This window comes from Pseudomonas sp. H1_D05, from assembly GCF_054682705.1.
In genome coordinates this window covers 57672-113914 of sequence record NZ_CP162825.1, presented here as the reverse complement: position 1 = coordinate 113914, position 56243 = coordinate 57672, and the positions used below count along the sequence as shown (strand labels likewise).

At 59.7% G+C, this 56243-nt stretch carries 57 protein-coding genes and 3 pseudogenes (2 of these 60 cut by a window edge); 52 read left to right on the top strand and 8 right to left on the bottom strand.

Features of this window, described 5'->3' with window-relative positions:
* The 12 genes from AB4O11_RS00555 to AB4O11_RS00500 form a co-directional block, all read left to right on the top strand.
* A protein-coding gene (locus AB4O11_RS00555; RefSeq protein WP_460129800.1) for a DNA internalization-related competence protein ComEC/Rec2 crosses the window boundary here: on the top strand, positions 1 to 1918 show its 3' portion. Its footprint begins 317 nt before the window's first position; only the last 1918 of its 2235 coding nucleotides appear in the window; the start codon falls outside the window, past its left edge; it ends in the stop codon at positions 1916 to 1918.
* 101 nt (positions 1919 to 2019) lie between these two features.
* Positions 2020 to 2655 carry a MotA/TolQ/ExbB proton channel family protein gene (locus AB4O11_RS00550; RefSeq protein WP_042560451.1) on the top strand — a complete coding sequence of 212 codons (636 nt, stop codon included), beginning with the start codon at positions 2020 to 2022 and terminating at the stop codon, positions 2653 to 2655.
* On the top strand, positions 2652 to 3080 hold the full coding sequence (locus AB4O11_RS00545; protein WP_093435463.1) for an ExbD/TolR family protein: 429 nt from the start codon (positions 2652 to 2654) through the stop codon (positions 3078 to 3080). Before AB4O11_RS00550 ends, AB4O11_RS00545 begins: the two co-directional genes overlap by 4 nt.
* Complete coding sequence (lpxK, locus tag AB4O11_RS00540; protein ID WP_257355888.1) at positions 3080 to 4090, top strand: tetraacyldisaccharide 4'-kinase; 1011 nt, start codon at positions 3080 to 3082, stop codon at positions 4088 to 4090. Before AB4O11_RS00545 ends, lpxK begins: the two co-directional genes overlap by 1 nt.
* Positions 4091 to 4111: 21 nt before the next feature.
* Complete coding sequence (locus tag AB4O11_RS00535) at positions 4112 to 4297, top strand: Trm112 family protein (protein WP_003174668.1); 186 nt, start codon at positions 4112 to 4114, stop codon at positions 4295 to 4297.
* Entirely contained in the window at positions 4294 to 5058 is a 765-nt protein-coding gene (gene kdsB, locus AB4O11_RS00530) for a 3-deoxy-manno-octulosonate cytidylyltransferase (RefSeq protein ID WP_093435457.1), read from the top strand. Before AB4O11_RS00535 ends, kdsB begins: the two co-directional genes overlap by 4 nt.
* Positions 5058 to 5522 carry a low molecular weight protein-tyrosine-phosphatase gene (locus tag AB4O11_RS00525; protein ID WP_093435454.1) on the top strand — a complete coding sequence of 155 codons (465 nt, stop codon included), beginning with the start codon at positions 5058 to 5060 and terminating at the stop codon, positions 5520 to 5522. Before kdsB ends, AB4O11_RS00525 begins: the two co-directional genes overlap by 1 nt.
* Complete coding sequence (gene murB / locus AB4O11_RS00520; RefSeq protein WP_460129797.1) at positions 5519 to 6538, top strand: UDP-N-acetylmuramate dehydrogenase; 1020 nt, start codon at positions 5519 to 5521, stop codon at positions 6536 to 6538. The genes AB4O11_RS00525 and murB overlap by 4 nt, the downstream gene beginning before the upstream one ends.
* 245 nt (positions 6539 to 6783) lie before the next feature.
* On the top strand, positions 6784 to 7254 hold the full coding sequence (locus AB4O11_RS00515) for a (2Fe-2S)-binding protein (protein WP_008086294.1): 471 nt from the start codon (positions 6784 to 6786) through the stop codon (positions 7252 to 7254).
* The gene (locus AB4O11_RS00510; protein WP_460129795.1) at positions 7251 to 9572 is read left to right on the top strand and encodes a xanthine dehydrogenase family protein molybdopterin-binding subunit; all 2322 of its coding nucleotides are present in this window, start codon (positions 7251 to 7253) and stop codon (positions 9570 to 9572) included. The genes AB4O11_RS00515 and AB4O11_RS00510 overlap by 4 nt, the downstream gene beginning before the upstream one ends.
* A complete protein-coding gene (locus AB4O11_RS00505) occupies positions 9572 to 10552 on the top strand; it encodes an XdhC family protein (RefSeq protein ID WP_095048619.1) in 981 nt (326 codons plus the stop codon). The genes AB4O11_RS00510 and AB4O11_RS00505 overlap by 1 nt, the downstream gene beginning before the upstream one ends.
* Positions 10549 to 11145, top strand: coding sequence for a nucleotidyltransferase family protein (locus AB4O11_RS00500; RefSeq protein ID WP_116256271.1), 597 nt, complete (start codon positions 10549 to 10551; stop codon positions 11143 to 11145). The genes AB4O11_RS00505 and AB4O11_RS00500 overlap by 4 nt, the downstream gene beginning before the upstream one ends.
* 268 nt (positions 11146 to 11413) lie before the next feature.
* Here AB4O11_RS00500 and rne read toward each other — a convergent pair.
* Positions 11414 to 14654 (bottom strand): annotated as a pseudogene (gene rne, locus AB4O11_RS00495) (ribonuclease E).
* A 699-nt stretch (positions 14655 to 15353) separates the two neighbouring features.
* Between rne and rluC the strand changes: the two are divergent.
* Genes rluC through AB4O11_RS00480 form a run of 3 tightly spaced genes read left to right on the top strand, consistent with a single transcriptional unit; the run spans position 15354 to position 17976 of the window.
* Positions 15354 to 16313: a 23S rRNA pseudouridine(955/2504/2580) synthase RluC gene (gene rluC, locus AB4O11_RS00490; protein WP_038364486.1), complete on the top strand. Its 960-nt coding sequence runs from the start codon at positions 15354 to 15356 to the stop codon at positions 16311 to 16313.
* On the top strand, positions 16300 to 16962 hold the full coding sequence (locus AB4O11_RS00485) for an HAD-IA family hydrolase (RefSeq protein ID WP_099756910.1): 663 nt from the start codon (positions 16300 to 16302) through the stop codon (positions 16960 to 16962). Before rluC ends, AB4O11_RS00485 begins: the two co-directional genes overlap by 14 nt.
* Positions 16963 to 16986: 24 nt before the next feature.
* Positions 16987 to 17976, top strand: coding sequence for a S49 family peptidase (locus AB4O11_RS00480; protein ID WP_460129792.1), 990 nt, complete (start codon positions 16987 to 16989; stop codon positions 17974 to 17976).
* A 48-nt stretch (positions 17977 to 18024) separates the two neighbouring features.
* Here the strand turns inward: AB4O11_RS00480 and AB4O11_RS00475 are convergent, their stop codons facing one another.
* Positions 18025 to 18603 (bottom strand): Maf family protein, encoded by a 579-nt coding sequence (locus AB4O11_RS00475; RefSeq protein WP_460129791.1) that lies wholly within the window; start codon positions 18601 to 18603, stop codon positions 18025 to 18027.
* A gap of 105 nt (positions 18604 to 18708) precedes the next feature.
* Here AB4O11_RS00475 and AB4O11_RS00470 point away from each other — a divergent pair, with 105 nt between their 5' ends.
* From AB4O11_RS00470 to AB4O11_RS00340, 27 genes and pseudogenes are all read left to right on the top strand, one after another.
* Positions 18709 to 19236, top strand: a complete 528-nt coding sequence (locus AB4O11_RS00470) for a YceD family protein (RefSeq protein ID WP_038364482.1) — start codon at positions 18709 to 18711, stop codon at positions 19234 to 19236.
* 13 nt (positions 19237 to 19249) lie between these two features.
* Entirely contained in the window at positions 19250 to 19432 is a 183-nt protein-coding gene (gene rpmF / locus AB4O11_RS00465; protein ID WP_003179396.1) for a 50S ribosomal protein L32, read from the top strand.
* A 4-nt stretch (positions 19433 to 19436) separates the two neighbouring features.
* Entirely contained in the window at positions 19437 to 20447 is a 1011-nt protein-coding gene (gene plsX / locus AB4O11_RS00460; protein WP_093435433.1) for a phosphate acyltransferase PlsX, read from the top strand.
* Between the two features lie 122 nt (positions 20448 to 20569).
* The gene (gene fabD / locus AB4O11_RS00455) at positions 20570 to 21508 is read left to right on the top strand and encodes an ACP S-malonyltransferase (RefSeq protein WP_034155355.1); all 939 of its coding nucleotides are present in this window, start codon (positions 20570 to 20572) and stop codon (positions 21506 to 21508) included.
* Positions 21509 to 21524: 16 nt separating this feature from the next.
* On the top strand, positions 21525 to 22268 hold the full coding sequence (gene fabG / locus AB4O11_RS00450) for a 3-oxoacyl-ACP reductase FabG (protein WP_034155354.1): 744 nt from the start codon (positions 21525 to 21527) through the stop codon (positions 22266 to 22268).
* Positions 22269 to 22464: 196 nt separating this feature from the next.
* The gene (gene acpP / locus AB4O11_RS00445; RefSeq protein ID WP_003175607.1) at positions 22465 to 22701 is read left to right on the top strand and encodes an acyl carrier protein; all 237 of its coding nucleotides are present in this window, start codon (positions 22465 to 22467) and stop codon (positions 22699 to 22701) included.
* A gap of 108 nt (positions 22702 to 22809) precedes the next feature.
* The gene (gene fabF, locus AB4O11_RS00440) at positions 22810 to 24054 is read left to right on the top strand and encodes a beta-ketoacyl-ACP synthase II (RefSeq protein WP_093435430.1); all 1245 of its coding nucleotides are present in this window, start codon (positions 22810 to 22812) and stop codon (positions 24052 to 24054) included.
* The gene (gene pabC / locus AB4O11_RS00435; RefSeq protein WP_099756907.1) at positions 24054 to 24869 is read left to right on the top strand and encodes an aminodeoxychorismate lyase; all 816 of its coding nucleotides are present in this window, start codon (positions 24054 to 24056) and stop codon (positions 24867 to 24869) included. Before fabF ends, pabC begins: the two co-directional genes overlap by 1 nt.
* Before the next feature lie 3 nt (positions 24870 to 24872).
* Positions 24873 to 26048 carry an endolytic transglycosylase MltG gene (gene mltG, locus AB4O11_RS00430; RefSeq protein WP_116256275.1) on the top strand — a complete coding sequence of 392 codons (1176 nt, stop codon included), beginning with the start codon at positions 24873 to 24875 and terminating at the stop codon, positions 26046 to 26048.
* Between the two features lie 19 nt (positions 26049 to 26067).
* Complete coding sequence (gene tmk / locus AB4O11_RS00425) at positions 26068 to 26700, top strand: dTMP kinase (RefSeq protein WP_095048609.1); 633 nt, start codon at positions 26068 to 26070, stop codon at positions 26698 to 26700.
* Positions 26693 to 27676 carry a DNA polymerase III subunit delta' gene (locus AB4O11_RS00420; protein ID WP_095048608.1) on the top strand — a complete coding sequence of 328 codons (984 nt, stop codon included), beginning with the start codon at positions 26693 to 26695 and terminating at the stop codon, positions 27674 to 27676. The genes tmk and AB4O11_RS00420 overlap by 8 nt, the downstream gene beginning before the upstream one ends.
* Before the next feature lie 42 nt (positions 27677 to 27718).
* Positions 27719 to 28075, top strand: coding sequence for a PilZ domain-containing protein (locus AB4O11_RS00415; RefSeq protein WP_093435417.1), 357 nt, complete (start codon positions 27719 to 27721; stop codon positions 28073 to 28075).
* A 14-nt stretch (positions 28076 to 28089) separates the two neighbouring features.
* Positions 28090 to 28881: a TatD family hydrolase gene (locus tag AB4O11_RS00410; RefSeq protein ID WP_460129788.1), complete on the top strand. Its 792-nt coding sequence runs from the start codon at positions 28090 to 28092 to the stop codon at positions 28879 to 28881.
* A 351-nt stretch (positions 28882 to 29232) separates the two neighbouring features.
* Positions 29233 to 29871 (top strand): TetR/AcrR family transcriptional regulator, encoded by a 639-nt coding sequence (locus AB4O11_RS00405; protein ID WP_007908276.1) that lies wholly within the window; start codon positions 29233 to 29235, stop codon positions 29869 to 29871.
* A 137-nt stretch (positions 29872 to 30008) separates the two neighbouring features.
* Positions 30009 to 30977 carry a GTP 3',8-cyclase MoaA gene (locus AB4O11_RS00400; protein WP_186620467.1) on the top strand — a complete coding sequence of 323 codons (969 nt, stop codon included), beginning with the start codon at positions 30009 to 30011 and terminating at the stop codon, positions 30975 to 30977.
* A gap of 170 nt (positions 30978 to 31147) precedes the next feature.
* Positions 31148 to 31753 (top strand): DUF4823 domain-containing protein, encoded by a 606-nt coding sequence (locus AB4O11_RS00395; protein WP_186620469.1) that lies wholly within the window; start codon positions 31148 to 31150, stop codon positions 31751 to 31753.
* A gap of 15 nt (positions 31754 to 31768) precedes the next feature.
* Positions 31769 to 32329: a DUF1285 domain-containing protein gene (locus tag AB4O11_RS00390; RefSeq protein ID WP_186620474.1), complete on the top strand. Its 561-nt coding sequence runs from the start codon at positions 31769 to 31771 to the stop codon at positions 32327 to 32329.
* A gap of 201 nt (positions 32330 to 32530) precedes the next feature.
* Positions 32531 to 33247 carry a FadR/GntR family transcriptional regulator gene (locus AB4O11_RS00385; RefSeq protein ID WP_093435405.1) on the top strand — a complete coding sequence of 239 codons (717 nt, stop codon included), beginning with the start codon at positions 32531 to 32533 and terminating at the stop codon, positions 33245 to 33247.
* A 132-nt stretch (positions 33248 to 33379) separates the two neighbouring features.
* Positions 33380 to 34255: an SMP-30/gluconolactonase/LRE family protein gene (locus AB4O11_RS00380; RefSeq protein WP_460129785.1), complete on the top strand. Its 876-nt coding sequence runs from the start codon at positions 33380 to 33382 to the stop codon at positions 34253 to 34255.
* Positions 34256 to 34525: 270 nt separating this feature from the next.
* Positions 34526 to 35344: an SDR family oxidoreductase gene (locus tag AB4O11_RS00375; protein ID WP_186620478.1), complete on the top strand. Its 819-nt coding sequence runs from the start codon at positions 34526 to 34528 to the stop codon at positions 35342 to 35344.
* 135 nt (positions 35345 to 35479) lie between these two features.
* Positions 35480 to 36484 (top strand): substrate-binding domain-containing protein, encoded by a 1005-nt coding sequence (locus AB4O11_RS00370; RefSeq protein ID WP_095120568.1) that lies wholly within the window; start codon positions 35480 to 35482, stop codon positions 36482 to 36484.
* Between the two features lie 53 nt (positions 36485 to 36537).
* Positions 36538 to 38085 (top strand): L-arabinose ABC transporter ATP-binding protein AraG, encoded by a 1548-nt coding sequence (gene araG / locus AB4O11_RS00365; RefSeq protein WP_186620480.1) that lies wholly within the window; start codon positions 36538 to 36540, stop codon positions 38083 to 38085.
* Positions 38086 to 38097: 12 nt separating this feature from the next.
* On the top strand, positions 38098 to 39066 hold the full coding sequence (araH, locus tag AB4O11_RS00360) for an L-arabinose ABC transporter permease AraH (RefSeq protein ID WP_026000669.1): 969 nt from the start codon (positions 38098 to 38100) through the stop codon (positions 39064 to 39066).
* 258 nt (positions 39067 to 39324) lie between these two features.
* Positions 39325 to 40039, top strand: a pseudogene (locus AB4O11_RS00355) (GntR family transcriptional regulator).
* The gene (locus AB4O11_RS00350; RefSeq protein WP_460129782.1) at positions 40036 to 41034 is read left to right on the top strand and encodes an ADP-ribosylglycohydrolase family protein; all 999 of its coding nucleotides are present in this window, start codon (positions 40036 to 40038) and stop codon (positions 41032 to 41034) included. The pseudogene AB4O11_RS00355 and the gene AB4O11_RS00350 overlap by 4 nt, the downstream one beginning before the upstream one ends.
* A gap of 203 nt (positions 41035 to 41237) precedes the next feature.
* On the top strand, positions 41238 to 42704 hold the full coding sequence (locus AB4O11_RS00345) for a purine-cytosine permease family protein (RefSeq protein ID WP_460091888.1): 1467 nt from the start codon (positions 41238 to 41240) through the stop codon (positions 42702 to 42704).
* Entirely contained in the window at positions 42697 to 43626 is a 930-nt protein-coding gene (locus AB4O11_RS00340; RefSeq protein ID WP_460129777.1) for a PfkB family carbohydrate kinase, read from the top strand. Before AB4O11_RS00345 ends, AB4O11_RS00340 begins: the two co-directional genes overlap by 8 nt.
* 107 nt (positions 43627 to 43733) lie before the next feature.
* Here AB4O11_RS00340 and AB4O11_RS00335 read toward each other — a convergent pair whose 3' ends face one another.
* From AB4O11_RS00335 to AB4O11_RS00315, 5 genes are all read right to left on the bottom strand, one after another.
* Positions 43734 to 44114, bottom strand: coding sequence for a Rho termination factor N-terminal domain-containing protein (locus tag AB4O11_RS00335; RefSeq protein ID WP_460129774.1), 381 nt, complete (start codon positions 44112 to 44114; stop codon positions 43734 to 43736).
* 63 nt (positions 44115 to 44177) lie between these two features.
* Positions 44178 to 44435 carry a hypothetical protein gene (locus AB4O11_RS00330; RefSeq protein ID WP_016986009.1) on the bottom strand — a complete coding sequence of 86 codons (258 nt, stop codon included), beginning with the start codon at positions 44433 to 44435 and terminating at the stop codon, positions 44178 to 44180.
* Between the two features lie 44 nt (positions 44436 to 44479).
* Entirely contained in the window at positions 44480 to 44821 is a 342-nt protein-coding gene (locus AB4O11_RS00325) for a hypothetical protein (RefSeq protein ID WP_008085503.1), read from the bottom strand.
* Positions 44822 to 44903: 82 nt separating this feature from the next.
* A complete protein-coding gene (locus AB4O11_RS00320) occupies positions 44904 to 46100 on the bottom strand; it encodes an MFS transporter (RefSeq protein ID WP_460129771.1) in 1197 nt (398 codons plus the stop codon).
* 109 nt (positions 46101 to 46209) lie between these two features.
* A complete protein-coding gene (locus AB4O11_RS00315; protein WP_460129768.1) occupies positions 46210 to 46863 on the bottom strand; it encodes an HD domain-containing protein in 654 nt (217 codons plus the stop codon).
* Positions 46864 to 47091: 228 nt separating this feature from the next.
* On the opposite strand from AB4O11_RS00315, the gene AB4O11_RS00310 reads away from it, so the two are divergent.
* The 10 genes and pseudogenes from AB4O11_RS00310 (at position 47092) to AB4O11_RS00265 (ending at position 55483) form a co-directional block, all read left to right on the top strand.
* Positions 47092 to 47571: a GNAT family N-acetyltransferase gene (locus AB4O11_RS00310; RefSeq protein ID WP_007908312.1), complete on the top strand. Its 480-nt coding sequence runs from the start codon at positions 47092 to 47094 to the stop codon at positions 47569 to 47571.
* Positions 47572 to 47730: 159 nt separating this feature from the next.
* Positions 47731 to 48392, top strand: a pseudogene (locus AB4O11_RS00305) (hypothetical protein).
* Positions 48389 to 48883, top strand: a complete 495-nt coding sequence (locus tag AB4O11_RS00300; RefSeq protein WP_460129765.1) for a PAAR domain-containing protein — start codon at positions 48389 to 48391, stop codon at positions 48881 to 48883. The pseudogene AB4O11_RS00305 and the gene AB4O11_RS00300 overlap by 4 nt, the downstream one beginning before the upstream one ends.
* Before the next feature lie 5 nt (positions 48884 to 48888).
* A complete protein-coding gene (locus tag AB4O11_RS00295; protein WP_093435371.1) occupies positions 48889 to 49617 on the top strand; it encodes an alpha/beta hydrolase family protein in 729 nt (242 codons plus the stop codon).
* Position 49618: 1 nt separating this feature from the next.
* Positions 49619 to 50140 (top strand): hypothetical protein, encoded by a 522-nt coding sequence (locus AB4O11_RS00290; RefSeq protein ID WP_093435370.1) that lies wholly within the window; start codon positions 49619 to 49621, stop codon positions 50138 to 50140.
* 154 nt (positions 50141 to 50294) lie between these two features.
* Positions 50295 to 51284 (top strand): 2-dehydro-3-deoxygalactonokinase, encoded by a 990-nt coding sequence (locus AB4O11_RS00285; protein WP_460129762.1) that lies wholly within the window; start codon positions 50295 to 50297, stop codon positions 51282 to 51284.
* Positions 51285 to 51303: 19 nt separating this feature from the next.
* Positions 51304 to 51924, top strand: a complete 621-nt coding sequence (locus tag AB4O11_RS00280; protein ID WP_460091878.1) for a 2-dehydro-3-deoxy-6-phosphogalactonate aldolase — start codon at positions 51304 to 51306, stop codon at positions 51922 to 51924.
* 61 nt (positions 51925 to 51985) lie between these two features.
* Positions 51986 to 53134 carry a galactonate dehydratase gene (gene dgoD / locus AB4O11_RS00275; protein ID WP_095112897.1) on the top strand — a complete coding sequence of 383 codons (1149 nt, stop codon included), beginning with the start codon at positions 51986 to 51988 and terminating at the stop codon, positions 53132 to 53134.
* 174 nt (positions 53135 to 53308) lie between these two features.
* A complete protein-coding gene (locus tag AB4O11_RS00270; protein ID WP_093435366.1) occupies positions 53309 to 54619 on the top strand; it encodes an MFS transporter in 1311 nt (436 codons plus the stop codon).
* A gap of 60 nt (positions 54620 to 54679) precedes the next feature.
* Positions 54680 to 55483, top strand: a complete 804-nt coding sequence (locus AB4O11_RS00265) for an IclR family transcriptional regulator (protein ID WP_093435365.1) — start codon at positions 54680 to 54682, stop codon at positions 55481 to 55483.
* Here AB4O11_RS00265 and AB4O11_RS00260 read toward each other — a convergent pair.
* Positions 55480 to 56243, bottom strand: partial view of an NAD(P)-dependent alcohol dehydrogenase gene (locus AB4O11_RS00260; RefSeq protein WP_093435364.1) — the 3' portion only. 289 nt of this gene lie beyond the right edge of the window; only the last 764 of its 1053 coding nucleotides appear in the window; the start codon falls outside the window, past its right edge — the gene reads right to left on this strand; it ends in the stop codon at positions 55480 to 55482. The two genes, AB4O11_RS00265 and AB4O11_RS00260, sit on opposite strands and share 4 nt — an antisense overlap.

Sequence of the window (56243 nt, the reverse complement as noted above, 5' to 3'; positions counted from 1 at the left end):
ACTGCCATCGCTGATGCGGCTTGCCTGGTACGCCGGGCCGCCGGTCAACAGCGGCGAGCGTTGGCGTTTGGCGGTCAAGCTCAAGCGTCCCGGTGGATTGCGCAATCCCGAGGCCTTTGACTACGAGGCCTGGCTGCTGGCGCAACGTATTGGCGCCACCGGCACGATCAAGGACGGCCAGCGCTTGAGCGAAGCGCGTTGGGCCTGGCGTGACAGTATTCGCCAGCGTTTGCTGAGCGTGGATGCGCAGGGGCGAAACGGCGCATTGGCGGCGTTGGTGCTGGGTGACGGCTCGGGGCTCAGTCGTGAGGACTGGCAGACTCTGCAGGACACCGGCACCGTGCACTTGCTGGTGATTTCCGGTCAGCACATCGGATTGCTGGCGGCGCTGATGTATGGGCTGGTCGCCGGCATGGCGCGATATGGCCTGTGGCCGCTGCGCTGGCCGTGGCTGCCGTGGGCCTGTGGTCTGGGGTTCGCGGCAGCACTCGGTTATGGCCTGCTTGCCGGGTTCGACGTGCCAGTGCAGCGCGCCTGCGTGATGGTCGGACTGGTGCTGTTGTGGCGCCTGCGTTTTCGTCATCTTGGCGCAGGGTGGCCGTTGTTGCTGGCGTTCAACGCTGTGCTGTTGCTGGACCCGCTCGCCAGTTTGCGTCCGGGTCTGTGGCTCTCGTTTGCGGCGGTGGCGGTGCTGATCTTTACCTTTGGCGGCCGCTTGGGCGCGTGGCGCTGGTGGCAGACCTGGACGCGGGCGCAGTGGTTGATCGCGATCGGCTTATGTCCGGTGTTGCTGGCGCTGAACCTGCCGATCAGCCTCAGCGGGCCGCTGGCCAATTTGCTTGCGGTGCCTTGGGTCAGTCTTGCGGTGTTACCGCCGGCGCTGCTTGGAACCGTGTTGCTGCCTGTTCCTTTTGTCGGCGCCGGCCTGCTGTGGCTGGCCGGCGGTTTGATCGATGGGTTGTTTCACGCGCTGGCGACGATTGCCGGGCATTGGCCGGCGTGGATCGCACCCTCGATACCCGCTTGGGTCTGGGCCATTGGCAGCCTCGGCGCCGGGTTATTACTGTTGCCGCGCGGCGTGCCGCTGCGTCCACTGGGCTGGCCGTTGTTGTTGCTGCTGGTCGTGCCGCCACGCGATCAGATAGATGAAGGATTGGCCGATATCTGGCAGCTCGATGTCGGCCAAGGCTTGGCCATCCTGATCCGGACCCGCCATCACGCGTTGCTCTACGATGCGGGGCCGCGCTTTGGTGAGTTCGATCTCGGCGAGCGTGTGGTGCTGCCTTCATTGCGCAAACTGAGCGTGGGAAAACTCGATTTGATGCTGCTCAGCCATGCCGACGCCGATCACGCCGGCGGCGCTTTGGCGATCAGCCGTGGTTTGACCGTCGATCAGGTAATCAGCGGCGACCCGGCGGGGCTGCCCGCGCAATTGAACGCCCAAGCTTGTGCAAGTGGCCAGCAATGGCAATGGGACGGCGTGCGTTTTCAACTCTGGCAGTGGGCGGACGCTGACGACAGCAATCAGCGTTCCTGCGTATTGCAGATCGAGGCCAATGGCGAGCGCCTGCTGTTGACCGGCGACATCGACAGCCATGCCGAACGCGTGCTGCTCGACGGTCCACTGGCCGTGCCGACGCAATGGCTGCAATCGCCTCATCATGGCAGTCGCAGTTCATCGTCAATGGCGCTGCTCAACGTCTTGAAACCCGAGTCCGTGCTGATCTCTCGAGGTCATGGCAACTCATTTGGCCATCCACACCCGACCGTGCTGGCGCGTTATCGCAAACTGGGCCTGAATATTTACGACAGCGCCGAGCAGGGCGCCATTCATCTGCAACTGGGCACCTTCCGGGCACCACGCACGATGCGTCATCAGCGGCGTTTCTGGCGTGATCCGCCCGCACTGGCCCGCTGATCGGGACGTAGGTAAATGGGGCGTCACGGTCGTCGGGGCGGCGGGTCTTAATCGTGGATCGGTATGGTAAAGTGGCGCACTTTTTCGAGGGGACTGTCACTGTGTGGGAATTGGTCAAATCCGGCGGCTGGATGATGTTGCCGATCATTCTGAGCTCCATCGCGGCCATGGCGATCGTCGCCGAACGCCTGTGGACCCTGCGCGCCAGTCGCGTTACCCCCGAGCATCTGCTGGGCCAGGTCTGGGTCTGGATCAAGGACAAGCAGCTCAATAAAGAAAAACTCAAGGAATTGCGCGCCAATTCGCCGCTGGGGGAAATCCTCGCGGCGGGCCTGGCCAACTCCAAACATGGTCGCGAAATCATGAAAGAGTGCATCGAAGAGGCCGCCGCCCGGGTCATTCATGAACTCGAGCGCTACATCAATGCTCTCGGCACTATCGCAGCCATGGCGCCATTACTGGGTCTGCTTGGCACCGTGCTGGGCATGATCGATATCTTCAGCGCGTTCACCGGCTCCGGCATGACCACCAATGCCTCGGTGTTGGCGGGCGGTATTTCCAAGGCGCTGATCACCACCGCTGCGGGCCTGATGGTCGGTATTCCGGCGGTGTTCTTCCACCGGTTCCTGCAACGCCGCATCGATGAATTGGTGGTGGGCATGGAGCAGGAAGCGATCAAGCTGGTTGAAGTGGTGCAGGGCGACCGTGACGTCGACCTGGCCGAGGGGCGCGCGTGAAGTTCCGTCGCAAACCCCGGGAAACCGTGGACATCAACCTCGCGTCGCTGATCGACGTGGTGTTCATTCTGCTGCTGTTTTTCGTCGTGACCACCACGTTCACTCGCGAAACCCAGTTGCGTGTTGACCTGCCGGAAGCGGTCAGCGGCTCCCCGGCCGAAGACCAGCAAGTCAAGCAGATCGACGTGGCCATCAGCGCCGAAGGCGTGTTTTCGGTGAACAACAAGATTCTGCCGAAGAACGACCTGGCGACCCTGATGGAAGCCATGCAGAAAGAGTCCAACGGCGACACCAACATGCCGTTGTCGATCAGTGCCGATGGCAAGACTCAGCATCAATCCGTGATCACCGCCATGGATGCGGCCGGCAAGCTCGGTTTCAGCCATCTGCGCATGACCACGGTCGAGGCGGCGCCCAAATCCTGATGAGCCTGTCCGATCGCTTGCTCGCCGCGTGGTATCAGGGGCACCCGGCCCTGACGCTGCTGCGGCCGCTGGAAATGCTCTATCGCCGCGTGGTGGTGGGTAAGCGCCAGCGCTTTCTTGCCGGTGAAGGTCAGATCTACCAGCCATCGGTGCCGTTAATCGTGGTCGGCAACATCACCGTCGGTGGCACCGGCAAGACGCCGATGATTCTCTGGTTGATCGAACATTGCCGACGCAGCGGTTTGCGCGTCGGCGTGGTCAGTCGTGGTTACGGCGCCAAACCGCCGCAACTGCCGTGGCGCGTTGCGGCCGAGCAAACCGCTGACATTGCCGGTGACGAACCGTTGCTGATCGTCCAGCGCACCGGCGTGCCGCTGATGATCGACCCCGATCGCAGCGCAGCGGTCAAAGCCTTGCTCGCCAGTGAGCCACTGGATCTGATCCTCTCTGATGACGGTATGCAGCATTATCGTCTGGCGCGGGATCTGGAGCTGGTGCTGATCGACGCCTCCCGTGGTTTGGGCAACAAACGCTGCTTGCCGGCAGGGCCGTTGCGTGAGCCGATCGAGCGCCTGCAAAGTGTCGACGGCGTGCTGTTCAATGGTGCCACCGAGGATCGCGATGACGGTTTCGCTTTCCGTCTGCAACCGACCGCGCTGGTCAATCTGCGCAGCGGCGAGCGCAAGTCGCTCGATCATTTTTCGCCCGGCCAGGCCGTGCACGCGGTCGCCGGGATCGGCAATCCGCAACGTTTCTTCAATACCCTCGAAGCGCTAGACTGGCGAGCAGTCCCCCATGCGTTTGCCGACCACGCCGAATACAGCGTGCAGGCGTTGAATTTCACACCGTCATTGCCGTTGGTGATGACCGAAAAGGACGCGGTGAAGTGCCGTGCCTTTGCGGCTGACGACTGGTGGTATCTGGCGGTCGATGCGCTGCCGTCGCCGGCCTTTGTGGCCTGGTTCGACACGCAGCTGATGCGCCTGTTGCCGGATCGTCTTTTGCCTTAACTCTTTACTCAGGGAATGTTCATGGACACCAAATTGCTCGATATCCTCGCGTGCCCGATCTGCAAAGGCCCGCTCAAGCTCAGCGCCGACAAGACCGAACTGATCAGCAAGGGCGCCGGTCTGGCGTACCCGATCCGCGATGGCATCCCGGTCATGCTCGAAAGCGAAGCCCGCACCCTGACCACCGACGAGCGTCTGGATAAATGACCACTGCCTTCACCGTTGTCATCCCGTCGCGTTTCGCCTCGACCCGCCTGCCCGGCAAACCGCTGCTCGACATCGCCGGCAAGCCGATGATCCAGCACGTCTGGGAACAGGCGAGCAAAAGCAGCGCCAGCCGTGTGGTCGTCGCGACTGACGATGCGCGCATCGTCGAGGCCTGCAAGGCTTTTGGTGCCGAAGTGGTGCTGACCCGTGAAGATCACAATTCCGGCACCGATCGTCTGGCCGAAGTCGCGGCGAAACTGGGTCTTGAACCCGACGCGATCGTGGTCAACGTGCAGGGTGACGAGCCGCTGATTCCGCCGAGCGTGATCGATCAGGTCGCCGCCAATCTGGCTGCCCACACCGAAGCGCGCATGGCCACGCTGGCCGAGCCGATCGAGGACGTGGAAACCCTGTTCAATCCGAACGTGGTCAAAGTCGTCAGTGATCTCAACGGTTTGGCGCTGACCTTCAGCCGCGCGACTTTGCCATGGGCGCGCGATGCGTTTGCCAAGAGTCGCGAGCAATTGCCCGAAGGCGTGCCGTACCGTCGTCACATCGGCATTTATGCCTACCGCGCCGGGTTCCTCCAGGACTTTGTGAGCTGGGGCCCATGCTGGCTGGAAAACACTGAATCCCTCGAGCAACTGCGTGCTCTGTGGCACGGTGTGCGGATTCATGTCGCCGACGCGCTGATCGCACCGCCGACTGGCGTTGACACGGCCGAAGACCTCGAGCGCGTTCGTCGCCTGCTGGAGGCCTGATGCGCGTTCTGTTTGTGTGCCTGGGCAACATTTGTCGATCTCCCACGGCCGAAGGCGTATTGCGTCACAAACTGCGTGAAGCAGGGCTGGCGGATCAGGTCGAAGTGGCCTCCGCCGGCACCGGTGACTGGCACGTCGGCAACCCGCCGGACAAGCGCAGCCAGGCCGCCGCCAAAGTGCGTGGCTATGACCTGTCGGCGCAACGCGCGCAGCAGGTCCGCCGTGCCGATTTCGCCAGTTACGACCTGATTCTGGCCATGGACAACAGCAACCTGCGCAACCTCAAAGCGTTGCAGCCGTCCACCGGCAAAGCCGAGCTGGACCTGTTTTTGCGCCGTTATGCCGGGGTGGTAGATGAAGTGCCGGATCCGTATTACGACGGCGATCAGGGTTTCGAGCAAGTGCTGGATCTGATCGAAGCAGCCTGTGACCAATTGTTGATCGAAGTGAAGGGCCGGTTATGAGTTTGCAGGTGCAACCGCAGGTTTCCCTGAAACCGTTCAACAGTTTTGGCGTGGATGTGCGCGCGCAACTGTTCGCCGAAGCCCACAGCGATGCCGATGTCCGTGAAGCGCTGGCCTACGCCACCGCGCACGATATGCCGTTGCTGGTGATTGGCGGCGGCAGCAACTTGCTGCTAACGGCAGATATTCCGGCGCTGGTGCTGCGCATGGCCACGCGCGGGATTCGTGTGACCAGCGATGACGGCAACCGTGTAGTGATCGAGGCGGAAGCGGGCGAGCCGTGGCATCCCTTTGTGCAATACACGCTGGCGCAGGGCTTTTCCGGACTGGAAAACCTCAGCCTTATTCCCGGTACGGTTGGCGCTGCGCCGATGCAGAACATCGGTGCCTACGGCGTCGAGATCAAGGATGTGTTTGCCGGCCTCACCGCGCTGGATCGCCAGACCGGCGAGCTGCGCGATTTCACCCTCGAAGAATGCAACTTTGCCTACCGCGACAGCCTATTCAAGCAGCAGCCGGGGCGTTGGCTGATTCTGCGCGTGCGCTTTGCACTCGACCGCATTGCGCATTTGCATCTGGAATATGGCCCGGTGCGTCAGCGCCTGACCGAGCAGGGCATCGAGCAGCCGACGCCTACCGACGTCAGTCGTGCGATTTGCAGTATCCGCAGCGAAAAACTGCCGGATCCGGCGGTGCTCGGAAATGCCGGCAGCTTCTTCAAGAATCCGCTGGTGTCGGCGGCCATCGTCGCGAAGATCAAGGAACAGCATCCGGATGTGGTCGCCTACGCGCAGCCGAACGGACAAATGAAGCTCGCGGCAGGCTGGCTGATCGAGCGTGCCGGCTGGAAAGGTTTCCGTGAAGCCGATGCCGGCGTGCATAAATTTCAAGCGCTGGTGCTGGTCAACTACGGCGCGGCAACCGGGCTGCAACTGCTCGATCTGGCGCAACGCATCCAAAAAGACATTGCCGAACGTTTCAATGTCGACCTGGAGATGGAGCCTAATCGCTATTGAGGCTACGCTTTCAAAGCGCCATCCAAAGCCCTGCACTGATAAAAAGTGCAGGGCTTTTTTGTTAACGCTGGGTTAACTTAGCGAGCTAACGATAACCGTCATTTGCTCCACCAAAGGCCCGGTGCAGACGTTCGCGTCGGCACAAGAGAGCCTGATTAGCCTGAGTCGATCTGCGTGAACCACCGCCGATTCAACGGCGGCAGATTGCTCGACCCCATAACCACTAAAAATATGCGGGCGTGCCCATGATTACCCTGAAACTCAACGGTCAAGACCATCCTCTCGATGTCACCGAAGACATGCCGCTGTTGTGGGCGATTCGTGATGTCGCCGGTTATAACGGCACCAAGTTCGGCTGCGGCATGGGGCTGTGCGGCGCCTGCACCATTCATATCGACGGCTTGCCGGCGCGCAGTTGCATCACGCCGATCGGTTCGGTGATCGGCCAGAACGTCACCACCATCGACAACCTGCACGCCGACCCGGTGGGGCAGGTGGTACAGCAAGCCTGGCTCGACACCGCTGTAGCGCAATGCGGATTCTGTCAGGGCGGGCAGATCATGTCGGCTACCGCGTTGCTCAAGACCAACCCGAACCCGAGCGACGAGCAGATCGAAGAAGCCATGGTCGGTAACATTTGCCGCTGCGGCACCTACAACCGGATCAAGACCGCGATCCGCCAGGCGTCCACTCACTTGAAGGAGGCCAAGGCATGAGTCGCCTTCCGAATGATTTCGCCCTGAGTAACCTCAGTCGTCGCGGCTTCCTCAAAGGCGTCGGCGCCACTGGCGCGTTGGTGTTGGCCGCCAGTTGGGGTTGGCAGGATGCGTTGGCTGAAGACAAGCCGAAGCAATTCGGCGCCGATGGCATGCCCAATGGCTGGATCGACGATCCGAAGGTCTACGTCAGCATTGCCGCTGACGGCACGGTCACTGTGGTGTGTAACCGTTCCGAGATGGGCCAGGGCGTGCGCACCAGTCTGACCATGGTTGTTGCTGATGAACTGGAAGCCGATTGGGCGCGCGTCAAAGTGCAGCAGGCGCCGGGTGATGAAGTGCGCTTCGGCAACCAGGACACCGACGGTTCGCGCAGCATGCGCCATTGGTATGAACCAATGCGGCGTTGCGGTGCGGCGACGCGAACCATGCTTGAACAGGCCGCCGCTGCGCAGTGGAAAGTGCCGGTCGGTGAATGCCACGCGCAACTGCACAAAGTCATTCACAAACCGTCTGGCCGTGAGCTGGGCTATGGCGAACTGGCCGCCGCAGCCAGTGCGTTGCCGGTACCGGCGCGTGACAGCCTGCGCCTCAAGCAGCCGTCGGAGTTTCGCTACATCGGCAAGGAAGGTACGAAAGCCATCGATGGCGCAGACATCGTCAACGGTCGTGCGGTGTACGGCGCCGATGTGCATTTCGACGGCATGTTGTACGCAACTATCGCCCGTCCGGCGGTGTACGGCGGCAAGGTCAAATCGCTGGATGACAGCGCTGCGCTGAAAGTCCCCGGTGTGCTCAAAGTGCTGCAGATCGAAAGCCGTCCGCTGCCTTCCGAGTTTCAGCCACTGGGTGGTGTGGCCGTGGTCGCCAGCAATACCTGGGCCGCGATCAAGGGCCGTGAAGCGTTGAAAATCGAATGGGATGACGGCCCGAACGCCAGTTATGACTCGATCGCCTATCGCAAAGAGCTTGAAGCCGCCTCGCTGAAACCCGGCAAAGTGGTGCGCAACACCGGCGATATCGACAAGGCCCTGAGTGGTGCTGCGAGTACGCTTGAAGCATCCTACTACCTGCCGCATCTGGCCCAGGCACCGATGGAGCCAATGGTTGCCATCGCTCGCTACAAGGACGGCGTTTGCGAAGCGTGGGCACCGAGTCAGGCGCCGCAAGTCACTCGTGAGCGCATTGCCGAGCGTCTTGGACTGCCGTTCGACAATGTCACGTTCAATGTCACCTTGCTTGGCGGTGGTTTTGGTCGCAAGTCGAAACCGGATTTCGTCGTCGAAGCGGCGATTCTCGCCAAAGAGTTCCCCGGCAAAGCCGTACGGGTGCAGTGGACGCGTGAAGATGACATCCACAACTCGTATTTCCACACCGTGTCCGCCGAGTATCTGAAGGCTGGCGTGGGCAAGGCCGGCATGCCGTCCGGCTGGTTGCATCGCACCGTGGCGCCGAGCATCACCGCGCTGTTCGCGCCGGGGATGAACCATGAAGCGGCTTTCGAACTGGGCATGGGTTTCACCAACATGGCCTACGCGATTCCCAACGTACGCCTGGAAAACCCCGAGGCGACCGTGCACACACGGGTTGGCTGGTATCGCTCGGTGTCGAACATTCCTCATGGTTTTGCCATCCAGAGTTTCGTCGATGAGCTGGCGCACAAGGCTGGCGAGGATCCGCTCAAGTACCAGGTCAAACTGCTCGGTCCGGATCGGCAGATCGATCCACGCACCTTGAGCGAAGAGTGGAACTATGGCGAGTCTCCCGAGCGTTATCCGATCGACACCGGACGCATGCGCACGGTGCTGGAAACTGCCGCGAAGGCTGCCGGTTGGGGACGCAAACTGCCCAAGGGCCGTGGTCTGGGTCTGGCGGTACATTACAGCTTCGTCACGTATGTGGCGGCGGTGATCGAAGTCGAGGTCAAGGACGACGGTACGCTGATCGTGCATAAGGCTGACATCGCTGTGGACTGCGGGCCGCAGATCAATCCTGAGCGCATCCGCTCGCAATTCGAAGGCGCTTGCGTGATGGGCTTGGGTAACGCGGTACTGGGTGAAATCAGTTTCAAGGACGGCAAGGTCCAGCAGGACAACTTCCACATGTACGAAGTGGCGCGCATGTCGCTGGCGCCGAAGGAAGTTGCCGTGCATCTGGTGACGCCGCCGGGCGACGTGCCGTTGGGCGGTGTCGGCGAACCGGGCGTGCCGCCGATTGCTCCGGCCTTGTGTAACGCGATCTTTGCCGCTACTGGCAAGCGCATCCGTAATCTGCCGGTGCGTTACCAGTTGCAGGGCTGGCAGAAGGCAGAGGCGTAATGGACAGCGTCGACCTCAATGTCCTGCGCAGCGTCCTCGAATGGCGCCGCGCCGGACAGCGGGTGGTGCTGTTCAGCGTGGTGCAGACCTGGGGCACGGCGCCCCGGGCGCCCGGTGCCATGCTCGCCTTGCGTGAGGATGGCGTGGTGATCGGTTCGGTGTCGGGCGGGTGCGTCGAGGATGATTTGATCGCCCGCCTGCACGACGGCCGCATCGCCACCGATGGGCCGCCGGTACAGTTGATTACCTATGGCGTTACACGCGAGGAGGCGGCGCGCTTTGGCTTGCCTTGTGGCGGCACGTTGCGCCTGACTGAAGAACGGATCGGCGATCCTGCGTGGGTTGCCGAGTTGCTCGCGCGGTGCGAAGCACACGAGATCGTTGCCCGTGAGTTGAACATTGAAACCGGTGAAGTGCTTCTGTCGCCGGCCAGCAAGTCCGACTCGCTGGAGTTCGACGGCAAAACCCTGCGCGCAATCTACGGCCCGCGTTGGCGTCTATTGTTGATCGGTGCCGGGCAGTTGTCGCGCTACGTGGCGGATATGGCGCGCCTGCTGGATTTCGAAGTACTGATCTGCGATCCGCGCAGCGAATTCGTCTACGGCTGGGAAGAGCATCACGGGCGTTTCGTCTCGGGCATGCCGGATGAGGCGGTGTTGAGTATCCAGACCGACGAACGTACGGCGATTGTCGCGTTGACCCATGATCCGCGTCTGGACGACATGGCGCTGCTCACGGCGCTGGATTCTCCGGCCTTCTATGTCGGCGCTCTCGGCTCTCGGGTTAACAGCCGGAAGCGTCGGGAGAATCTGGCTCAGCTAGGCTTGTCGGTGCAGGCGATCGATCGGCTGCACGGGCCGATCGGTTTGCACATCGGCAGTCATTCGCCAGCGGAAATTGCTTTGTCCCTGTTGGCGGAAATCGTCGCGATCAAGAACGGCGTCGAGTTGAAGCAGAAGAAAACTTTGGAGGACGCATGAGTCGATCCATTGCAGTGATTGTGCTGGCGGCGGGTGAGGGCAGTCGTTTTCGCCAGGTGGCAGGTGCTGATAAGGACAAGTTGCTGGCGGACTGCACCGGACGTGATGGTGCGGTGCGTTCGGTGATTGAGCAGGTGCTGTTGAATCTGCCGGTCAGTCTCGACAAGCGTGTGCTGGTGACGACTGAAGCGCGGCCGCAAGCGATGCGCATGGCGCAGGCCTATGGCTGTGACGTGGTCTCGATTGAATCGACCGGGATGGGTGACAGCATTGCCGCTGGCGTCGCGGCATGCCCTGAGGCAGATGGCTGGTTGATTGTGCTGGGTGATATGCCGTTTATCTTGCCGTCGAGTATTGAGCGGGTGGTCGCGGCCATTGCCGATGATGCAGTGAGCGTGCCGGTGCAGGAAGGGGAGTTTGGTCATCCTGTGGGGTTTGGGCGGTCGTTTAGTGCGGGGTTGCAGGCGTTGAGTGGCGATCGAGGGGCCAGACCATTGTTCAAACAGGGCAGGGTGGTTGAGGTGACGGTGGATGATCCTGGGGTGTTGTGGGATATCGATGTGCCGGAGGCTTTGGTTTTTACTTCGTCTTGAGAGCTGCGTAAATTCCTGAGAGCCCCTCACCCTAACGCTCTCCCAGAGGGAGAGGGGACTGACCGAGGTGTTCTTTCGAGGTACACCGACCTGAAACTTCGAGTCGAACTCCGGCCTTGAAACACACGGAGATCGGCTCCCTTTCCCCCCTCGCCCCCTGGGGAGAGGGCTGGGGTGAGGGGGTTGATCTAGAGTCCAGCACAAAAAATCGAGGCATAAAAAAACCCCGCCTGAATAATCGGGCGGGGCTTTTTATTGGCTTTGGAAATTACACGAGTGGTTTAGGCTCGTGTTCTTTTTCCTCGGCCTCTTGGTGCTGCTCGACCGCGTCCTGAACGGAGCGTGGTGCTTCTGCAATCACCGACTCAACCACAGCTTCTTCAGTCACCGGGGCAGGAGCTGCCTCGACCACTTCAGCAACCACGGCTGGCTCGGCAGCGACTGGCGCAGCAGCGGCAGCCAATTCGGCTTCCTTCTGCAGACGCTCTTCTTCACGCTTGCGACGACGCACTTCACGTGGGTCGTTTGGCGCGCGGCCGCTTGGCGTCAGAGCGCTGACCGGTGCTGGAGCTTCAACCACCGGGGCTGGCGCTTCGGTCACCACGGGTGCTTCGACAACCGCTGCTTCAACGACAGGTGCTGGTTCGGCAGCCTTACGTTCTTCAAACACTGGGGTTTCAAACACTGGCGCTTCAACAACCGGTGCTTCCACCACTGGCGCTGGGGTTTCAGCAACAGTCGGTTCGGCAACCCAGTTGAAGGCAGTCTGCTCTTCGCGAACTTCACGCACGGTTTCGGTTACGGTTTCTGCGACGGTTTCAACCACCGGCTCCGCAGCCACAACTGGCGCTGGCTCTACCTGAGGCAGGGTCTCTTGAACTGGAGCCACTTCGACTTCCGGAGCAGCAACCACTTCTACTGGAGTAGTCGCTTCAACAACCGGCGCTTCCACTGGAGCGGTTTCCTGAACAGCCGCGGTGGCGCGTTCAGCTTGCTCGTGGGCTTGAGCTTCAGCCGGTGCACTGATCACGGTGCTGGCAACAGCGGCGGTCACAGCCAGGCCAGCAGCCAGATCGGCGGTGCTTGGCGCTTCAGCGTTTTCGCCGGCTTCGGATTCTTCCGAACCTTCGATCACGTTGCCGTTGGCATCACGCTGACGCTCACGACGGTTGCTGCGACGACGCTGACCGCGCGAACGACGACGTGGGCGATCGCCTTCGGCGTTCTCCGAACCGTCTTCCGGCAGTTGCTCTTCGTTGGTGTTCACTTCTTCTTCAGCGACGGCAGCAGCGGCCTGTTCGGCACGCGGTTGACGCTCTTCACGTGGCGGACGCGGTGCGCGTTCTTCACGTGGCTGACGGGTCGGGCGTTCTTCAGCGGTAACGGCAACGTCAGCTACAGCGGCTGGAACGGCGTCCAGTGGCTCGCGCAGTTCACGCACACGCTCTTCACGCTCGCCGCGTGGCTTGCGGTCTTCGCGCGGCGCACGTGGTGCACGTTCTTCACGCGGAGCGCGTGGTGCACGTTCTTCGCGGGCAACTGGCGCTTCGGTACGAGCTTCACGTGGTTCGCGGACTTCACGGGCTTCACGTGGCGCGCGCTCTTCGCGCGGCTCGCGTGGCGCACGTTCTTCACGTGGAGCACGTTCTTCGCGTGGCTTGCGTTCTTCATCGCGGCGACCATTACGGTTGCGGCTCTGCTGACGACCGTTGCGACGCTCTTCGTTACGGGCCGGACGTTCGGCGGCTGGTTTTTCAACCACAACCGGAGCGGCTGGCTCTTCTTTGGTGGCGAACAGGCTGACCAGCGATTTCACCAGGCCTTTGAACAGGCTTGGCTCCGGTGTAGCGACTGGAGCTGGTGCAGCAGCGGCCGGGGCGGCGACTTCGGTCGGAACCGGAGCGTTGGCACGGGCCGGAGCAGTCTTGACCGCGGCTTCCTGGCGAACCAGGGTGCGGGTCGCAGCGGCTGGCTGAACTTCTTCGACTTCAGCAGCGGCAGCAGCGATTTCGTAGCTGGACTGGTTGGTCGCGGCTTCCGGGCTGTCGTCACGCAGACGCTGAACTTCGAAATGCGGGGTTTCGAGGTGGTCGTTCGGCAGAATGATGATGCGGGCACGGGTGCGCAGTTCGATCTTGGTGATCGAGTTGCGTTTTTCGTTGAGCAGGAACGCAGCGACCGGGATCGGCACCTGGGCGCGCACTTCGGCGGTGCGGTCTTTCAGGGCTTCTTCTTCGATCAGGCGCAGGATCGCCAGCGACAGCGATTCAACGTCACGGATGATGCCGGTGCCGTTGCAACGCGGGCAAACGATGCCGCTGCTTTCGCCCAGCGATGGACGCAGGCGCTGACGGGACATTTCCAGCAGGCCGAAGCGCGAGATGCGGCCGATCTGCACGCGAGCGCGGTCGGCTTCCAGTGCATTCGCGGACTTTTTCTTCCACGGCGCGCTGGTTCTTGGCAGGGGTCATGTCAATGAAGTCGATGACGATCAGGCCGCCGATGTCGCGCAGGCGCAACTGACGGGCGATTTCTTCGGCAGCTTCAAGGTTGGTCTGCAGAGCGGTTTCTTCGATGTCGCTGCCTTTGGTGGCGCGCGCCGAGTTGATGTCGATCGACACCAGGGCTTCGGTCGGATCGATAACGATGGAACCACCGGAAGGCAGTTCAACGACGCGCTGGAAAGCGGTCTCGATCTGGCTTTCGATCTGGAAACGGTTGAACAGCGGTACGCTGTCTTCGTACAGCTTGATCTTGCTGGCGTACTGCGGCATCACCTGGCGGATGAAGGTCAGGGCTTCGTCCTGGGCTTCAACGCTGTCGATCAGCACTTCGCCGATGTCCTGGCGCAGGTAATCGCGGATGGCGCGGATGATCACGTTGCTTTCCTGGTAGATCAGGAATGGCGCGGAGCGATCCAGCGAGGCTTCTTTGATGGCGGTCCACAGTTGCAGCAGGTAGTCGAGGTCCCACTGCATTTCTTCGCTGCTGCGGCCAAGGCCGGCAGTGCGCACGATCAGACCCATGTCGGCTGGTGCGACCAGACCGTTCAGCGCTTCACGCAGTTCGTTGCGCTCTTCGCCTTCGATGCGACGGGAGATACCGCCGGCACGCGGGTTGTTCGGCATCAGCACGAGGTAACGACCGGCCAGGCTGATGAAGGTGGTCAGGGCTGCGCCCTTGTTGCCACGTTCTTCTTTTTCGACCTGAACGATGACTTCCTGGCCTTCGCTCAGGACGTCCTTGATATTGACGCGGCCTTCAGGGGCTTTCTTGAAGTATTCGCGGGAGATTTCTTTGAGTGGCAGGAAGCCGTGGCGCTCGGAGCCGAAATCGACAAAGGCAGCCTCAAGGCTTGGTTCGATGCGAGTGATGCGGCCTTTATAGATGTTGGCCTTCTTCTGCTCGCGTGCACCGGATTCGATGTCCAGGTCGTAGAGGCGTTGGCCATCTACCAGTGCAACACGCAACTCTTCGGGTTGAGTTGCGTTAATCAGCATTCTTTTCATGTAGTACCGTCGGTTTCCGGGCTGCCGGAAACGGCGTTCGGCACACACGACTTCTCACGGTCGGTGTCAGGTGCGTCGGGAGTGGTTGGCCATTCCCGTGTCCAGCGATATGCGGCCAATTGGGCCGATATAGCGACGTACGCGTCCTGCTTGCTGTGGCTACTTAAGCACTCAGTCAGGAGGAGGAATCAACCAGCGGCTGTGGACGAGATGAAGCGTCTTGATAAAGCCTATTGCTACACAGTCCAGCGGTTGTGCATCTCCACCCTACACGTATCCCTGATAATTCGGGTGCTGCCGCGCGCAGAATCCGCAGCGGGTTGGCATTTACCGTGAGCTCCGAAAGGGGAGGTCACGCATCATGGCTAATTCAGGCGTTGTTTCCGAAGCATTCGCTCGGGGTCATCTGCAGCTGACTGCACTTTGTGAACTGGCCTTGAATGTGTGCCTGTCAGGCGAGTAAAAACTCTGCTCGACGGTGTAATTCAGGCCTCATGTCACCTGCGCTTGTTACAACTGCAAACTCCACCGTTACGTAGCGAAAGCCCCGTAGGACGGCCTCGCGTCCTGGTGAATTGCGTTGGTCAGGGCCGGTTTTTGACCGTGGTTCCTCTGTCCAGGCCGCTTTTGGCGGCGTTCGCGACTATAGCAGCAATGATTAAGTGCTTCAATTCCATAAAAATTGTTATCATCCGCGGCATGACAACTACTGCCCCTTCGACTCCAGGCGTTCAATTGCTTGAAGTCTCGCCGGAGTATGCCGGCCAACGAATCGACAACTTTCTCCTCGCCCGGCTCAAAGGCGTGCCCAAGACCTTGATTTACCGCATTTTGCGTAAAGGCGAAGTGCGCGTGAACAAAGGTCGGATCAAGCCCGAATACAAGCTGCAGGCCGGTGATATCGTGCGCGTGCCGCCGGTTCGCGTGCCTGAACGTGATGAGCCGGTGCCACTAGCCCAAGGCTTGTTGCAGCGCCTGGAAGCCTCGATTGTCTTCGAAGACAAAGCCCTGATCGTGATCAACAAGCCCGCCGGCATTGCGGTTCACGGTGGCAGTGGCTTGAATTTCGGTGTGATCGAAGCCTTTCGTCAGTTGCGTCCCGATGCCAAGGAGTTGGAGCTGGTACACCGTCTCGACCGTGACACCTCCGGCCTGCTGATGATCGCCAAAAAACGCAGCATGCTCCGCCATTTGCACGAGCAATTGCGCGGCGATGGCGTCGACAAACGCTACATGGCGCTGGTGCGCGGCAACTGGGCGACCTCGATCAAGAAAGTCAGCGCGCCATTGCTCAAGAGCAATCTGCGTTCCGGCGAGCGCATGGTTGAAGTCAACGAAGAAGGTAAAGAAGCCCTGACAATGTTCAAGGTGCTGCGCCGTTTCGGTGATTTTGCCACCATGGTCGAGGCTAAACCGGTGACCGGTCGCACCCACCAGATTCGCGTGCATACCTTGCATGCCGGTCATTGCATTGCTGGCGACAGCAAGTATGGCGATGAGGATTTCACCAAGGAAATCCGTGATCTGGGCGGCAAACGTCTGTTCCTGCACGCCTACATGCTGACCGTGCCGCTGCCCGATGGCGGCAAGCTGACCTTGCAGGCGCCGGTCGATGAAATGTGGGCCAAGACCGTGGAGCGATTGAGTGCGCCCATCTGATTACAAACTGCTGATTTTCGATTGGGACGGCACCCTGGCCGATTCCATTCACCGGATTGTCGAAGCCATGCATTCGGCGTCCGGGCGCTCCGGTTTCGAGTTGCGCGACGACTTTGCTGTCAAAGGCATCATCGGTCTGGGCTTGCCCGAAGCGATTCGCACGCTGTATCCCGAGATCAGTGACGCCGAAATGACCGCGTTTCGCGAGTATTACGCCGATCACTACATCGCCGCAGAAGCTGTGCCTTCGCCGTTGTTCGAGGGCGTAGTCGAGTCGATGGCGTCCTTTCGCGAGCAGGGTTATCACCTCGCGGTGGCGACCGGCAAGAATCGTCGCGGACTGGATCGGGTGCTCAAGGCCAATGGCTGGGAAGATTATTTCGATATCACCCGCGCCGCCGATGAAACTGCGAGCAAGCCGCACCCTCTGATGCTGGAGCAGATCCTTGCTCATTGTGGTGTACGCCCGGAGCAGGCGCTGATGGTCGGCGATTCATCCTTCGATCTGCTGATGGCGCGTAATGCGGGGATGGATTCGGTCGCGGTCAGTTATGGCGCGCAATCGATCGAATCGCTGCAACAATTCGAGCCACGTCTGTCGATCGACCGTTTTTCCGAATTGCATGCCTGGCTGGGGAAGCAGGCCTAATACGTTTTTGCTGGGGTGGATGGCATGACCGACGAATGGAAAGCACCGGCCAAGGCAAGTGCCGACGACGGTGACGAAAAAAGCTGGAAGCTGTTGGAAAAGACTCTGCTGGCTGGTGTTCAGGAACAGCGTCGTTCGCGGCGTTGGGGGATTTTCTTCAAGCTGCTGACGTTTGTTTATCTGTTTGTGGCGCTGATCCTGTTCACGCCGCTGATGGACATGGAAAAGAGCGCCACGCGCGGGCCGAACTACACCGCGTTGATCGACGTCACCGGCATGATCGCCGACAAAGAGCCGGCCAGTGCCGACAACATTGTTGGCAGCCTGCGGGCGGCGTTCGAGGACAAGAAGGTCAAAGGCGTGATCCTGCGCATCAACAGTCTTGGCGGCAGTCCGGTGCAATCGGGTTATGTGTATGACGAGATCAAGCGTCTGCGCGGTCTGCATCCGGAGATCAAGCTTTACGCGGTGATTTCCGATCTGGGCGCCTCCGGTGCTTATTACATTGCCAGTGCGGCGGATCAGATCTATGCCGACAAGGCGAGTCTGGTTGGCTCGATTGGTGTGACGGCGGCCGGTTACGGCTTTGTCGGCACCATGGAGAAGCTGGGTGTCGAGCGTCGCACGTACACCTCGGGCGAGCACAAGTCGTTCCTTGACCCGTTCCAGCCGCAGAAGTCTGATGAAACGGCCTTCTGGCAAACGGTGTTGGACACCACGCACAAGCAGTTCATCAATAGCGTCAAGCAGGGGCGTGGCGATCGTCTGAAAGACAAAGAGCATCCGGAGCTGTTCTCCGGGCTGGTCTGGTCGGGTGAGCAAGCGCTGCCGCTGGGCTTGATCGATGGTCTGGGCAATGCCAGTTCGGTGGCGCGTGATGTGATTGGCGAGAAGGAGCTGGTCGACTTCACCGTTCAGGAGTCGCCGTTCGATCGCTTCTCGAAGAAGCTCGGCGCCAGCGTGGCTGAGCAGTTGGCGATGTGGATGGGTTTCCACGGGCCGTCGTTGCGTTAAAAAGTCGCGGCATAAAGAAACCGGCCTTGATGGCCGGTTTTTTGTGGGTCAGGGGATTTGCACGCCTTCAACCAGTAGCATGTCGATCAGGCGAATCAGCGGCAGGCCGATCAGGCTGGTGGCGTCAGGGCCTTCGGTGGATTGAAACAGGCTCACGCCGAGTCCTTCAGCCTTGAAGCTGCCCGCGCAATCGTAGGGCTGCTCCAGTCGCAGGTAGCGCTCAATGCGCGCCTGATCGAGTTGGCGCATGTGCACGGTGAACGGCACACAGTCGACCTGGCATTGGCCGGTCTGGCTGTTAAGCAGAGCCAGGCCGGTGAGGAACGTTACGCTGGCACCGCTGGCGGCCATCAGTTGCTCGCGCGCCTTCTCAAAGGTGTGCGGCTTGCCGATGATCTGCTCGCCGAGCACGGCAACCTGGTCCGAGCCGATAATCAGATGGGCGGAATAGCTGTCAGCCAATGCCCGGGCTTTTTGTTCGGCGAGGCGCTTGACCAGTTCGATCGCCGATTCGCCCGGGCGGTGACTTTCATCGATATCCGGCGAGCTGCAGACGAACGGTAGGTGCAGGCGGGCGAGCAATTCCCGACGATAGGTCGAGCTTGAAGCAAGTAATAAAGGCAGCATTCGCGTCTCCTGAGGCAGGTGCGAATTCTAGCGGAGGCACGCAAGTGACGGACAGGGCACAATTTCCTTTGACATGGGTGGGTGCATCCCTATAATGCTGCGCCTATGTTGAATGACCCGATTCCACCTCACGTTGACCCGCGCAAATTGGCTGACCGTGGCACCACCCTTCAAGGTGAACTGCTGCTGGCCGATTTGAAGAGACTCTGCGACCCGCTTTCCGACGATGTCGGTACGGTGCAGGCGAAATTCGTTTTTGAACGAGATGAACGTAAATCTGTGGTGATCCACAGCTTTATCGACACCGAGGTCAAAATGGTTTGCCAGCGTTGTCTTGAGCTGGTCACCCTGCCGATCCACAGCGAATGCAGTTACGCTGTAGTGAAGGAGGGTGCGAATACCCAGTCGTTACCGAAAGGTTATGACGTGCTGGAACTGGGCGAAGATCCATTGGATCTGCAGTCACTGGTCGAGGAAGAGCTTTTGCTTGCCTTGCCTATTGTGCCTGCTCATCATCCGGAAGAATGCCAGCAGCCGGCGGGAGCAGATGAGCCCGAACCGAGCGAGGACGAGGTAACGCGGTCCAACCCGTTCAGTGTATTGGCGCAGTTAAAGCGTGACCCAAACGTTTAGGAGTTAATCAATTATGGCTGTTCAGCAGAACAAAAAATCCCGCTCTGCCCGTGACATGCGCCGTTCGCACGACGCTCTCGAGGCTAGCACCCTGTCTGTAGAAAAAACCACTGGTGAAGTTCACCTGCGTCACCACGTATCGCCAGAAGGCGTATACCGTGGCCGTAAAGTGATCGACAAGGGCGCTGACGAGTAATCACTTGTCCGCTCAAGTCATCGCGATTGACGCAATGGGCGGGGACTTCGGTCCCCGCAGCATTGTTCAGGCCAGCCTTGCTTGCCTGTCTGCTACGCCCTCGCTGCACCTGACCCTCGTCGGTCAACCCTCCCTTCTTGAAGAATTGATCCACGGCCAATCGGCTGCCGATCGCGCGCGCCTGACGATTGTTGCGGCCAGCGAAGTCATCACCATGGACGAAAAACCGACCCAGGCGTTGCGTGGCAAGCCGGACTCGTCGATGCGTGTCGCCCTTGAGCTGGTGCGTGACGGCAAGGCTCAGGCCTGTGTCAGCGCCGGCAATACCGGTGCGTTGATGGCGCTGTCACGATTCGTGCTGAAGACGCTGCCCGGTATCGATCGGCCGGCAATGGTGGCGGCTATCCCGACGCAGAAGGGTTATTGCCAGTTGCTTGATCTGGGCGCCAACGTCGATTGCAGCGCCGAGCATTTGCTGCAGTTTGCGGTGATGGGTTCTGTTGCGGCGCAAACGCTGGGCATCCATCGCCCGCGCGTCGCGCTGCTGAACATCGGCACCGAAGACATTAAGGGCAATCAGCAGGTCAAGCTGGCTGCGACGCTGTTGCAGGCTGCCCGTGGCATCAATTACATCGGCTTTATCGAAGGCGATGGTTTGTATCGCGGCGAGGCGGATGTTGTGGTGTGCGATGGTTTCGTTGGCAACATCCTGCTCAAGTCCAGCGAAGGTCTGGCGACGATGATTGCTGCGCGTATCGAGGCGCTGTTCAAAAAGAATCTGGCCTCCCGTGCTGTGGGGGCGTTGGCGTTGCCGCTGATGAAACGTTTGCAGGCGGATCTGGCGCCGGCGCGACATAACGGCGCAAGCTTTCTCGGCTTGCAGGGTATCGTGGTGAAAAGCCACGGTTCGGCCGGTGTTCAGGGCTTTCAGAGTGCTATTTCCCGTGCGCTGATCGAGATTCAGGAAAATCTTCCCGAGCGTCTCCATGGCCGTCTGGAGGATTTGTTGTCTTAGGCGTTTTCGTCGGACAATGCTTAAATGTGACCGCCCGGTTCAAAGGGCCATCCAACTGTCAGTTTCTTGCGTCCCCAGTGGGGCGCCATTTTCCGACGACAAGATCATTAGGGGCTTGTTACATGTCTGCTTCCCTCGCATTCGTCTTTCCAGGACAAGGTTCGCAGTCCCTCGGCATGCTGGCCGAGCTGGGCGCGGAATATCCGTTGATCCTCGAAACTTTCAAAGAAGCCTCTGAGGCTCTGGGCTATGACCTGTGGGCGCTGACCCAGCAGGGCCCGGAAGAGCTGCTCAATCAAACCGATAAAACCCAACCGGCCATTCTGACCGCTTCGATCGCCCTGTGGCGTCTGTGGCTGGCTGAAGGTGGTGCGCGTCCGGCTTTTGTTGCCGGTCACAGTCTGGGTGAATACAGTGCGCTGGTTGCTGCCGGCAGCCTGACACTGGCTGATGCGGTGAAGCTCGTCGAGCGTCGCGGTCAGTTGATGCAGGAAGCTGTTCCGGCCGGGCAGGGCGGCATGGCTGCCATCCTCGGTCTGGAAGATGCCGATGTGCTGGCTGCCTGCGCCGAAGCGGCGCAAGGTGAAGTGGTCAGCGCGGTCAACTTCAACTCGCCGGGCCAAGTGGTCATTGCCGGAGCCAAGGCTGCCGTCGAGCGCGCCATCGAAGGCTGCAAGGCGCGTGGCGCCAAGCGTGCCATGCCGCTGCCGGTGAGCGTGCCGTCGCACTGCGAGCTGATGCGTCCGGCCGCCGAGCGCTTTGCCGAATCCATCGCCGCCATCGACTGGCAGGCGCCGCAGATCCCGGTGGTACAGAACGTCAGCGCGCAAGTGCCGGCTGATCTGGAAACCCTCAAGCGTGATCTGCTCGAACAACTGTACAAGCCCGTGCGCTGGGTCGAGTCGGTACAGACCCTGGCCGCCAAAGGCGCGACCAATCTGGTCGAATGCGGCCCGGGCAAAGTCCTGGCCGGCCTGAACAAGCGTTGCGCCGAAGGCGTGGCGACTTCCAACCTCAATACCCCAGACGCTTTCGCTGCCGCTCGTGCAGCGCAAGCCTGAATCAGGAGAAACTTGCATGAGTCTGCAAGGTAAAGTTGCACTGGTCACCGGTGCAAGCCGCGGCATCGGCCAGGCTATCGCGCTGGAACTGGGTCGTCAGGGCGCCATCGTCATTGGCACCGCGACTTCCGCTTCGGGTGCCGAGCGTATCGCTGCGACCCTGAAGGAAAACGGTATTCAGGGCGCTGGCTTCGAACTCAATGTCACCAGCGATGAATCTGTCAGTGCAGTGCTGGCGGGTATTCAGGAACAGTTCGGTGCGCCGGTGGCAATCCTGGTCAATAATGCCGGCATCACCCGCGATAACCTGATGATGCGCATGAAAGACGACGAGTGGTACGACGTGATCGATACCAACCTGAACAGTCTGTATCGCCTGTCCAAGGGCGTTCTGCGCGGCATGACCAAGGCTCGCTGGGGTCGAATTATCAGTATTGGCTCGGTGGTGGGTGCCATGGGCAACGCTGGCCAAGTAAACTATGCAGCCGCCAAGGCCGGTCTGGAAGGTTTCAGCCGTGCGATGGCGCGTGAAGTCGGTTCGCGTTCGATTACGGTCAACTCGGTAACCCCAGGGTTTATCGACACCGATATGACGCGCGAACTGCCTGAAGCACAGCGTGAAGCCTTGCAGACGCAGATTCCGCTGGGTCGTCTGGGGCAAGCTCAAGAGATCGCGTCTGTGGTCGCTTTTCTTGCATCCGACGGTGCGGCATACGTCACTGGGGCTACAATCCCGGTGAACGGTGGGATGTACATGTAAGTAAAATGTGACGGATTGCTTCAAAAAAATGTCATACGAGCTGTCTAAAATCCGTTATAAAGCTGCAATCTATTTATAGGCAGAGGGCTGCAGGGTTTGAGGAGTGAAGCTTTCAGTTGAAAAACTGAAAAGTCTTTCTATACACTTACCCACTGGCCAGCTGCCTGAATTTGTCCATTAGGAGTGAAAACAAGGTATGAGCACCATCGAAGAGCGCGTCAAGAAAATCGTTGCCGAGCAACTGGGTGTTAAAGAAGAAGAAGTGGTCAACACTGCTTCCTTCGTAGAAGACCTGGGTGCCGACTCCCTTGACACCGTTGAGCTGGTGATGGCTCTGGAAGAGGAATTCGAGACCGAAATCCCTGACGAAGAAGCTGAAAAGATCACTACTGTACAAGCTGCAATCGACTACGTTACTAGCCACCAGGCGTAATAGTTTGTAATCGTTGTTTGCTGTCATGGAAAAACCGCACTGCCATCATGGCGTGCGGTTTTTTCTTTAGGCCTGATGCAAAATCGTCATTTGAAAAAGGAGAGTGCTGTGTCGCGTAGACGCGTCGTAGTCACCGGTATGGGTATGTTGTCGCCACTGGGCACGGATGTGCCGAGCAGTTGGCAGGGCATTCTGGCTGGCCGCAGTGGCATTGGTCTGATCGAACACACCGACCTTTCTGCCTATTCCACCCGCTTTGGCGGCTCGGTAAAGGGCTTCAATGTCGAGGAATACCTGTCGGTCAAGGAAGCGCGCAAGCTCGACCTGTTCATTCAGTACGGTCTCGCTGCCGGCTTTCAGGCTGTACGCAACGCTGGTCTGGAAGTCACCGACGCCAACCGTGAACGCATTGGCGTGGCCATGGGTTCGGGAATCGGCGGTCTGACCAACATCGAAGAAACCAGCCGTACCCTGCATGAGACGGGCCCGCGTCGAATCTCGCCATTCTTCGTACCTGGCTCGATCATCAATATGATTTCCGGTTTCCTGTCCATCCACCTGGGGGCACAGGGACCTAACTACGCCATCGCCACTGCATGTACCACCGGTACGCACTGCATCGGCATGGCGGCGCGCAACATCATGTACGACGAAGCCGACGTGATGATTGCCGGCGGTGCCGAAATGGCCGCATGCGGTCTGGGCATGGGTGGCTTCGGCGCGTCCCGTGCGCTGTCGACCCGCAATGACGAACCGACCCGCGCCAGCCGTCCATGGGACAAGGGCCGTGATGGTTTCGTCCTGTCCGACGGTGCCGGTGCACTGGTTCTCGAAGAGCTGGAACACGCCAAGGCGCGCGGCGCGACCATCTATGCCGAACTCATCGGCTTTGGCACCAGTGGCGACGCGTTCCACATGACCTCGCCACCTGCCGATGGCGCCGGTGCAGCACGCTGCATCACCAACGCGCTGCGTGATGCGAAGATCAACGCCGATCAAGTGCAATACATCAACGCTCACGGTACTTCGACTTCGGCCGGCGACCTCGCCGAAGCCAATGCGATCAAGACCGTGTTCGGTGATCACGCCTACAAACTGGCAGTGAGCTCGACCAAATCGATGACCGGTCACCTGTTAGGTGCGGCGGGCGCGGTTGAAGCGATCTTCAGCGTTCTTGCGATCAACAGCCAAGTGGCACCACCGACCATCAACCTCGATGAGCCGGATGAAGGCTGCGATCTCGATTTCGTGCCGCACACTGCGCGCAACATGGACATCGATGTCGTGCTGTCCAACTCCTTCGGTTTTGGCGGCACCAACGGCACCTTGGCGTTCCGTCGGTTCGCAGGCTGATGGACAGCTGGGTCGACGGTCAACCGGCTGACGCTCTGTCGCTGAAAGATCGCGGCCTGGCTTACGGCGACGGTCTGTTCGAGACCATCGCCGTGCGTGATGGACAGCCGATCCTGCTGGATCGGCACCTGACGCGTCTGGCCGATGGTTGTTCGCGTCTGGCCATCGCCGCCGATATCGAACGGGTTCGCCACGAGCTGCTGAGTTATGCGGCAGCGATGGGCGAGGGTGTACTCAAGCTGATCCTCACCCGTGGCGACGGTCTGCGCGGTTACGCACCTGATCCGGCGGCGCCTGGCCGACGTATTCTGCAAGGCAATCCTCCGGCAGCTTATCCCGCTGTGCATGCTGAACAAGGCATTCGTCTGTTTCCGTGTAACACGCGACTCTCCATACAGCCTTTACTGGCTGGACTCAAACACCTCAATCGACTGGAACAAGTCATCGCCCGTGCCGAATGGCAGGACAGCGAGCACGCCGAAGGCTTGATGCTTGATCAGGCCGGTCGAGTGATCGAAGGGGTGTTCAGTAATGTGTTTCTGGTGCGCGACGGTGTATTGATCACGCCGGATTTGAAACGCTGCGGCGTTGCCGGTGTGATGCGCGCCGAAATATTGTTTCAGGCCGAGTCACTGGCCATTCCCACGCAGATCGCCGACATCAGCCTCGAACAGCTGCAATGGGCCGATGAAGTGTTTGTCTGCAACAGCGTGTATGGCGTCTGGCCGGTACGCGCCTACGCTGCACTGAGCTGGCCGGTTGGCCCGCTCACCCGTAAACTGCAAACCATTGCCCGCGCCCTACTGGATGCCTGATTTGTGAGACGTAAACTTTTGCTGCTGCTGGAAACCGGACTGGTTCTGGCAGGGCTGTTGATGGGCGCCAGCGCCTGGAAGATTCACTCCGCGCTGGAACAGCCTCTGAACATCACGCAGGAAGAACTGCTGGATGTGCCGAAAGGCTCCACTCCGACCCGTACGTTCCTTTCCCTCGAAACCGATGGCGTCATCAAGGACGCATTCTGGTTGCGAGTCTATTGGCGCTTCAATCTCGCCGGTACACCGATCCATAGCGGCGAATACCGTATGCAGCCGGGCATGACCGTCAACGGTCTGATCGACTTGTGGAAGCGCGGTGAAGTGGTCCAGTACAGCCTGACGCTGGTCGAGGGCTGGAATTTTCATCAAGTGCGCGCGGCGTTGGCCAAAGACGACAAGGTCGAGCAAACCCTCAACGGTTTGAGCGACAGCGACGTCATGGCGAAGATTGGTCATAAAGGGCTGTTCCCGGAGGGCCGTTTCTTCCCGGACACTTACCGCTTTGTGCGCGGCATGTCCGATGCCGAGTTGCTCAAGAAAGCGTTTGATCGCCTCGACGAAGTGCTGGCGAAAGAGTGGGAAAGTCGTTCTGCCGATGTGCCGTATACCGAACCCTATCAAGCGCTGATCATGGCGTCGCTGGTCGAAAAGGAAACCGGTGTACCGCAGGAGCGTGGGCAGATTGCCGGTGTCTTCGTGCGTCGCATGGCCCTGGGCATGCAACTGCAAACTGACCCGACCGTCATCTATGGTCTGGGCGATCGCTACACCGGCAAGCTGACTCGGGCGCATTTGAAAGAGCCGACGCCTTACAACACCTACGTAATTCCCGGCCTGCCACCGACACCGATTGCGATGGTCGGGCGTGAAGCGATTCACGCGGCACTGAATCCTGTGGACGGCACCAGCCTGTACTTCGTTGCACGTGGCGATGGCAGCCATGTGTTCTCTGACGATCTGGATGCGCACAATAACGCGGTGCGTGAGTACCAGCTCAAGCGCCGTGCCGATTACCGTTCCAGCCCGGCGCCGGCGATAACCCCTGAAGCCGCTCCGGCTGCCGAGGAGGCGATTCCTGCCGCCTCTCCGGATACCGCCCCGGAAGCGTTGCCGCAAGTTACGCCTCAGGAGCCTGCGCCGGCTCCAGAAGCCGCCGCCCCACAAAACACGCAATGACTTTGATTAAGGACTGCCTGTGACTGGCTTGTTTATTACCCTGGAAGGCCCGGAAGGCGCCGGCAAAAGCACTAACCGCGAATACCTTGCCGAGCGCCTGCGCGCCGCCGGTATCGAAGTGGTGCTGACCCGCGAGCCGGGTGGCACGCCATTGGCCGAGCGGATTCGCGACGTGCTGCTGGCGCCGGCCGACGAGGTCATGAACCCGGACGCCGAGTTGTTGCTGGTATTCGCCGCGCGCGCTCAGCACCTGGCTGAAGTGATTCGACCGGCGCTGGCCCGGGGGGCGGTAGTGCTGTGTGATCGTTTCACCGACTCGACTTACGCCTATCAGGGCGGCGGTCGCGGTTTGTCGCTGGAGCGCATCGCCACACTGGAAACTTTCGTGCAGGGCGACCTGCGTCCGGATCTGACGCTGATTTTCGATCTGCCGGTAGAAATCGGCCTGGCCCGCGCCAGTGCCCGTGGCCGTCTGGATCGTTTCGAACTGGAAGGCCGGGCGTTTTTCGAGGCTGTACGCAATGCGTTTCTGAAGCGCGCCGAAGCCGATCCCGCGCGCTATGTGCGCATCGATGCCGGTCAGCCACTGGCCAAGGTTCAACAATCGCTGGATACCCTGATTCCGAATTTGCTGGAGCTGGCCCGTGGCTGAGGCCTATCCATGGCAGGACAGCCTCTGGCAGCAACTGGCCGGGCGTAAACAGCACGCCCACGCCTATCTGCTGCATGGCCCGGCCGGCATCGGCAAACGTGCGCTGGCCGAACGCTTGATGGCCAGCCTGTTGTGCCAGCGGCCGACGCCGGAAGCCTGCGGCGAGTGCAAATCCTGCCTGCTGCTCAAGGCCGGCAGTCACCCCGATAATTACATTCTCGAACCGGAAGAAGCCGATAAGGCGATCAAGGTCGATCAGGTCCGCGATCTGGTCAGCTTCGTGGTGCAGACCGCGCAACTGGGCGGGCGCAAAGTGGTGCTGATCGAGCCGGTCGAGTCGATGAACATCAATGCCGCCAACGCCTTGCTCAAGAGCCTTGAAGAGCCTTCCGGCGATACCGTTCTGCTGTTGGTCAGCCACCAGACCAGTCGCTTGCTGCCAACGATCAAGAGCCGTTGCGTGCAGCAGGCCTGTCCGCTGCCGGGCGAGGCGATGAGCCTGCAATGGCTGGCTCAGGCGCTGCCGGACTGCTCCGAAGACGAACGTGTCGAACTGCTGACGCTGGCCGCCGGCTCACCGTTGATGGCGGTCAGTCTGCAGTCTCAGGGCGTGCGCGAGCAGCGCGCGCAAGTGGTCGAAGGCGTGAAGAAGTTGCTCAAGCAGCAGCAATCGCCGACGCAATTGGCCGAAGAGTGGAAAAGCATTCCGATGCTGCGCCTGTTCGACTGGTTCTGCGATTGGTCGAGTCTGATCCTGCGGTATCAATTGACCCAGGATGAAGCGGGTCTCGGTCTGACCGACATGCGCAAAGTCGTGCAATACCTGGCGCAGAAAAGTGCGCAAGGCAAAGTCCTCGAGATTCAGGACTGGATTCTCGCCCAGCGGCAGAAAGTCATGAGCAAAGCCAACCTCAATCCGGCCTTGCTGCTGGAAGCGTTGTTGGTGCAATGGGCGGGATTGCCTGGTCAAAGATAAGAATGTGTACCTAGACTCTGAGCATCAGCAGTGGAGGTCAACATGAATGAATCCGTCAGCCCTGGGCCGCGCAACGGCATTTTGTCCCTGAACATCAAGGACAAGTCGGTGCTCTACGCCGCTTATATGCCGTTTATCAAGAACGGTGGCTTGTTCATCCCGACCAACAAGAGTTACCGCTTGGGCGATGAGGTGTTCATGCTGCTCAACCTGATGGACGAGGCCGAGAAGATCCCGGTGGCCGGCAAGGTCGCGTGGATCACCCCCAAAGGGGCGCAAGGCAATCGCGCTGCCGGTGTTGGCGTACAGTTCAACGATGGCGACAACACGGCGCGCAGTCGCATCGAAACCCATCTGGCCGGAGCGCTTAAATCCGACCGTCCCACTCATACGATGTAAGTAGCCGTCTTTTTATGCTTGTAGATTCCCATTGTCACCTTGATCGCCTCGACCTCGCCGCCCATGACGGCTCGCTGGATGCTGCACTGGATGCGGCCCGTGAGCGCGGAGTAGGGCACTTCTTGTGCATCGGCGTGAGTGCCGATAACGCCGCCGACGTCAAAGCCCTGGCTGAGCGTTATGACGATGTCGATTGTTCGGTCGGCGTGCATCCGCTCGATGTACAACCCGGTGCGGCGCCAGCGCTGGACTGGCTGTTGCACGAACTCAATCACCCGAAAGTCGTGGCGATCGGTGAGACCGGCCTCGATTATCACTATGAGCCGGAAGCCGCCGAACTGCAGCAGGAGTCATTTCGTCTGCACCTGCAAGCAGCGCAGCAGACCGGCAAACCGGTGATCATCCACACCCGTGGCGCGCGTGCCGATACCCTTGAATTGCTGCGCGAAGCGGCGTTGCCTCAGGCCGGTGTGCTGCATTGCTTCACCGAAGACTGGGGCATGGCCAAGGCTGCACTGGACATGGGTTATTACATTTCCCTGTCGGGTATTGTCACGTTCCGCAATGCTGATGCGTTGCGCGACGTCGCGAGCAAGGTCCCGGCGGATCGCTTGCTGGTGGAAACCGATTCACCGTATCTGGCACCGATCCCTTATCGCGGCAAGCCGAACCTGCCGCAGTACGTGCGCGAAGTGGCGGAGTTTCTGGCGATGCTGCGTGGGGAAAACTTCGAGCGTTTCGCCGAGCAGACAACCGAGAACTTCAAGCGTCTGTTCCCGCTGGCCAGTGTTAAATCTGCCCTGTAGGCCTTAGCCAAATCGCAGGCAAAAAAAACCCGGGTTCTGGGGGGTGAATCCGGGTTAAGACCATTAGGAGTAAAACAAAGGCACGCGGTCCCTTGGTACCTTTACCGGCACGACACTTGGGGGAGATGTCGCCCGACAGTTCAAGTATTGATCAGTCTGGCGTGCAGTCCAGTTAGCCGGTCGGGGTTTTTAAACAAATTTGGAATACGTTCGCTTCAGTTGAGTTCTCATTGCGCCCAAAACGTTCTCAAAATGAACATGAAACACAGATATGGTCGGATGATCCGTGCATTTTTGCGCAAGTTAGGCATAATACGCGGCTTCGAATTTTGACCCTTCAGACCTTTTCTTATGCACAAAGAACCTCGTAAGGTCCGTGAGTTTCGTCGCCGCGAGCAAGAAATTCTCGATACCGCGCTCAAGCTGTTCCTCGACCAAGGTGAAGACAGTGTCACCGTCGAGATGATTGCTGATGCCGTGGGTATCGGCAAAGGCACGATCTACAAGCACTTCAAATCCAAGGCCGAGATCTATCTGCGCCTCATGCTCGATTACGAGCGTGATTTGAACGAGCTGCTGCATTCGGCCGATGTCGACAAGGACAAGGAAGCGCTGTCCCGCGCCTACTTCGAATTCCGCATGCGCGACCCGCAGCGTTATCGCCTGTTCGACCGTCTCGAAGAGAAGGTCGTCAAAGGCAATCAGGTGCCGGAAATGGTCGAGGAGTTGCACAAGATCCGTGCCTCGAACTTCGAACGCCTGACCCTGTTGATCAAGGGCCGCATCAGCGAAGGCAAGCTCGAAGACGTGCCGCCATACTTCCACTACTGCGCGTCCTGGGCGCTGGTGCACGGCGCTGTTGCGCTGTATCACTCGCCGTTCTGGAGCAATGTGCTGGAAGATCAGGAAGGTTTCTTCCAATTCCTGATGGATATTGGCGTGCGCATGGGCAACAAACGCAAGCGTGACCCGGAAACGCCAAGCAGCTGAGCCATTCAGCCGCCTTATTGCGCCATGATTTCGCTACATGACGCAGTAACGCAGGAATATACTCAGGCATAGGGCTTGCTAAAACTTGATTTGTGAGTCAAGTTTTAGCGGCTCGATTTTCTATCGCCGGAGTGATCATGATCGTTGACCGTCAAGGCAGGCGTTTTCGCAATTTGCGGATCAGTCTGACTTCAGCCTGCAATTACGCGTGTACCTACTGCGTGCCGAACGGCAAGCGGTTGGTGGCTGCGCAGGATGAACTGTCGGCCGAAGCCATGGCGCGTGGCGTGGCGTATCTGATCGAGGCCGCCGGCATCGAGCGGCTGCGAATTACCGGTGGCGAGCCGCTGGTCAGCCCCAAACTCGAAACGTTCATGACCGCTGTCGGCAAGATGGGCCTTGAAGACATCAGCCTGACCACCAATGGTCAACTCCTCGCAAAAAAACTGCCACTGCTGGTGGATGCCGGTCTGCGCCGGATCAACGTGTCCCTCGATACCCTCGACGCCGGTGCTTTCCGCAGCATCGCCCGTGGCGGCGATCTGGCCACCGTGCTTGACGGCATGGATCAAGCGGCAGCGGCGGGGATGAAGATCAAGGTCAACATGGTGCCGTTGCGTGGGCAGAACCTCGACCAGGTGATGCCGCTGCTGGATTACTGCCTCGAACGCGGATATGAGCTGCGTTTTATCGAGCTGATGCGCATGGGCCATCTGGCCAAGGACTCCAATGCGTTCCTGCAACAGTTCGTCAGCCTGCAGCAATTGCTGCAGCTGATTGGCGAACGTTACGAGTACGCGCAAACCGACGCGCCAGTGGACGCTACGGCGGTGCGCTATGCGATTCCTGGCCTGGGCAACTTTGGCGTGATCGCCAACGAAAGCGTGCCGTTCTGCCGGACCTGCTCGCGCTTGCGCCTGTCGTCGACCGGTTGGCTACATGGTTGCCTGTCGTCGAGCAACCGTCACTATGTCGGCGATTTGCTCGACAAGCCGCGTCATCAGGCCTTGCCAGCGCTCCAGCGTTTGCTGGTCAAAGCGTTGGGCGACAAGCAGGAGGTGGCGTTCTCAGGTGGCGCGACAGTGATGAAAATTATCGGCGGCTGATCAACCGCTTTCGCGAGCAGGCTCGCTCCCACCTTGGAATGTATTCCCCCTGTGGGAGCGAGCCTGCTCGCGAATACGATTTAACCATCAACAAATTTCTTGAGCTGGCGCAAAAGCTGCATCCTACGGCCATTCGCCGGTTTTCCGTCACCGGCCTCTGGAGGAATAGGATGCGTAGCCTGGTTTTGCTGCTGGCCGTTTTGGCGCTTGGCGGCTGTATGACTGTCAGCGATATGGCCGAAGGCACTCGCTACCAGATGAGCGACGCGGGCTTGCTGGATCATAGCGACAGCCGTCGCGTGAACAACTTCCGCATTCAGCCGGACTCGTTCATCTACATTGCCCAAGGCGCGTTCGCACCGCCGGGCGGTTCCTACCCGCGCCCGAACGTGGTGGCCGAAGAAGCCTTCAAAGGCTTCGTCGAGTACTTCCCGATGGTCCGCCGTGCTCGCGCGCCGGAAGGCCTGGACCAGGCGATGGGCGAAGCTCGCGATGTTGGTGCGCACTATCTGCTGTACACGCGTTTCGCCAAGGCTGACGATCGCATCGGCAACTCCGATGAGTGGCTCGATGAAGAAGCGGTTGATCGCCTCGGCATCGACGGCGGTGTGATTCAGATCATGTTGATCGAGACCAGCACCCAGTATTTGATTGATACTGCACGGATCAAGAGTCGTGGCGGTTTACTGACGTTCCACGACAGCAAGCCCGAAGACCTGATCGGCCCGCCACTGGCCCAGTACGCGCGCAGCCTGTTGGGAGTCGGCGACCAATAATTCAAGGAGAACGCCATGAGTGGCCCGCAAAAAGCCAATGACCTGTTGGGACAGATCCCGAAAACCAAAGGCTTGCCGCCGGTGCACTTGTGGAATCCGGACTTCTGCGGCGACATCGACATGCGCATCGCCCGCGACGGCACCTGGTATTACCTGGGCACGCCGATCGGGCGCAAGCCGATGGTCAAATTGTTCTCCACGATCATGCGCCGCGACGGCGATGATTATTTCCTGATTACCCCGGTCGAGAAGGTCGGGATCAAGGTCGACGATGCGCCGTTTGTGGCTATTGCGGTTGAGGTTGAAGGCGAGGGGGAGGCGCAGCTGTTGCGCTTTACCACCAACGTTGAGGAAACCGCCGAGGCCGGGCCGGCGCATCCGATCCGGGTTGAGATTGATCCCACGACCCAAGAACCAGCGCCTTACGTGCATGTGCGCACCAACCTTGAAGCGCTGATCCACCGCAATGTGTTCTATCAACTGGTGGAACTGGCGGTCAGTCGCGAAATCGACGGCCAGCGCTGGCTCGGTGTGTGGAGTGGCGGCGAGTTCTTCCGCATCGGCCTGGAACCCTGAGCAATACAAATCCCGAACTGTGGGAGCGAGCCTGCTCGCGAAAGCGGTGTATCAGTCAGCCTGAGTATTGACTGACCTACCGCTTTCGCGAGCACGCTCGCTCCCACATTTGGTTTTGTGGGTTGCCTGAAAAATCCTGATTGACTGTTAATCATATGATGATTAGCGTGTTCACCTATCGCGACCTGCTTTGAGGTGTTCATGTCCAGCAGCTTTCATTCGTCGACCGTTGACTGGCTTGGCAGCTGGATTGCCGCTGGCCAGGTCAAGCCGGGGCAGACCATCAAGGTTGAGGCCGATCTGGGTGAACAACTCGGCGTCAGTCGTACGGTTATTCGCGAAGCAATCAAGACCCTCGTTGCCAAAGGCATGCTCGAAGTCGGGCCGAAAGTCGGCACCCGCGTGCTGCCGGTGCGGCGCTGGAACCTGTTCGATCCGCAAGTGGTCGGTTGGCTGTCGCGCAACGGCCTGCCGGAAAATTTCGTCGATGACTTGCTCGACCTGCGCCGTACCATCGAACCGATGGCCGTGCGCTGGGCGTGTGAGCGGGCGACGCTGGACCAGATCGAAGCGGTGCAACTGGCTTACAACGCCCTCGAGCGCGCGGTCGACAGCGGCACCGATTACAACCGCGCCGACCAGTTCTTCCACGAATGCATCCTCGCGGCCAGCCACAATCAATTCATTGAACAAATGGTTCCGGCCCTCGGCGCGTTGCTGGCGGTGTCGTTCGAAGTGTCTGCTGCCGATCCGGATGAACTGCGCCGCACCTTGCCGATCCACAAGGACATGGCCGACGCCATCGCCGCCCGGGATTCCGCGCGGGGCGTGTGGGCGTGCATGACCCTGATCGACAATGCGGACCTGGCGATCAAACGCTTCTACCCGAAAGTCATGGCCGACAAAAAAGCTGGCTAACACCCAGATCCCCTGTAGGAGTGAGCCTGCTCGCGATAGCGGTATATCAGCCGCATTGAAGTCAACTGACACTGCGCCATCGCGAGCAGGCTCACTCCTACAGAAAATCACAAGAACAATGGAGACCGTTATATGACGTGGACCGCCCTGACCCAACACCGCGCCCGACTCGGTGAAGGCCCGTTCTGGGACGCACCGACGCAGGCGTTGTACTGGGTGGACATCGCCGGCAAACAGGCCCTGCGCCTTATCGGCCAGAACGTGCAGATCTGGCAGATGCCCGAACACGTTTCCGCCTTCATCCCCTGCGCCAGCGGCGATGCACTGGTGACCCTGAGCAGCGGCGTCTATCGCCTCGACCTCGATTCCCCGGGCCTAGAACCACGCCTGACGCTGTTCTGCGTCGCCGACCCGCAACCGGGCAATCGCCCCAACGAAGCGCGTTGCGATGCTCAGGGGCGACTGTGGCTCGGCACCATGCAAAACAACATCGGCGAGCAGGGCGAAGATCTGCCGATCACCCAGCGCTCCGGTGGCCTGTTCCGCATTGATCCGGATAAACGGGTCACGCCATTGCTGCGCGGCCTGGGCATTCCCAACACGCTGCTGTGGAGCGACGACGGCACCACAGTCCTGTTCGGTGACAGTCTCGATGACACGCTGTATCGCTATTTTATTCACGCCGACGGCAACCTTGATGTGGCCACTCCCTGGTACGGCCCTGATCAGAACGGTGGCCCGGACGGTTCAGCAATGGATGCCGAAGGCTACGTGTGGAATGCCCGCTGGGACGGCAGCTGCCTGCTGCGCCTGACGCCTGACGGCAAGGTCGACCGCAGGATCGATCTGCCAGTCAGCCGCCCGACCAGTTGTGTGTTCGGCGGTGAAGACCTGAAAACCCTGTACATCACCAGCGCCAAGAGTCCGCACAACCATCCGCTGGATGGCGCGGTGCTGTCGATGCGCGTGGATGTCGCAGGAAAACTCTGTACACGGTTTGCCAGTTAAATCCCAAAATATGGGATGCAAAATTATATATTGAGATTATTCGGCAGTCGGGTTTATAGTCGGCTCCAGCAGTAACACGCACTCACACTTAAAAAAACAAAACAGGTGAAGTGATGCAGCGAATGTCTATCGCACTCCCGTGTGGAGTCCGCGTCTCGCAACGGCCCCAAGCTGTCGCGTGCGCTTGCCTGTTTCGTTCCAACCGCCTTCCAGACCGGACATCGGCAGATGCCCGGTTTTTTTGTGCTTGCGAAACAGGAGTCCTGATCCATGGCTGAACCTCTTTCCCTGCCGCCGGTGCCCGCACCGCCGAAGGGCGAGCGTCTGAAAAACAAGGTCGTGCTGCTGACCGGCGCCGCGCAAGGCATCGGCGAAGCCATTGTTGCGGCGTTCGCCTCGCAGCAAGCGAAACTGGTGATCAGTGATATTCAGGCGGAAAAAGTCGAAACGGTGGCCGTGCACTGGCGTGAGCAAGGTTACGACGTGCAAGCGCTGAAGGCGGATGTCTCGCATCAGCCCGACCTGCATGCCATGGCCAAACGCGCCGTTGAGCTGCACGGGCGCATCGATGTGCTGGTCAACTGCGCCGGGGTCAACGTGTTCCGTGATCCGCTGGCCATGACCGAAGAAGACTGGCGTCGCTGCTTCGCCATTGATCTGGACGGCGCCTGGTTTGGTTGCAAGGCAGTGCTGCCGCAGATGATCGAGCAGGGCGTCGGCAGCATCATCAATATCGCCTCGACCCATTCCAGCCACATCATTCCCGGTTGCTTTCCGTACCCGGTGGCCAAACACGGTTTGCTCGGCCTGACCCGCGCGCTCGGCATCGAGTACGCCGCGAAGGGCATCCGCGTCAACGCTATCGCCCCGGGCTATATCGAGACGCAGTTGAACGTCGACTACTGGAACGGATTCGCCGACCCGCACGCCGAGCGTCAGCGCGCCTTCGATCTGCACCCGCCGAAACGCATCGGTCAGCCGCTCGAAGTGGCAATGACGGCGGTGTTTCTGGCCAGTGATGAAGCGCCGTTCATCAATGCTTCATGCATCACCATCGATGGTGGTCGCTCGGTGATGTACCACGACTGAGCACAGTGGCTTTCACGGGGATAAATCCGTGTGAAATCCAATCATCATACGATATGACTATTTTCAACAGGCATTGCAGGAACACGCTTTAACGCTTTTCAAACATTGCTCAAAAAAATAACAAGGAGTCAGCTTATGAAACGTCGTTTCGGGATTCGTACCCTGTGCAGTACCGCCCTGGCGGTCACCGCGTTCAGCCTGAGCAGTGCGCTGCTCGCTGCCGACACCGTGAAAATCGGTTTTCTGGTCAAGCAGGCGGAAGAACCGTGGTTCCAGACCGAATGGGCCTTCGCCGAGAAAGCCGCCAAGGACAAGGGCTTTGAACTGATCAAGATTGCCGTGCCGGACGGTGAGAAAACCCTCTCGGCGATCGACAGTCTTGCTGCCAACGGTGCCAAGGGCTTCGTGATTTGCCCGCCGGACGTCTCGCTCGGCCCGGCAATCATGGCCAAGGCCAAACTCAACGACCTGAAAGTGATTGCCGTCGATGACCGTTTCGTCGACGCCAACGGCAAGTTCATGGAAGACGTGCCGTACCTCGGCATGGCCGCGTTTGAAGTCGGCCAGAAACAGGGCAACGCCATGGTCGCCGAAGCGAAGAAACGTAACTGGGACTGGAAAGACACCTACGCGGTCGTCAACACCTACAACGAACTCGACACCGGCAAGAAGCGCACCGACGGTTCGGTGAAATCCCTCGAGGACGCCGGGATGCCGAAGGATCACATTCTGTTTGCCGCACTGAAAACCCTCGACGTACCGGGCAGCATGGACGCCACCAACTCGGCGCTGGTGAAACTGCCGAGCGGCGCAAAAAACCTAATCATCGGCGGTATGAACGACAACACCGTGCTCGGCGGCGTGCGCGCCACCGAAGCCGCCGGGTTTGCTGCGGCCAACGTGATCGGCATCGGCATCAACGGCACCGACGCCATCGGCGAACTGAAAAAGCCTAACAGCGGCTTCTTCGGCTCGATGCTGCCAAGCCCGCACATCGAAGGCTACAAGACTGCCGAGATGATGTACGAGTGGGTCACCACCGGCAAAGAACCGCCGAAGTACACCGCGATGGACGACGTCACCCTGATCACCCGCGAGAACTTCAAGCAAGAGCTGGAAAAAATCGGCCTGTGGAACTGACGCAGTGGCGGCCCGGGCAGCCGGGCCGTTTTTCGGTGTGAAGAGGTGGCTTTATGCACGCGCAAGTACAAACACAAGAACAACACGGTGCCAGCGGCAGCCTGCGCTTCAACGGGATCGGCAAAACCTTTCCCGGGGTGAAGGCGCTGGACGCTATCAGCTTTGTCGCCCATCCCGGTCAGGTTCACGCCTTGATGGGCGAGAACGGCGCTGGCAAATCGACCCTGCTGAAAATCCTCGGCGGTGCTTACATCCCGAGCAGCGGCGAGTTGCAGATCGGCGAGCAGACCATGGCGTTCAAGTCGACCGCTGACAGCATCGGCAGCGGCGTCGCGGTGATTCACCAGGAGTTGCATCTGGTGCCGGAAATGACCGTCGCCGAAAACCTGTTTCTCGGCCATCTGCCGGCCAGTTTCGGTTTGATCAATCGCGGTGTCCTGCGTCAGCAAGCGTTGAACTGCCTCAAAGGCCTGGCCGACGAAATCGATCCGCAGACCAAGGTCGGGCGCTTGTCCCTCGGCCAGCGGCAACTGGTGGAAATCGCCAAGGCGCTGTCGCGCGGCGCCCACGTCATCGCTTTCGACGAGCCGACCAGCAGCCTTTCGGCCCGTGAGATCGACCGCTTGATGGCGATCATCGGACGCCTGCGTGACGAGGGCAAAGTCGTGCTCTACGTTTCCCACCGCATGGAAGAAGTGTTCCGCATCTGTGACGCCGTGACGGTGTTCAAGGACGGTCGCTACGTGCGCACCTTCGACGACATGAGCCAGTTGACCCACGATCAACTGGTGACCTGCATGGTCGGTCGCGACATTCAGGACATCTACGATTATCGCCATCGACCACGCGGTGCCGTCGCGCTGAAGGTTGATGGTTTGCTCGGCCCGGGTCTGCGCGAGCCGATCAGTTTCGAAGCGCACAAAGGTGAAATCCTTGGCCTGTTCGGATTGGTCGGGGCAGGGCGCACCGAGCTGTTTCGCCTGCTCAGCGGGCTGGAACGCAACACCGCCGGACGCCTCGAATTGCGCGGTCACGAACTGAAACTGCGCTCACCGCGCGACGCGATTGCTGCGGGCATTCTGCTCTGCCCGGAAGATCGCAAGAAGGAAGGCATCATCCCGCTGGCCAGCGTCGCCGAAAACATCAACATCAGCGCACGCGGCGCTCATTCCGGCCTCGGTTGCCTGATTCGTGGTCTGTGGGAAAAGGGCAACGCCGACAAACAGATCAAAGCGCTGAAAGTGAAAACCCCGCACGCCGGCCAGCAGATCAAATTCCTCTCCGGCGGCAATCAGCAGAAGGCCATTCTCGGTCGCTGGCTGTCGATGCCGATGAAGGTCCTGCTGCTCGACGAACCGACGCGCGGCATCGACATCGGTGCCAAAGCCGAGATTTACCAGATCATCCATAACCTCGCCGCCGACGGCATTTCGGTGATCGTGGTGTCCAGCGATCTGATGGAAGTGATGGGTATTTCCGACCGCATTCTGGTGCTCTGCGAAGGCGCCCTGCGCGGCGAAATCGGCCGCGATCAGGCCAATGAATCCAACCTGCTGCAACTGGCTTTGCCGCGCCACCGCGCTGACGGCGTGGCGAACTGAGAGGTGACTATGATGACAACCCAAAATGAAACCCTGCCGAAAGAGCGCAAGCCGCTGGACATGCGACGCTTCCTTGATGACTGGGTCATGTTGCTGGCGGCTGTGGGCATATTCGTTGCCTGCACGCTGCTGATCGACAACTTTCTTTCGCCGCTGAACATGCGTGGCCTGGGCTTGGCGATTTCCACCACCGGGATTGCCGCGTGCACGATGTTGTACTGCCTGGCGTCGGGGCATTTCGACCTGTCGGTGGGCTCGGTGATTGCCTGCGCCGGGGTGGTTGCGGCGGTGGTGATGCGTGACACCAATAGCGTGTTTCTCGGTGTCAGCGCGGCGCTGGTGATGGGCCTGATTGTCGGGTTGATCAACGGGATCGTGATTGCCAAGTTGCGCGTCAATGCGTTGATCACGACGTTGGCGACCATGCAGATTGTTCGCGGTCTGGCTTACATTTTTGCCAACGGCAAAGCAGTGGGCGTGTCGCAGGAATCGTTCTTCGTTTTCGGCAATGGCCAGTTGTTTGGCGTGCCGGTGCCGATTCTGATCACCATTGTTTGCTTTCTGTTTTTTGGTTGGCTGTTGAATTACACCACCTACGGGCGCAACACCATGGCCATCGGTGGCAATCAGGAAGCGGCATTGTTGGCGGGTGTGAACGTTGACCGGACCAAGATCATTATCTTTGCCGTGCATGGTGTGATCGGTGCGTTGGCGGGGGTGATTCTGGCGTCGCGGATGACCTCGGGGCAGCCGATGATTGGTCAGGGATTTGAGCTGACGGTGATCTCGGCCTGCGTGTTGGGCGGGGTGTCGTTGAGCGGTGGGATCGGCATGATTCGGCATGTGATTGCCGGGGTGTTGATTTTGGCGATTATTGAGAATGCGATGAACTTGAAGAATATTGATACGTTTTATCAGTATGTGATTCGGGGTTCGATCCTGCTGCTGGCCGTAGTGATTGACCGTCTGAAGCAACGCTGAGTCAAGGCTACCCTCATCGGAACGCCGCCCGCCCAGCCCTCTCCCAGAGGGAGAGGGGAAAGGGAGCAGATCTCTTAGCTTTTCAAACCTGAGTTCGACTGGATATTTCAGGTCGATGTAATTGGAATAAACACCTCGATCAGTTCCCTCTCCCTCCGGGAGAGGGCTAGGGTGAGGGGCTTTTGATTCTCCCGCCTTTCGTCACTCTCCCCAAATATTCCTTGCCCGCCCGCACCCGTTTCGGGTATCAATTTGTACATGATTAGACAGGTACGATTTGACAAGAAACAACGGGTGGTCGACGAACTCGTCCGGCGCATCGAAAGCGGCCTCATGGAGGACGGCTTTCTGTTGCCCGGCGAACATCAGTTGGCTCAAGAATTCCAAGTCAGCCGAGGCACGCTGCGCGAAGCGCTGGCCGAACTGAAACGGCGCAATTACATCGCCACGCAAAGCGGCGTCGGCTCCATCGTCACTTTCGACGGTGTCGCGCTCGACCAGCGCAGCGGCTGGGCGCAGGCGCTGGCCGACAGCGGCGCGCTGATCAATACCGAAGTGCTGCGTCTGGAAGCCGTGACCCGGCCCGATCTGCTCTCGCGGTTCGGCACTGACCAATTCATCACCCTCGACCGCCGTCGGCGCTCCAACGACGGCACGCTGGTCTCCCTCGAACGCTCTTTGATGCCGGCCACCGGCGGCCTGGAAAGCCTGCCGCGTGTCGGCCTGATCGACAATTCCCTGACCATCACCCTCGGCCGCTTACGGCTACATCGGCGAACGCGGTGATCAGTGGATCGGTGCCGAGCCGTTGAATGCCGAAGACGCCGAATTGCTCGGGCGCCCGGTCGGCACCGTTTTCCTCAAGGCGTTGCGTACCACCTACGATCGCCAGAACCGTTTCATGGAGCTGGTCGAAAGCCTGCTCGATCCGGTGCATTTCCGTTTGCACCTGCAATTTGGAGAATCGAAATGACCGCGCTCAACCGTGCCCTTGGTGCTTTCTATGGCCTGGCCCTCGGTGATGCACTGGGCATGCCGACGCAATCGCTGAACCGCGAAACGATCAAGACCCGCTTCGGCCAGATCACTGATCTGCAGGATGCCGGGCCACTGCAACCGATCGCCGCGAACATGCCCAAAGGCTCGATCACCGACGACACTGAACAAGCCATTCTGGTCGGTGAGTTGCTGGTCGAAGGCAAAGGCCGCATCGAACCGGCGATCCTCGCGCAACGCTTGATCGAGTGGGAAGCCGAGATGCAGACCAAGGGCTCGCAGGACTTGCTCGGGCCGTCGACCAAGCGCGCCATCGAAATGATCCTCGCCGGCCATTCGCCGGAAGAGGCCGGACGCTACGGCACCACCAACGGCGCGGCCATGCGCATTACGCCGGTAGGGATCGCGGCGGATGTTGCCGATCCTCAGCGGTTTATCGCAGCGGTGGTACAGGCCTGTCAGGTCACCCACAACACTACGTTGGGGATTTCCAGTGCGGCGGCGGTGGCAGCGGTGGTATCTGCCGGCATCAATGGCATGGACCTGGGCGAGGCGTTGAACCTCGGTCAGCAAATTGCTCTGCAAGCAGAAGCCCACGGGCACTGGGTGGCCGGTGGGCGCATTGCCTCGCGCATCAGTTGGGCGCGCACCATCAGTGTCGATAGCGACAAGGCTTTGCTGGCGGATCTGCTCTATGACGTGATCGGTACTTCGGTGGCGTCGCAGGAATCGGTGGTGGTCTCCTTTGCCCTGGCGCAGCAAGTGGCCGTCGGCGAGATGAGCGCGTTTGATGCGTTGTGCATGGCCGCCAGTCTTGGCGGTGACACTGACACCATCGCGGCGATTCTCGGCGCCATGCTCGGGGCCTGCCTGGGTCTTGAGAGCTGGCCAGTGCCGATGATCGACACGGTGAAGGCCGTCAATCATCTGGAGCTGGAGCCGTTGGTGCAGGGGCTGTTGGCCTTGCGCTGATTGGGCTGACGCCTTCGCGAGCAAGCTCGCTCCCACAGGTACGGCGTGATCCCTGTGGGAGCGAGCCTGCTCGCGAAAGCCGCACCGCGAATTTCGAATTTTTAACCCGCAATGGATCGCGCAGACAGGCCGAGGACGGCCGCGATGTCTTGTCGTTTTGCATCATTGCCACAACCACAAAAAAGGCAAACAGGAGCATCTTCATGAGTTCATCAAACGCCGCGCAGAGCGCCGGGCAACTGGAAACCCGCGGCATCGAACCGGTGCCGGAAGCCGAGTGCAACGGCCATCCGCTGCAACTGTTCTGGGTCTGGTTCGCCGCCAACATTTCCATCCTCGGTCTGCCGCTGGGCGCCACGCTGGTGGCGTTTCGCGGGCTGGCGATCTGGCAGGCGATCATCGTCGCAATCATCGGTGCTGCCGGTTCGTTCGCGGTGGTCGGGATCATCTCGATTGCCGGTCGCCGTGGCCGCGCACCGAGCCTGACCTTGTCGCGAGCGATCTTCGGCGTGCGCGGCAATATCGGCCCGACGCTGGTCTCGCTGATGTCGCGCCTGGGTTGGGAAACGGTCAACACCACCACCGCTGCATTTGTGCTGTTGTCGCTGTGCTCGATCCTGTTCGGCTCGCCAGTGGAAGCGAAAAGTGCGCCGATACTGACGTTGATCTTTATCGCGATTTTCGTCCTGCTGACTTTGTCAGTGTCCGGCCTCGGCCACGCGACCTTGCTGGTGATCCAGAAGTGGGCGACCTACGTGTTCGGCGCGCTGAATCTTCTGGTCGGCGGTTTCCTCTGCGCGACCATCGACTGGAGCGCGGTGTTCAATGCCACGCCCGCGCCGATGAGTGCAATGATCATCGGTATCGGCACCATGGCCGCCGGTACCGGCATTGGTTGGGCCAACGCTGGCGCCGACATGTCGCGCTATCAGCATCGCAGCGTCAAGGCTGTGCGACTGGTGGCGTCTGCCGCGTTCGGTGCGGGCATTCCGCTGGTGCTGCTGATCACTCTTGGCGGTCTGCTGTCGGTGGGCAACAACGACCTCGCCTCGGCGACTGACCCGATTGTTGCAATCCGCGACATGCTGCCAACGTGGATGGCCGTGCCGTACCTGATCACGGCGTTCGGTGGCTTGTTGCTGTCGAACAATCTGTCGGTGTACTCCGCCGGTCTGACCACGCTGACCCTTGGCCTGAAGGTCAAACGCGTCTACGCGGTGGTGGTCGATATCGTCGCGATCTTCGCCGGCTCAATCTACTTCATGCTGATCGCCGACAGTTTCTACGGCCCGTTCATTACCTTTATTTCCCTGCTGGCGGTGCCGATCACCGCGTGGGTCGGGATCTTCGTCGTTGACCTGATTCACCGTCATTACTACAGCCCGAAAGACCTGCTCGACGTCAGCCCGAGCAGTGCCTACTGGTATCACGGCGGTATCGAGTGGCGTGCGTTTGGCGCGTGGGCGATTGCCATCGTCCTTGGCTTCAGTTTCACCACCATTGGCACTACCGCTGAAAACGTCTGGTTCAAAGGCTTTTTGTCCGACTCGTGGCTGGGCCACAACGGCCTCGGCTGGATCGTGACGTTCGTGGTGGCCGGTGGCATTTACTTTGTCCTCGGCGGGGCGAAAGACCGTCGCGCCGCGCAAACCGAGAATGCTCATGCCTAAGATGTTGCACACCGGCCAGGTCATCATCGACCTGGTCATGGCCGTGGATAAGCTGCCGCAGGTTGGCGGCGACGTGCTGGCGCAGTCGGCGGGTTTCGAAGCGGGCGGCGGTTTCAATGTGATGGCGGCGGCCGTGCGCAATCGCCTGCCGGTGGTTTATCTCGGCCGCCATGGCACTGGGCGTTTCGGTGATCTGGCGCGTGAGGCGATGAATGCCGAGGGGATTCACATCGGCATTCGCCAGCCTGCGCAGCGCGACACAGGGTTGTGTGTGGCGCTGACCGATGCGTCGGCGGAGCGCAGTTTCATTTCCTACATCGGCGCTGAAGGTGAGGTGACGGCGGAGGATCTGAACAGCGTTGCGGTCGAGGCGGGCGATTACGTTTATCTCAGTGGCTACAGCCTGTTGCACGAAGGCAAAGCGCAGGCGTTGCTCGACTGGACATTGGCGTTACCGGAGTCGATCAACGTAGTGTTCGATCCGGGCCCGTTGGTGGAATCGCCGGACTCGCCGCTGATGCAGGCGTTGCTGCCGCGAATCGATGTGTGGACCAGCAACAGTGTTGAGGCGTTGCGCTTTACCGGGGCTGAGGACATTGGCGCAGCGCTGGATCGCCTCGCTGAGTACCTGCCCAAAGAGGTGCTGATGGTGGTGCGTGACGGGCCGCAGGGTTGCTGGATTCATCAGCGCGATGAGTGTCGGCATGTGCCCGGGTTTGCGGTTAAAGCGGTAGACAGCAATGGCGCCGGTGATGCCCATGCCGGGGTGTTCATTGCCGGATTGGCGCAGGGGTTGTCAGCGCATGAAGCGGCGCGGCGGGCGAACGCGGCAGCGGCTATTGCGGTGACGCGCTGGGGGCCGGCGACTTCGCCGGGAGCGGCAGAGGTGGATGCGTTTATCATTGATTCCGGCGGCGCATGATCCACCGCTTTCGCGAGCAGGCTCGCTCCCACAGGGGAAGTGTGAACGACATCGATCCAGTGTGGGAGCGAGCCTGCTCGCGAAGGGGCCGTCAATCTCACTCAATGTCAGCTGGCCTTGCGCAACGCCTCAATCAGCTCCTGCTTACGCATCGATGATCGTCCGGGAATCTGCTTCGCTCTAGCCTCTTTCATCAAGCTATCGACTGTCTGCTTATCCTTCGACGCCTTGCTGTTACGCGAATGCCCTTTACGACTGGCCACCGCACGCCGCGATGACTCTTTGCGATCTTCAGACTTTGCACTCGGCGGTTTCTTGCGTCCCGAACCGCCAGCCTTTTCGCCGCCGCCCGATTGCTTGTTGACCGTCGCCCAGGCGCGCGCCTCAGCCGCATCCTTCGACAGGCCTTTTTTCTCATAGCTATCTTCGATGTGCTCGGCTTTGCGCTTCTGTTCAGCGCTGTATTTGTCTTTGCTTCCACGAGGCATGGGACTTCTCCTCTTGTGTGCAGGTTCGACCGCTCGCCGCATCGGCAGCGAGCGACCTCAGGGCTACTGCAGATCCAGCTTGCGCGCCGCTTCAACGCCAGCCGCACTGAGCTTGATCGGCAGGTTCAACGAATGTTCGCCAGCCTCGTTGCAGGTCACATGCCCGTGGTGAATCAGTCCACGATCCTGCAAAGCGGCGAGGGCGCTGGCCACGACCTTCTCGCCCCGGTAATTGTCCAGCACCTCCTTGCCCAGTCCACTCGGATGGGCGTGCAGCAGGCGGGTGAGGACTTCTTTTTCCAGGTTTTTATCGACGTTCATGGTTACCTCTTCATTGGATTGAACAGGACGCTCGCGTCGGCGAACTACTGACCGGAGCCTTCGGAACCGGAGCCACCGGTGGTGGTTTTCGAGCCGATGCCGGGGCCCGCATTGTCTGGCGTGGCGGGGGCGTCGGGGGTGTTCATGCCGCCCTGCCGGCCCGGGTCGCTGCCCTGAGTGCGCGGGTCGGTGCCGGTGGCGGGAGGCTGATTGATCAAGGGCACTCCCGAGCCATCGGTATTCATACCGGGAGCACTGTTGATGGCGGGGGCGCGTGGCGGAGTCGGATCGGTAGGGCCGGTGCCCGCAGCGGTGGCGGATGCGGCGAAAACCGCAGGGCAGAGCAGGGCGCTGAATACGAAAGCGGTCAACCTTGACGGGATCATAGGGCTTCTCCAGTGATTGGAATCCTTACCTGTTGTTGGTCTGCCCAGTGATCGGATTGGTGCCTGATCAGCGACGAACGGTCTAGGTTGCCTGCGCGGCTTTCAGACTGATCCGCCGCCAGAGCAAGCGGCCAAGGGTAATCAGCCAGTTGGCCAACGCGACGATCAAGACCGTCAAAAGCAGTGTGCTCATGCCGTGCTCAACGATGGTTTTCCCGGCCAATAGCGGGAAACCAAACACGCCGATGAAGTACGAAAGACTGAACAGCAACAAGGCCTGCGATGTAGTACCGGCCGGTGCTTCGTTGGCCGCCAGGCCGTTGATCACCGAATAGGTCAGGCCATAACCGACGCCGAGCGTCAGCGCCGCTAACAGATAGCTGAATCCGCTGTGCACACCGAACGCGAACAGCACAATCGAACCCAGCATCAGCCCCGACAGCAGGCACGACGCGCGCAAAGGATCACGCTTGACGACATATCCGGCGATCAACATCCGACTGCTGATTGCCGCGCTCATGAAGCCGAGAAAAAATAACGAATAATCCAGCGAGCGGGCGGCGGCATAGCTGGTCTGAAAGCTCGACAATCCACCGAATACGCAACCGCCGAGACCAACCATGATGATCGGAAACAGCGCACGCGAGCCGAGCACTTGAGTGGTCGCTTGCCAGCTGATTTTTGCCGCTGTCGGGGTCTGCGTGCTTTTCAAACGAGCACCCAGCTGCCAGAACAGCAGCACCCCGATCAGGCTTGCCAGCGCCGCCAGATAAAACGCCGAGGTCACTGGCAAGCCCAGCGCACTCGCTGCCCGTCCGAGTAAAGGGCCGCTTCCGATCCCGGTCATCATGCTGCCCGACAGCAGCGCGAAGTACTTGGCGCGCTGCGCCGGGGTCACCAGACTGGCGACGATGATCGGCCCCAAGGTATAGAAAACGCCCCAGCCCAAACCCAGCAGCAAACCGAAAACCAATAACAGATGACCAAACCCCGGCGTCATCGCAAAGCCCAGACTCGCTGCTACCAGCAACAGACCAAACAGGGCAATCGAACGCGCCGCACCGAGCCAGTCCGACAGATGCCCGGACACCAGCACTGCGACAAACGTACTGAGCATCGCCGCCGAAATCACGCTGCCGGCATCGTGCTCATTGCCGCCGCGAGAACTGATCAACAGTGACAATAAAAACGTCGAGCCGTAAGACAGCGACAGCAGATAACTGGCGAGGCAGAACAGGCCGAACAACTTGCCTGAAACCTTGGGTGTTACTTGCGACATGAAGTGAATCCTTAAGCGGAAAAATTCAGCGTCATCTGTTTAACACGTCAGGCAGGCGGCTTAGGTCTGAGCTTGGCGAAGTCAGGATCACTGCACGCCGGAGTAATGCTCAAGCGAGGCCGATCTCTTCCTTGAACTGCTCCATGAATCCCTTCAGGCGCAGATGACGGACCTGCGCAAGACGCTGGCCGGCGGTGGTCTGGAAACCGTCGGCGAGGTGCAGCAGTTTGGTCTGGAAATGATCGAGGCAAAAACGCGTGTCATCGTAATCGCGTTGTTTCGCTTCGGGATCCTGCGGGTCGTAGAGCGCCGAACCCATGCGCCCGGCAATGTAGAAGGTACGGGCGACGCCGAGCATGCCCAAAGAGTCGAGGCGGTCAGCGTCCTGGACTATTTTCGCTTCGAGGGTGAGCGGGGTGATGTTGGCGGAGAAACTGTGGGCTTCGATGGCGTGGGCGACGGCGGCGATTTTTTCTTCGGACCAGTTCAGATCGGCAAGCACTGACGAAGCTTTATCTGCCGCCAGCCGCGAAGCCTGCGAACGCAGTGGCGAGTTCTTCTCGACGGCGACGCAATCGTGCAAGAGCACGGCGGCCAACAACACCTCAAGATCACCGCCTTCTTCTTCATGCAGCGTACGCACGTTGTGCCAGACCCGTTGCAGGTGGGCGAGGTCGTGAGCGCCGTCGTCGGACGGCTCGAGGGCGTGGGGCAACAGGGCTACTGCGAGTGCCTCTACGGGGGTAAAAAACGCTGGGTTCATGAGCATCCTTTCAGATTGTCGAAGTCCTTGTGGGAGCGAGCTTGCTCGCGAAGGCGTCCTTACAGTCACTTGCATTGTTGAATGACAGAATGCTTTCGCGAGCAGGCTCGCTCCCACAGGGAACTGCAGTGTTTGCAACATTGCGCAGGGTAGTGTGTGTTTTGCCATGTGACGAGCGCCGCTCACCACCTTAGTATGGCGTTTTCCTTTTTCCGACAAGGCCCGTCCATGACGATCGAAATCCGCCCGGCGACCCCCAGCGATGCCCCGCAAATCCTCGCCTTCATCACGGAACTCGCCGATTTCGAAAAGGCCCGTCACGAAGTCATCGCCAGCGTCGCCGACATCGAACGCAGCCTGTTCGGCGAAGGCGCCACCGCCCACGGCCTGATCTGCCTACGCGACGGTTTGCCAATCGGTTTCGCGGTGTTCTTCTTCAGCTATTCGACCTGGCTCGGCAGCAACTGCCTGTACCTCGAAGACCTCTACATCACCCCCGAACAACGCGGCGGCGGTGCTGGCAAAACCTTGTTGCGTCACTTGGCGAAAATCGCCTGCGATAACGACTGCGGCCGCTTCGAATGGAGCGTGCTCGACTGGAACACGCCGGCCATCGAATTCTACAAATCCCTCGGCGCACAACCCCAGGAAGAGTGGGTGCGCTACCGCATGGATGGCCAGGTCCTGCGTGAGTTTGCCGAGGGCTGATCACAATGATGGCATTGCGGTGCTAATTCGATTGTCGCCAACGCTCTAGTCCGGCATTCTACGCGCCATTTTTGCGCGCTCACGGACGACACCTGCAATGCCTCTGGCACAATTTCTGCACGCCCGTGGAGCCATCGCTGCGTCAATGAGTGACCAGCGATGAGCGGACTACGGGCGTCAATGCGTCTGTATGGCCTGGTGAAAAACTCAGGCTCCACCGACAACCCCACGCGTCAACCGGTCGACATTCTGTGCATGACAAATCGTACGGGCGGCAGCGCCATTCGCGCGTTCGTGTCACGCCTTGATGCCGAGTTGATGACCCGCAGCGCCGGGCTCGCCGAGTACCGCGTGATACCGCTGCGCACCTTCGATCCGACGGCGTTTATCGACGCCCATCAAGGCTGGCTGATGCTGCACATTTGCTGTGGTTTCGTCGCCCCTGCCGGGCATTCGCTGCTCAAGGACGGCGGGTTGATGCCGATGGGCTGGTACGTCTATTCCGAGATCGGCCAGTGGACGGCCCAGCATCATCTCGACCTCGGCGCACAAATGGCCGAACTGCTGCAATCGACTTACGAGCGTAATCACCTGCGCAACTACAACGCCTGGCTCAACGAACTCGACGACGCCTCGCCGGCCGAACTGGCATGGCAGGTAGACGAAGCCTGGCAGCATCTGCAATTCGCTACACCCCCGACAGCCGTGAACATTGCCACGCCCTGTTCGACCCCGTCGACAACCGCTGGCGCTTCGCCGCGACCGACATCGATATTCATCAGCCGCACCCGGAACCCCTGAAGCAAGGAGCTTTGAATTGAGTGGTAAACCCGCTGCACGCGTCACCGACCCGACCGCCTGCCCATTGCCAGGGCATGGCACCAACCCGATTGCCTCCGGCTCGCCGAACGTCTTCTTCGACGGCCTCGCCGCCGCGCGCATGACCGATAAATCGGCGTGTGGCAGTCCGATTACCGGAGCCGTTTCCGGCACCGTTTTTATCAACGGCTTGAATGCCGCCAAGCTCGACAGTACCGGAGGCCACGGCAATGTCGTGGTGGGTGGCTCGGGGACGGTGATTATCGGCCAGAGTGGCGGAGGGGCAGCGTTTAGTGGGCTGTTGCCGATGCCGGTGCATTTTACGGACAGGTTGCAAGTGGTGAATGAAGCAACTGGCGAGCCGGTGCCCGATCATCCCTATGTGATTCAACGGGGCGATGGCAGCATGGAACACGGAATCACCAATGAGCAGGGCTTTACTCATATGGTCAGCTCGCATTTGGCCGAAACAATCAAACTGTTTGTAGAGTGATCGAAATGGAAGTCGCAAACCCTGCACTCAAAGATTGCAAAAACGAGGTGGTGAGTCACGAGTTGACTTGCAAAACCGATCAGACTGTAAAAACCGTGGCAATCAAAATCAAAAAAATCGTCGTGTTTTTCATTGGCGGGGCTGGAGACAAGGAGCCGTATTATCAAGATCAACCACCTCACGGTAACGTAACCAGTGCGCAGGTTTTATTGCCTAAAAAATTCAGCGACGCGCAAATTGGAAAAATAAAGTCGGTGTACCTTAGTTATAAGGATGTGCGCGGCAAGAAAGACATAGAAAAGTATGTGCTGAGTTATCTGAAAGGTGATAAATCAATTTATATAAGTATCGTCGGTCACAGTCTGGGAGGATGGAACGGCGCTCATCTGACAGCCATACTCAAAGAACAGGGATTTACGGTGAAGTCCTTGGTCACGCTTGATCCTGTGGGCGGCGGACTGGGTGTCTGGCTGATTTCAGACATTTACGCCACCACCCCGAAGCCTGGTGCAGAGTACTGGATCAATATATTGGCTGCACCGGCGAAACCCAATCAGTCCGATGATGTCGCCGAGATGGGAGAACGCTGGGTTATGAGCTCGGGTCCTGATATCAATAAAGCGGTAGACACCAACCACGAAGATGCAGGCGTAATGTTCAAGGCGAGGATTCTTGGCGAACAGTCCGCATGTGATCTCATCGCTGAAAAAATGATCAAATACCTGGAGTCTTGACATGCGAGTGTTGCTTGCAGTTCTAGTTCTTTGTTTGTGTGCTTCGTGCGCAAAAAGAGTGCCATTACCAGAGACCGAAATTGAATTTGTTTCTGTTACCAAGCCTGGAGACAGTGCTCTTCTGGATGTTCGCTTCAGTTCAATGACTGATCTGTTGCGATTCTTCGAGATCAATGCCGGCCAACATCAGGTCGGCAATGCCTTGATCTGTTCATTGGATGAGAGTGGCTTCTTCGAAACAAAACAGGACCTGACCCGGTATCTCGAAGGGGAGGTCGTCGCGGTATTAAATGAATCTGCTGCGGGGCCATATGTGTATTCGGCTGAGGTCTCTGCGGTGCATACACCGGACGGTGGAACGCTGAGTACGTACTTCAATAAAAAACAACTGTTGATGGTATTGAGCGCGCGTCAGGTCGTGGCATGTAAGTTCAGGACAGCTGCCTACGCTTACGGTCCGTATTACTCAAAATCGATGAATATTCCTGCCAGTGTTTTCGTTCAGGCGATAGAGCGTCAGTAGTGATATTGATAACGGTGAATCACGGATCTGTTCGAGGAGGTTGGGTAGATGTAATCATCCCAAAATATGGGATGCAAAATTACATATTGAGATTTACCGTCTGAGAGGTCTATAGTCCGTCGCACTCACTGCCAAAAACAAAACAGGTGAAGCGATGCTGGCGCAATTGATCGCGCTCGACTGGGGTACGACCTCATTACGTGCTTACAAACTCGCGGCGGACGGTGTGGTGCTGGAGCAGCGCGCGCTGTCGTCCGGGATTATGCAGTTGCCCAAGACCCCGCGAATCATCAACGGTCGCGAATGCGCCGATGGTTTTGAACTGGCGTTCGACGAGGCGTGCGGCGACTGGCTCGATGCGCAGCCGGATCTGCCGGTGATTGCCTGCGGCATGGTTGGCAGCGCACAGGGCTGGCGTGAAGCGGCCTACTGCGAGACGCCGGCGAACGTCGCCAATCTCGGAAACTCCCTACAAACAATTGTCAGCCTGCGCGGCACCCGCGTGCATATCGTGCCGGGTGTGATTCAGCGTTCGCGCCTGCCGAATGTGATGCGCGGCGAAGAAACCCAGGTGCTTGGCGTGCTGCAGAATCTGCCGATTGAGGCGGGTGCTGATCTGTTGATCGGCCTGCCGGGCAGCCACTCGAAATGGGTGGATGTGGTCGATGGCTGCATCACTCACTTCGACACGTTTATGACCGGTGAAGTGTTCGCCGTGCTCAGTGAACACAGCATTCTCGGTCGTACCCTGAATCAAGGTGCGACGTTCGATGCTTTGGCGTTTGACCGTGGTGTGCAGGTTGCTCTGTCGGCGGACGGCGAACTCGGCGTGCTGTCGACGTTGTTCAGCGCCCGTACCCTGGGCTTGACCGGCGAACTCAGCCCGACCGAGCAGGCCGATTATCTGTCCGGCCTGATGATCGGCCATGAGCTGGCGGCGCTCGCCACGGTTCAGCGACGTCGTCGCAACAACACGAATCTTCCTTCGATCATCCTCATCGGCAACGCGCAGCTCTGTGCGCGCTACAGCCGCGCCCTCGATGCCTGCGGTTTCGCCAACGTGACGCTGGCCGAGCAGGCCACCGAGCGTGGTCTGTGGCAACTGGCGCAGGCCGCCGGACTGATCGATTCCTCATCCCGTTAACCCTGACTGGAGGCCTGACATGCTCAAGCAAGCACTGGCGCAAAACGGTCTGATCGCGATCCTGCGGGGCCTGCATCCGCAGGAAGCCGCCGCTGTCGGAGAAGTCCTGTATGCCGCCGGATTTCGCGTCATCGAAGTACCGCTCAATTCCCCTTCGCCGTACGAAAGTATCCGCATCCTGCGTAAGGCCCTGCCCGCCGATTGCCTGATCGGTGCCGGCACGGTGTTGACCCCGGCACAGGTCGAGCTGGTGAAAGAAGCCGGCGGCCAAGTGATTGTCATGCCGCACAGTGACGCCAAGGTCTTGCGTGCGGCGAAAGCGGCGGGGCTGTTTCTGTCGCCGGGTGTCGCCACGCCGACCGAGGCTTTCGCGGCACTGGAGGAGGGCGCGGACATTCTCAAGATGTTTCCGGCAGAGCAGATGGGCCCGGCGGTCGTCAAAGCCTGGCTCGCAGTGTTGCCGACGGGAACAGTACTGGCGCCGGTCGGCGGCATCACCCCGGACAATATGCAGGCGTTTATCGATGCCGGTGTAAAAGGTTTCGGCCTCGGTTCCGGACTGTTCAAACCGGGCATGACGCCGGAGCAAGTGGCGCTGAACGCCAAGGCCTACGTGGCTGCGTGGAAGGCCCTTCGCTAAGACTTTTTGGCGCTGTGTGCGCTGCATCTATAAGAGCTGCATTTACAAAAAGAGAGCAGAGATGAAAATCACCAAACTCACCACCTTCATCGTCCCGCCGCGCTGGTGCTTCCTCAAGGTCGAAACCGACGAAGGCGTGACCGGTTGGGGCGAACCCGTGGTTGAAGGGCGCGCGCATACCGTCGCGGCTGCCGTTGAAGAATTGTCCGATTACCTGATCGGCAAAGACCCACGCAATATCGAAGATATCTGGACCGTGCTCTATCGCGGCGGTTTCTACCGTGGCGGCGCGATTCACATGAGTGCGCTGGCCGGTATCGATCAGGCGTTGTGGGACATCAAGGGCAAGGCGCTCGGGGTGTCGGTCAGCGATCTGCTCGGTGGCCAAGTGCGCGACAAGATTCGCGTGTATTCGTGGATCGGTGGCGACCGTCCGGCCGACACCGCGCGTGCGGCGAAAGAGGCGGTGAACCGTGGTTTTACTGCGGTGAAAATGAACGGCACCGAAGAGCTGCAATTTCTCGACACCTTCGAAAAAGTCGATCTGGCGCTGGCCAACGTCGCCGCCGTGCGTGATGCGGTCGGGCCGAACGTTGGCATCGGCGTCGACTTCCATGGCCGCGTGCACAAGCCGATGGCCAAGGTGCTGATGAAGGAACTTGATCCGTACAAACTGATGTTTATCGAAGAACCGGTGCTCAGCGAAAACTACGAAGCGCTGAAAGAGCTCGCGCCGTTGACCAGCACGCCGATTGCTCTGGGTGAGCGGCTGTTTTCGCGTTGGGACTTTAAACGCGTGTTGAGCGAAGGTTACGTCGACATCATCCAGCCGGATGCCTCCCACGCGGGCGGCATCACCGAAACCCGCAAGATCGCCAACATGGCCGAGGCCTACGATGTGGCACTGGCGCTGCACTGCCCGTTGGGGCCGATTGCGCTGGCGGCGTGTTTGCAATTGGACGCGGCTTGTTACAACGCGTTTATCCAGGAGCAAAGCCTGGGCATCCATTACAACGAGAGCAACGATTTGCTCGACTACGTGAAGGATCCACGGGTGTTCGATTACGACAAAGGTTTCGTGAAGATTCCGAACGGCCCGGGGTTGGGCATTGAGATCAACGAAGAATATGTGATTGAGCGCGCAGCGGTCGGGCATCGCTGGCGCAACCCGATCTGGCGTCATGCCGATGGCAGTTTTGCCGAATGGTGAGTCGTCCCTGACACACCCGATGAGATCGTTCCCACGCTCTGCGTGGGAATGCCTCAATGGACGCTCTGCGTGCGCTTTTGGGACGCGGAGCGTCCCCGGCTGCATTCCCACGCGGAGCGTGGGAACGATCAGGCCTCAGGCCGACCTCAATAAACATAAAAAGAGGCTCTCCCCATGCAACCGCAAACCCTCACCGGGCAGGCGTCTTTAGTCACGCCTAGCCGCAAGCGGTTTTTCATCATGGTGTTGCTGTTTATCACCGTGGTCATCAACTACCTCGACCGCAGCAACCTGTCGATTGCCGCGCCGGCGCTGACCAGTGAGCTGGGCATCGATCCGATTCACGTCGGTCTGATTTTCTCCGCGTTCGGCTGGACTTACGCCGCGATGCAGATCCCCGGCGGCTGGCTGGTCGATCGCGTGCCGCCGCGCATTCTTTACAGCGTCGCGTTGCTGCTGTGGTCGATTGCCACGGTGATGCTCGGTTTCGCGGCCAGCTTCATTGCGCTGTTCGTGTTGCGCATGGCGGTCGGTGCACTGGAAGCGCCGGCTTATCCGATCAACAGTCGTGTGGTCACCACTTGGTTCCCCGAGCGTGAGCGCGCCACGGCCATCGGCTTCTACACCTCCGGACAATTTGTCGGCCTGGCATTTCTCACTCCGGTACTCGCTTGGCTGCAACATGAGTTCGGCTGGCACATGGTGTTCGTCGCCACCGGCGCCGTCGGCATTATCTGGGCGGCAATCTGGTACGCGGTCTATCGTGAGCCACGGGATTTCAAAGGTGCCAACGAAGCCGAAATCGACCTGATCCGCGAGGGCGGTGGTCTGGTCGATATTCAGCAAGAGTCCGCCAAGGTCAAAGCCAAATTCAGCTGGACCGATTTGGGCATCGTGCTGACCAAGCGCAAATTGTGGGGCATCTACCTCGGCCAGTTTTGCCTGAACTCGACGCTGTGGTTTTTCCTGACGTGGTTCCCGACCTATCTGGTGAAATATCGCGGCATGGACTTCATCAAGTCCGGCCTGCTGGCATCGCTGCCGTTTCTCGCTGCGTTCATTGGCGTGCTGTGCTCGGGATTCTTTTCCGACTTGCTGATCCGTCGCGGCTGCACGGTTGGTTTTGCGCGCAAGCTGCCGATCATTGGCGGGCTGCTGATTTCCACTTCGATCATTGGTGCCAATTTTGTTGAATCGACGCCGCTGGTGATTGCCTTTCTGGCGTTGGCATTTTTCGGCAACGGTCTGGCCTCGATCACCTGGTCGCTGGTGTCGACGCTGGCGCCGGCACGGTTGCTCGGGCTGACCGGCGGGGTGTTCAACTTCATCGGCAACCTGTCGGCGATCGCCACGCCGATCGTGATTGGCTTCCTTGCCAGCGGCGATTCGTTCGCGCCGGCGATCACCTACATCGCGGTGCTCGCCTTGGTCGGTGCGTTGTCCTATGTGCTGCTGGTCGGCAAGGTCGAGCGTATCGAGTTGTAGTGGTCTGCGTCGGGCGACCATAATGCCGCCCGTTCCCTCGCTCAACGGTAAAGGCTGGATATGCAGGAAGACGCTCCGGAAAAAACCAAGGACGCCGCGCCCACCGGCACCCAGACGCTGTTGCGTGGCTTGGGTGTGGTGCAAGCGGTGGCCAGTGGCGCCCGCGATCTCAAGGAGATTGCCCGGCTGATCGGTACCACGCGCAGCACCACCCATCGTCTGGCCAGTTGCCTGGTGGATGAGCGCTATCTGCGCGTGGTGCCGCAAATCGGTTACCTGCTCGGACCGAAGCTGATCGAACTGGGTTTCCAGGCGCGTGAGGAGTTGCCGCTGGTGACCCTGGCCGGGCCGTATCTGGACGAGTTGTCGGCGCTGACTGGTGACACCGTGCACTTGGGCATTCGCGAAGGCGATGAAGTGTTGTATCTGCTGAAAAATCCGGGGCGCAACGGCCCGGAAATGCGTTCGCGGGTCGGCCATCGCATGCCGCTGGCGCGCACCGGTATCGGCAAGGCGTTGATGCTCGATGACTCGCCGAAAGATTGGCAGCGTCTCTACGACATCAGTCTGCCGGCAGGTGGGAAGAGTCAGTTCTGGCCGCAGCATCCTCAGCAGTCGTGGGAGCAGCTTGAGCAGCGCATGACCGAGTACGTCGCCGGTGGCTACGCCTTCGATCTGGAGGACAACGAACCGTCGATCCGCTGCGTGGCGGCGCCGATTCGTGATGCGAGTAAGGGCATCGTGGCGGCGATCAGTATCGCCAGCACCGTGCCGTACATGCCGCTGGAAAAAATGGCCGAGCTGATTCCCCTGATCAAAGGGGTCACAGCCCGGCTCTCGGCGGAACTCGGTCTGAAGATTTAAACCTTGAGCGTTGCCATGTCGATCACGAAGCGGTACTTCACGTCACCGGCAATCATCCGGGCGTAAGCCTCGTTGATCTGGCGGATGTCGAGCATTTCGATGTCGCAAGTAATGTTGTGTTCGGCGCAGAAATCCAGCACTTCCTGGGTTTCTGCGACGCCACCGATCAACGAGCCGGCCAGCACGCGACGGCTCATCACCAGTTTGCCTGCGTGTACCGGTGGATCAATCGGTTCGATCAGGCCGACCAGAATGTGCACGCCGTCGAACCGCAGGGTGTCGAGGTACGGGTTGAGGTCGTGCTGCACCGGAATGGTGTCGAGCAGGAAGTCGAAGTAACCGGCAGCGGCTTTCATTTGCTCGGCGTCGGTGGAAACGATTACGTGATCGGCGCCCTGACGACGACCTTCTTCAGCCTTGCTCGCCGAGCGGGTGAACAGCGTGACTTCGGCGCCCATGGCCTTTGCGAACTTGATGCCCATGTGGCCCAGACCGCCCATGCCGAGAATCCCGACCTTGTCGCCCGCTTTTACACCGTAGTGCTTGAGCGGCGAGTAGGTGGTGATGCCGGCACAGAGAATCGGCGCGGCGCTGGCGAGTGCCAGTTTCTCCGGGATGCGCACGACGAAGTGTTCGCTGACGACGATGCTGTCCGAATAACCGCCCATGGTGTTGCTGCCGTCGACCCGGTCCGGGGTGGCATAGGTCATGGTCGGACCTTCGAGGCAATATTGCTCAAGGTTCGACTGGCAGGCTTCAC

Excerpts from the sequence above, each read along its gene's own strand:
- AB4O11_RS00505 (WP_095048619.1), top strand. The coding sequence starts at position 9,572 with ATGGACAGCGTCGACCTCAATGTCCTGCGCAGCGTCCTCGAATGGCGC.
- AB4O11_RS00405 (WP_007908276.1), top strand. The coding sequence starts at position 29,233 with ATGCACAAAGAACCTCGTAAGGTCCGTGAGTTTCGTCGCCGCGAGCAA.
- AB4O11_RS00265 (WP_093435365.1), top strand. The coding sequence starts at position 54,680 with ATGCAGGAAGACGCTCCGGAAAAAACCAAGGACGCCGCGCCCACCGGC.
- AB4O11_RS00415 (WP_093435417.1), top strand. The coding sequence starts at position 27,719 with ATGAATGAATCCGTCAGCCCTGGGCCGCGCAACGGCATTTTGTCCCTG.
- AB4O11_RS00325 (WP_008085503.1), bottom strand. The coding sequence starts at position 44,821 with ATGATCCCGTCAAGGTTGACCGCTTTCGTATTCAGCGCCCTGCTCTGC.
- AB4O11_RS00400 (WP_186620467.1), top strand. The coding sequence starts at position 30,009 with ATGATCGTTGACCGTCAAGGCAGGCGTTTTCGCAATTTGCGGATCAGT.
- araH (WP_026000669.1), top strand. The coding sequence starts at position 38,098 with ATGACAACCCAAAATGAAACCCTGCCGAAAGAGCGCAAGCCGCTGGAC.
- AB4O11_RS00270 (WP_093435366.1), top strand. The coding sequence starts at position 53,309 with ATGCAACCGCAAACCCTCACCGGGCAGGCGTCTTTAGTCACGCCTAGC.
- AB4O11_RS00350 (WP_460129782.1), top strand. The coding sequence starts at position 40,036 with ATGACCGCGCTCAACCGTGCCCTTGGTGCTTTCTATGGCCTGGCCCTC.
- AB4O11_RS00395 (WP_186620469.1), top strand. The coding sequence starts at position 31,148 with ATGCGTAGCCTGGTTTTGCTGCTGGCCGTTTTGGCGCTTGGCGGCTGT.
- fabD (WP_034155355.1), top strand. The coding sequence starts at position 20,570 with ATGTCTGCTTCCCTCGCATTCGTCTTTCCAGGACAAGGTTCGCAGTCC.
- rpmF (WP_003179396.1), top strand. The coding sequence starts at position 19,250 with ATGGCTGTTCAGCAGAACAAAAAATCCCGCTCTGCCCGTGACATGCGC.
- AB4O11_RS00295 (WP_093435371.1), top strand. The coding sequence starts at position 48,889 with ATGGAAGTCGCAAACCCTGCACTCAAAGATTGCAAAAACGAGGTGGTG.
- dgoD (WP_095112897.1), top strand. The coding sequence starts at position 51,986 with ATGAAAATCACCAAACTCACCACCTTCATCGTCCCGCCGCGCTGGTGC.
- pabC (WP_099756907.1), top strand. The coding sequence starts at position 24,054 with ATGGACAGCTGGGTCGACGGTCAACCGGCTGACGCTCTGTCGCTGAAA.
- AB4O11_RS00510 (WP_460129795.1), top strand. The coding sequence starts at position 7,251 with ATGAGTCGCCTTCCGAATGATTTCGCCCTGAGTAACCTCAGTCGTCGC.
- AB4O11_RS00290 (WP_093435370.1), top strand. The coding sequence starts at position 49,619 with ATGCGAGTGTTGCTTGCAGTTCTAGTTCTTTGTTTGTGTGCTTCGTGC.
- AB4O11_RS00535 (WP_003174668.1), top strand. The coding sequence starts at position 4,112 with ATGGACACCAAATTGCTCGATATCCTCGCGTGCCCGATCTGCAAAGGC.
- AB4O11_RS00480 (WP_460129792.1), top strand. The coding sequence starts at position 16,987 with ATGACCGACGAATGGAAAGCACCGGCCAAGGCAAGTGCCGACGACGGT.
- AB4O11_RS00330 (WP_016986009.1), bottom strand. The coding sequence starts at position 44,435 with ATGAACGTCGATAAAAACCTGGAAAAAGAAGTCCTCACCCGCCTGCTG.
- AB4O11_RS00410 (WP_460129788.1), top strand. The coding sequence starts at position 28,090 with ATGCTTGTAGATTCCCATTGTCACCTTGATCGCCTCGACCTCGCCGCC.
- acpP (WP_003175607.1), top strand. The coding sequence starts at position 22,465 with ATGAGCACCATCGAAGAGCGCGTCAAGAAAATCGTTGCCGAGCAACTG.
- AB4O11_RS00470 (WP_038364482.1), top strand. The coding sequence starts at position 18,709 with ATGTTGAATGACCCGATTCCACCTCACGTTGACCCGCGCAAATTGGCT.
- AB4O11_RS00385 (WP_093435405.1), top strand. The coding sequence starts at position 32,531 with ATGTCCAGCAGCTTTCATTCGTCGACCGTTGACTGGCTTGGCAGCTGG.
- AB4O11_RS00280 (WP_460091878.1), top strand. The coding sequence starts at position 51,304 with ATGCTCAAGCAAGCACTGGCGCAAAACGGTCTGATCGCGATCCTGCGG.
- AB4O11_RS00340 (WP_460129777.1), top strand. The coding sequence starts at position 42,697 with ATGCCTAAGATGTTGCACACCGGCCAGGTCATCATCGACCTGGTCATG.
- AB4O11_RS00335 (WP_460129774.1), bottom strand. The coding sequence starts at position 44,114 with ATGCCTCGTGGAAGCAAAGACAAATACAGCGCTGAACAGAAGCGCAAA.
- AB4O11_RS00285 (WP_460129762.1), top strand. The coding sequence starts at position 50,295 with ATGCTGGCGCAATTGATCGCGCTCGACTGGGGTACGACCTCATTACGT.
- AB4O11_RS00390 (WP_186620474.1), top strand. The coding sequence starts at position 31,769 with ATGAGTGGCCCGCAAAAAGCCAATGACCTGTTGGGACAGATCCCGAAA.
- AB4O11_RS00310 (WP_007908312.1), top strand. The coding sequence starts at position 47,092 with ATGACGATCGAAATCCGCCCGGCGACCCCCAGCGATGCCCCGCAAATC.
- murB (WP_460129797.1), top strand. The coding sequence starts at position 5,519 with ATGAGTTTGCAGGTGCAACCGCAGGTTTCCCTGAAACCGTTCAACAGT.
- AB4O11_RS00370 (WP_095120568.1), top strand. The coding sequence starts at position 35,480 with ATGAAACGTCGTTTCGGGATTCGTACCCTGTGCAGTACCGCCCTGGCG.
- lpxK (WP_257355888.1), top strand. The coding sequence starts at position 3,080 with ATGAGCCTGTCCGATCGCTTGCTCGCCGCGTGGTATCAGGGGCACCCG.
- AB4O11_RS00525 (WP_093435454.1), top strand. The coding sequence starts at position 5,058 with ATGCGCGTTCTGTTTGTGTGCCTGGGCAACATTTGTCGATCTCCCACG.
- araG (WP_186620480.1), top strand. The coding sequence starts at position 36,538 with ATGCACGCGCAAGTACAAACACAAGAACAACACGGTGCCAGCGGCAGC.
- AB4O11_RS00375 (WP_186620478.1), top strand. The coding sequence starts at position 34,526 with ATGGCTGAACCTCTTTCCCTGCCGCCGGTGCCCGCACCGCCGAAGGGC.
- AB4O11_RS00315 (WP_460129768.1), bottom strand. The coding sequence starts at position 46,863 with ATGAACCCAGCGTTTTTTACCCCCGTAGAGGCACTCGCAGTAGCCCTG.
- AB4O11_RS00380 (WP_460129785.1), top strand. The coding sequence starts at position 33,380 with ATGACGTGGACCGCCCTGACCCAACACCGCGCCCGACTCGGTGAAGGC.
- AB4O11_RS00515 (WP_008086294.1), top strand. The coding sequence starts at position 6,784 with ATGATTACCCTGAAACTCAACGGTCAAGACCATCCTCTCGATGTCACC.
- AB4O11_RS00475 (WP_460129791.1), bottom strand. The coding sequence starts at position 18,603 with ATGCTGCCTTTATTACTTGCTTCAAGCTCGACCTATCGTCGGGAATTG.
- fabG (WP_034155354.1), top strand. The coding sequence starts at position 21,525 with ATGAGTCTGCAAGGTAAAGTTGCACTGGTCACCGGTGCAAGCCGCGGC.
- AB4O11_RS00320 (WP_460129771.1), bottom strand. The coding sequence starts at position 46,100 with ATGTCGCAAGTAACACCCAAGGTTTCAGGCAAGTTGTTCGGCCTGTTC.
- kdsB (WP_093435457.1), top strand. The coding sequence starts at position 4,294 with ATGACCACTGCCTTCACCGTTGTCATCCCGTCGCGTTTCGCCTCGACC.
- rluC (WP_038364486.1), top strand. The coding sequence starts at position 15,354 with ATGACAACTACTGCCCCTTCGACTCCAGGCGTTCAATTGCTTGAAGTC.
- AB4O11_RS00500 (WP_116256271.1), top strand. The coding sequence starts at position 10,549 with ATGAGTCGATCCATTGCAGTGATTGTGCTGGCGGCGGGTGAGGGCAGT.
- AB4O11_RS00345 (WP_460091888.1), top strand. The coding sequence starts at position 41,238 with ATGAGTTCATCAAACGCCGCGCAGAGCGCCGGGCAACTGGAAACCCGC.